This window comes from Cohnella thailandensis (assembly GCF_014212135.1).
In the GTDB taxonomy this organism is placed as follows: Bacteria; Bacillota; Bacilli; order Paenibacillales; family Paenibacillaceae; genus Cohnella; species Cohnella thailandensis.
In genome coordinates this window covers 171125-228795 of sequence record NZ_JACJVQ010000003.1, presented here as the reverse complement: position 1 = coordinate 228795, position 57671 = coordinate 171125, and the positions used below count along the sequence as shown (strand labels likewise).

Sequence of the window (57671 nt, the reverse complement as noted above, 5' to 3'; positions counted from 1 at the left end):
ATCTCTCAGGAATTCAAACATCCGTTTGATTTGCTCGGCGGTATTGCGTTCCTTCGAGAGCTCCGGCAAGCCGTTCTCCCCGAAGAAGCCGACCTCGCTCGTCTCCAAGCCTCCCTGGGCTTCCCCGCCCACGATCTCGCAGCGAATAAAGAACTTGTAGACATGGTAAGGCTCGGGCGGATGGTTGTGGAACTTCTTGTCCAGCACGGCCAGCAGACGGACCGGCGCGACCGTGAACCCGGACTCCTCCTTGACCTCTTTAACGGCTACTTCCGAAGGAGAAAGGCCGATATCGGACCATCCGCCGGGCAGCGCCCATGCGCCGTCGATCTTCTCGCGAACGAGCAAAATTTTATTTTCTCTAAACACGACGGCTCTTATATCGACCTTCGCGGTGGCGTAACCGGTGTCGCTGGCGAAGGCGAGCTTGATCTTCTCGGTTCCGGCCGTCGTATAATTCGCGAGAATATCGATGCTGAGCTCCCTCAGCATCTCGTAACGCTCGATATCGTAAACATCCTTCGCGTAAGTCAATCCCGTCTGCGCGATCCCCTGGATTTGCTTCGCCCATTCCAGCCATTTCGGCTCCATGTCCGTTAGCCCCCTAGAATTTTCTGGATTTACCATTGTTATCATAACATCGATTTTTGAGAATTTTGAACCTATTGGGCGATTTTCCCTCTGTTATAATGGGAATCAAGAAGAAGCCGTACCGAACAGGTGGGAAAATGAGCTACGAGGATTCCGTTCAACAAGCGATCGACTTTATCGAAGAGCATCTGGAGGATGAGCTTGATCTCGCCGGCATAGCTGAAGAAGCTTTTCTCTCGCTTGCCCAGTTGTACCGGGTGTTCTACGCGCTGACCGGACATCCCGTCAAAGACTACATCCGCAAGCGAAGAATAAGCGTCGCCGCCGATCACCTAAGGAACTCAAATCGCAAGGTAGAGGAGCTTGCGTGGGACAGCGGCTTCGAGTCGTACCATTCGTTCGCCAAGGTGTTCAAGAAGATCGTCGGCTTGACTCCGGCCGCTTACCGCAAGGCCGACATCATCTTCAGCTTCGAGCCGATCCGCCTGCGCGAGAGCGTCGATTACTTGGAGAACCGGGAGCATTCGGAGCGGTACCCGGACGTCAAAGTGATCCGGCTCCATCCGGAGAGGGCGCATGCTTATTTGCATCTTTCCGAGCAGGAGGAAGGCATGGAGAACGAGGCTTTCCGGGCGGCGTACGAGAAGCTGGCGGCTGGCGGAGGGGACAGAGCCGTCAAATTCCGAATTTTCGGTCATAATGTCGACCTCCCCTCGGAGGGCGGAAGCCTCCGATACGGATACAAGGTGCTCGTTGTCGGCGCGGTGGGAATGACTCTCGACGATGCCTTTCGAGAAGAGACGTTCGCCGGGGGCTTGTATGCCGTAAGGAAGATTGCCGCGAAGTCTCCGAAGGTCGTTCAAGACGGATGGGACCGGCTTCTGGCGGATTGGCTGCCCAAGAGCACGTTCGAGATCGGCTCTCCCCCTTACCTGGAGGAATTCATCGCCTACAACGGCAAGGTGGCCCGGATGAACCTGCATCTCCCCGTGCAGCGCAAGCTCCGAGACGAACCGATCGAGATCGTCGAACGGGAGACGGCCGCGGTTTATTGCTGCCGAGGGTACGGAGAGGAAGCTCAGAAGGTGGCCGAACAAGGGTTGATCGACTGGTACGAGAGCCATCCGGTCAGCAAGCGGCAGGCCGGCTTGGGGACGTATTACATGTCCTATTCTTACGGCGCTCCGGACTCCGAGACTTATTGGTGGGAGAACGGCCTCCTTCTAGCGGAGCCGGAACTCATGCCGTCTGCGGGACTGGAGCGAAAGCGAATGGAAGCGGGGCGGTATGCGTGCTGCGCGACCAAGACCTATGGGCTGTTGACCGGCGTCTTGGACAAGATGCACCGGTGGATCGCGAAGAGCGGCAGCTATCGGTTGGATGAAGAGAGGCAATGGTTCGCGGAGTATCACGCCGCTGCGGGGATGGACATCGAACAGGATGCTCTTGTGAAAATCTATATTCCTATTCTGCCGGAGGAGAGTGCCCCAGTTGAACAATCCCGCTAAGAAGAACAAGGAAGAGAACTATCAGCCCCAACACGTTCCGCAGGCGTTCAAAGTGATTAATGGCCAGCTGCATACCAAAATCGAGGTGGAGACCATGGAAGACATGAAACCGCGGGTCGTCGAGCACGGCGAATTGAAGCTGATCGGCATTCCGTGCGTCAGCTTGAAGGACATGGGCGGCAAGTATCGGCATGCGAAGGAAGGGCTGTTGTCGTCGACGAAGCATTTTCCGTTCGTGAAGAATCCTTCCGTTCATTACGGGATCTGGCCCGAGGCTCCCACGCAGAGCGAGTCCGACTTGCACGCTTATATTCTGTGCGTGGAAGTCGACGCTTTCGACGGCGTTCCGGAGTGGTACTTCAAGACGACGCTGCCGCCCCAGAAGTGCGTGGTCGTGCCCAATAAGGACGGCGACTACGATGCCGCCTGCCGCGTGGTCGATCGGTACGTCAGCGATAACGGCCTTATCGTCGGAGCCCAAGACCGGAAGTACACGATTTGCGAACGCTACGACTACGAAGGCGAAGGCTTCGCCAAATATTCGCTTCCGATTCAAGGGATTCGGGAGGAACAGCGATGAGCCAGCCGATCAGACGGAATTCCCCGGAAAGCTATCGGCCGTTCAGCGTCCCGAAAGCTCTTAAAACGATAAATGGAGGCATTGCCATGACCAAACCATTAAGCACGGAAGAAGGAAGGCCGTCTGTCAGCCCGATCAAAAACAAAGTCGGCAGCGTTTTCGTTCCGGTACGGGATATCGAGAAGGCGCGCAGCTGGTACTGCCGCGTTCTTGGGCTGAACGAGGAGGACTGCGGGATCGTGGGGGGACACCTGTGCCCGCTGCCGATGGAAGGAACCGGAGTCGTTCTGGACACGATGCCTAAGTGGGGCGGCCAAGAGCCGGGCGGAGCGCCATCGATCGAAACGCCAGCCTTTATGCTCATGACGGAGGACCTGCAGGGCTCTCTGAATTACATGAAGGAGCTCGGCGTCGAGCTCGTGACGGAGATCGAGCACGACCATTGGTTCGTCGTGAAGGATCCCGATGGCAACAAATTAATGATTTGCCGGGAATGACAACTTCCTTCGTTAGGGTTTCCCATAAGCGCATGATATAATGATTCCAATAACGGCGCTGAAGTCGAAACCTAAGGAGGCGAGGCCGGATGGAACAATGGATTGACTTGGTCCAATTGATATTCTCGTTCGGCCTCATCTACTCTATCGCTCTTCTGCCGTTCTCCTTATTTTCCACGGAAGAGATTCAATGGAACCATGCGGCCATTGCCGCGGGCTCCTCGATTGGCGTGCCTCTCAAGCCGTCTCCGCTCACGAGCATCCAGCGATGGATCGCCCGAACGGCAAGGCGCAAGGAAGCCCCCGATGACGACGCGGATTGCGACTCCCTGATTGTATCGAAGCTTACTTCATACAATAGGGAGGATAACCATAAACGTGACCACCAATTCCAAGCCTCGGAAACGAGCCAAGCTCGCTCTCGTCCTGATCGTCGGGTTGATTCTGGTCCTGTCGCTCAGCGGCTGTTCGGCGGCCGACCCGTCCCATCCGATCGAAGCTTCCACGCCCGGGTTCTTTAACCACTACTTTATTTATCCGTTCTCGGTTCTGATTCAATGGTGCGCGAACGCGTTCCATGGCGATTACGGCCTGTCGATTATCCTAATGACGTTCTTGATTCGGTTGGCGCTGCTGCCGCTTATGATGAATCAAACGAAGAAATCGGTCGCCATGAGGGAGAAAATGGCCGTTCTCCAGCCGGAGCTGAATGCGCTGAAGGAGAAGTACAAGGACGCGACCGGAGCGGAGGCCAGGCAGAAACAGCAAGCGGAGATGATGGAGCTTTACCGGAAGCATCAATTCAATCCTTTGAATATAGGCTGCTTGCCGATGCTGATCCAGATGCCGATTACCCTAGCCTTCTACTATGCGATTCGCCGTACCCCGGAGATCGCGGCCCATAATTTCTTGTGGTTCAGCTTGGGGAAGCCGGATATCGTGCTGCCGTTCATTGCCGCCATCGTATATTACGTTCAGTTTCGCGTGTCGCAATCGGCGGCCAAGTCGAGTCAGCAGAACCCGAACCCGCAAATGGCCGTCTTGGGCTTGATTTCCCCGCTTATGATGGGCGCGTTCGCGTTCGCGATGCCGGCGGCGTTGCCGTTATACTGGGCGGTCGGCGGAATTTTCGTTATCGCGCAGACGATCCTGCTCCATAAGAGGTATGCGAAGAAGCCTGCCGGCCAAGAGCCCAACGACTCGCATGTCCTGGCGGAAAAGAGCGTTTAAAGCGAAGAGTTATAAGAAAAGGGCCGTGCCGTTCTTCCCTCCGGAAGATGCGGCGCGGTCCTTTATCCGTTCTAACGGGATTTTCCTCATGAAAGAGGCGCTGCCATTAGGAGTTGCCGGAGTTGATGTCGCATTTATTCATAATGAACGAGATCTGATTCTCTAAGCGGTTGATCCGTTCCTGAGCCTCCGCGTCCTCCGAGCCTTGTCCGCGAAGCTCCGCCAGCTCTTGCTTCAGCCGATGAAGATCCTCTCCCGCGTTGGAGCAATCGTAGCTGCTCTCCAGATTATCGAGCATGAACCTTCTCCACCTTTCGTCGGATGTCCTCTCCTATTATGGAGGCCGCTTCGGAATTTATTCGCCTAAGCCCGATTGACATTCCCGATCCTTTTCCATAAGATAGCTAGTAATATCTCCAACAACGCAGAAGAAGGGTAAGTAGACATGCGAGGGTGGACTCAGAGAGCCGGTGGTCGCTGCGAACCGGTGTCCGGCGCATGCTCGAATGGACTTCCGAGTTGCTCTCCCGAACCGCCGCAAGGCGCATTAGGGAGCTGCCGGGCATCCCGCCGTTACCAAGGGGACGGTATCGAGATTCGTCGCAGGGCGATCTCCGCACCGGGAAGAGAGGATCGTCGCTCGCTTGCGTATCATGCGGGGGAACGATCGAATTAAGGTGGCAACGCGACAACCTCGTCCTTATCGGACGGGGTTTTTTTGACTTTAAAGGGGGTGATGGCCATGGAAGGCGGCTGGTGGCGGCGATCGATCGAGATGTCGTTTCGGATCATGTTGAATTCCAATTCAAGGAGGATGTTAACCCATGAAAGAACGAGTATTGACCGGAGATCGGGTGACCGGCAAGCTTCACCTTGGCCATTACGCCGGAAGCCTACGGAATCGCGTAATCCTGCAAGACCAGTACGAGTCGTTCGTGCTGCTGGCCGACGTTCAAGCTTTGACGACGCATTTTGACCGGCCGGAATTGATCCGTCGCCATCTGCGCGAGGTGGCTCTCGATTACTTGGCGGCGGGCATCGACCCGGAGAAGGCGACGATCTTCGTCCAATCGATGATTCCGGAGATCGCGGAGCTGACCGTCCTGTTCTCGATGTTCGTTACCGTGAACGTTCTGCGGCATAATCCGACAATCAAGTCGGAGTCGAAGAACAGCGGGCTGGACGAGATGTATTACGGCTTTCTCGGGTATCCGGTCAGCCAGGCGGCCGATATCGCGTTCTGCAAAGCGACGATCGTGCCGGTCGGGGACGACCAGCTGCCGCACCTGGAGCTGACCCGTAAGATCGTGCGCCGGTTCAACGAGCTGTATAAGCCGGTGCTCGTAGAGCCGAAGCCGCTCGTCGGCGAGATGCCCAGGCTCGTGGGGACGGACGGCAACGCCAAGATGAGCAAAAGCATGGGCAACTCGATTCCGCTCGATTCGTCCGCGGAAGAGCTTGTTACGCTTATCAAGCGGGCGGTAACGGACCCAAGCCGCATTCATAAGAACGATCCCGGCCACCCGGATATTTGCCCTATTTACGCTTACCATCGGGCTTTTCGGCCGGAGGGAATCCCGGAGATACGAGAAGGGTGCGAGAAGGGAACGATGGGGTGCGCGGCTTGCAAAGGTCAGCTCGCTTCTGCTTTGGAGCAGCTGCTCGCCCCGATGCGGGAGCGCCGGGCGTTCTATGAAGCGAGACCGGGCTCCGTCGACGAGATTCTTATGTCCGGTACCCGGCGCGCCCGCGAAATCGCCCGGCAGACGATGCAAGAGGTAAGGGAAGCGATGAGCCTCGATTATTTCAAGTAAAAGCAAATTCATATTTTCCTCCAATTGTAAGCTCTTCGGTCATTCTGTATACTATGATGTGCTTGTCATTGCGAGAGATTGTTAGAGAAAGTAACGGAGGATCATTCACCGATGTCCGAATTGGCTCTTGTCCATGTCGCTTATCAGGCCATTCATCAGAAGCTATTGAACGGCACCTACGTGCCGGGGATGCTGCTCTCGGAGAGCGAGCTGTCGGGGGAACTCGGGATGAGCCGGACTCCGGTGCGAGCCGCCGTGTCGCTGCTTGAGAAGGAAGGCTTCGTGCGGACGCTTAAGAAGAAGGGGATTCTCGTTCAGGGCATCGAGGTCGGGGAGCTGTTCGACATCTACGACCTGCTGTTGGCCCTGTATTCTTTCGCGCTGGATCAGATCGATGAGCACCAATATGAATTGGATCTCGAAGCGCTTCGCGGTCACCTTGGCGACATGCTGGAGGCGAGCGATAACAAGTTGAACCGCGAGTACTACGAGTGCGGCCTTAAGTTCATGAAGACCTTGCTTCTGGCGATCGACAACCGCAGCATTCTGGAGACCTTCGACCGTTACAAGGATAAAATGCTGTTCTTCGTCGTCGCTTACCGCTCTACGAAGGGCTCCAATCGCCCTTATACGGGCAGGAAGCTATACGCGGAGCTGCTCGATCTTCTAACGGAGAAGAACTATTCGGAAGCGAAGAAGTTCCTGAAGCAATATAAGCTGGGGTCGCAGGAGGAGCTTCTGCGCCATAGCCAATCGTTAACATTAACTTAATACTTGAGACATCTGACCTCGGAGCCTCGGAACCCTAGAACGGGTTTCCGAGGTTTTTTGACATTCCCTTCAAATCGCCGATCGAGGGCGACGCGAGGCGACAATCCGGGCTCGGATATCTGTTAAATAAAGGTCTATGGGCGGTTAACGAAAGAAAATCAGGATTAACAGAAGCCGAGACCTCCGTTTATTCCAGGTTTACATACAAGATGAATAATTCTTGTATACAAGTTGAACATCAAAAGCTGTCGCCCTAATGCCAAGCATGAAATCTACCCAAAATCGGAGGTAATGATCATGACCCAAGAAAATCTCAAATTCATTCACCTGACGGACACTCACATGAACGCGGCTGGCAAGCAAGACGGATTGTTCTCGAAGGTTCACATGGCGGACAACGTTAGGAAAGTATTCAAGCACGCGAAGGAATCCGGCGTGAAGCCGGCATTCGTCCTGATCACGGGCGACCTGTCCCATGAAGGGGATTCCGCGGATTATGCCTACATCCGCACGGTGCTGGACGAATGCTCCGAGCTGATCGGCGCTCCGGTCCATGTCGTGCTCGGCAATCACGACCACCGCGGTCCTTTCCGCGAGGGCTACCTGATGGAGTCCTCTTCCGAAGAGCCTTACTTCTACTCGTTCATGTACGACGGACTGCGCCTCATCGGGTTGAACACGCAAATCCCGGGAAGCCATTCCGGCGAACTGGACGAGCGGCAGCTTGGCTGGCTCGAGGCCCAGCTGAAGGAGCCGGCTCCGCAAGGGACGATCGTCGGCATCCACCATCCCGTCCTGGCGATCGAAGGCATGCCCGGCGACCACCTGCTTAAGAACAGAGGGCGATTCGGCGATCTGATCGCGGGAACGGACGTCATCGGCGTGATGGCTGGCCACGTTCATTCGAACAACGTCGGCACCTTCCGCGGAATCTGCGCCGTCGCGGCATCCGGAACGGCGTTCGCCGGCGAACTGGCGGATCAAGACAACTACGCGATGATCAATGCGATTAGCTATAACGTCGTCAGCGTGAATGCCGGCGAAGGCATCACGGTCCGCACGGTCGAGATTCCGACGGCCCGCGAGGAGCTGGTGCGCTTCCCGATCTCCCTGCTTGCCGCTCAGCACTGATCGATCGGCGCGGCGTCCCTCTGTTACCGATAGGACGCTGGCCCGGCTAACGGACATAGGCGACTCTTAAACGTCGTAAAATCGCGAACCGGAAACGTAACGGACATCCAGTCCGTTAGAAGGCCTCAAAGGCGCCTTAAAGCCGATCGTGCGGTTCTAAGGGCTTCCTGTGTCCGTTAGAAACCGGAGAGGGCCAATAAGCCGTTCTAACGGACTGTATGTCCGTAAGCGCACGGAGCCTTCTCCCGCAACGGCTACAATTCGAATTTTTATGATTAATAACAACGGAGGCACTCCCCATGACCACGCAGCACGTTACGAGAAGCACGCTTCTTCCGCTTCAAGGAGCCTTTAACTTCCGCGATATGGGCGGCTTGCGCGCGGCGGACGGCCGAACGGTAAAGCCGGGACTGCTGTTCCGCGCCGCCGAGCTGACCGGGCTGACGGAGGAAGACCATCTGTACCTGAAGCCGATCGGCATGAGGACCGTCTTCGATTACCGCAACCGCGGCGAAGCGGAGGAGAAGCCCGATCCGGCGATCGGCGAAGCGGTCAATGTCCGCGTGCCCGCGAACGAAGCCGCCGAGCATGCGCCGCACGTCACGATGGAGCAGATGCTGGCAAGCGGCCATCATAAAGCGTTCACCGAAGACATGCTGGAGAAGCTGTACGTTCAGCTTCCGGTCGGCAACGCCTCCTACAAGAAGCTGATGGCGCTGCTGAGCGAGCCCGAGACGAATCTGCCGCTCGTGCATCATTGCGCCGGCGGCCGGGACCGCACGGGAGTCGGAAGCATGCTTATCCTGATGACGCTTGGCGTGCCGTACGAGACGATCCTGGAGGATTATTTGTACTCCAACGATACGCTTCAAGGCTTCAACCGGTCGATGTTCGAGGCGGCTTCCAAGTACGTCTCGGCGGAGGAGCTGCAAGCTCTAGGAGAAGCGATGCTCCTTCGGGAGCGGTATCTGAAGGCCTCCCTGCGAAGCATCGAGCAGGCCTACGGAACGTTCGAACGTTATTTGGCGGAAGAATTCGGCATCGACGAATCCGTCCGCGCCCGCATTCAAGCATACTGTCTGGAATAATCCAAGGTTCATAAACTCAAGGGGGTCTTATTCAACATGCAAGGTTGGAAAAAGGGAGCAAGCCTTATCTTGGCGCTTACGACGGCATTCGGATTAACCGCTTGCGGCAGCTCGGGCAACAATAACGACTCGAACGCCGCGGCTGCGGGCAACGCTTCGGAGCCTGCGGAGGCATCCGCAAGCGCGGAGCTTCCGGCGCTCGATCCGGCGAACCCGACGAAGGTTACGTTCTACAGCTACAGCCTCGCTTATCCGACCATGAAGGCAGGAATGGAAGAGCTGCTCAACGAGTTTAACGAAACGGTCGGCAAGGAGAAGGGCGTTATCGTCGAAGGGATCGCGGATACGACCTTAACGCAATGGAAAACGGATATTCAGGCCGGCAAGCAGGTCGATATCGTCCAGCACGGATTCGCTACCATGGACAGCTCCCGCCAGACGTTAGGCTTCAAGGCTTTCGAGGATGTCTTCCCGAAGGATGAGCTGGAATCGCACCTGCAAGGCATCTCCCCGAACGCGCAGGCGCTGGGCAAGATCGATGGCAAGATGTACGGTCTGGCCTTTACGTTCAGCACGCCGATCCTGTTCATGAACGGCAAGCTGTTCCAAGATGCGGGCCTGGACCCTAACAACCCGCCGAAGACTTGGGACGATGTGAAGGCAGCGGCTCTGCAGATCAAGGAGAAGACGGGCAAGGACGGCTTCGGGCTTGCTCCGAACAACGGCTGGACGACGGAAGGCGTTATCCTGAGCAACGGAGGCAAAGTGATAGCCGACGACCGCAAGTCGGCCGAGTTCGCGAGCGACGAGGGCATCGAAGCCATTCAAATGTGGAAAGACCTCTATCACAGCGGCGCGCATGCAGTGGGCACCGATTCGGAAGTAACGGAGCAGTTCATGGCAGGCAATCTGGGGATGTTCCTTCAGTCGACGTCCGTGTACAGCGGCATCAAGAGCGCTTCCGAAGCCGCCGGCTGGCAAGTGTATGGGGCCCAAATGCCGCAATTCGGAGACAAGCCGTCCGTTCCGGTCAACTCCGGCAGCATGTTGGCGGTTCGTCCGGACAGCGACATCAAGGCTGCGGCGATCTGGGAGTTCGTTAAATTCGTGACCGGGGATCGCGGTTATACGATCATCACCTCCAAAGTCGGCTACCTGCCGCTGCGGACGGCGCTGGCAGACGATCCGAACGGCCTGAAGGACTTCGTCGACCAGAATCCGCTGTATCGCGTCAATCTAGCGCAGCTCGACCGCATTCAACCGGTTGCAATCTGGCCCGGAGAGTATGCGACCGAGATCGCTACGGCATTCACCGACGCGATCGTGAAGGCTGTCTCGACGGACGCCGATGTGAGGGAGACGCTGACCCAAGCGCAAGACCAAATTAACGACATGCTTCAGCAATAACCCATCCTGTGGGAAAGGAGCTATCTTCCGCCATGAGCCATATGGAACCGACTGCCGTAATCCCTCCCTTGGCGGGGACCGCTTCGGCAACACACGCCTCCGTCAGCCGACGAGCTCTGTTGATGCGGCGGTTGAAGCCGTACTTGTACCTTCTGCCCGCGATCGTGCTGCTTATTATCTGGATGTACAGGCCGCTCCTCTATACGTGCTATCTGGCTTTCCAGAAGTGGGGCATGGTTCCCGGTACGGAGCCGACCTTCGTCGGCTTCGATAACTTTACCCGATTGTTCCGGACGGACTCCTTCGTCCATTCGATCGGGAACACCGTCTTCTATACGGTTGGGCTGCTGCCCTTCTCGATTGTAATCCCGCTTATCCTCGCCGTCGTGACGGACGGGATGAAGGGCAAGTCGAAGAATTTCTACCGGGCGATCTTCTTTATCCCGATGATTCTCGCCCCCGTGTCCGTCGGAGCCATCTGGCGCTGGCTCTTCCATCCGTCGAACGGGCTCGTCAATAACCTTCTGCTGAAGCTGAACGTCGTCGATCGGCCGATCGCCTTTTTCTCCGATGCGCAATGGGCGAAGTGGATCATTCTGTTCATTACCGGTTGGAAAATGATTGGATTCGCGGTGCTCATGTTCTCTTCGGCGCTTACCGGCATCAATCGGGAATATTATGAGGCTGCGAGCATCGACGGCGCCGGAAAATTCCGAGTATTCATTCGCATTACGGCGCCGCTCGTCTCCCCGATGGTCCTGTTCATGCTGACGATGAGCATTCTGTTCGCCAGCCAATGGACATTCGCGTACATTGACATGCTGACCGCCGGCGGACCTTACGGATCCTCGACGAACGTATACTACGAGATGTACAAGAACGCATTCGCAAACATGAACGTCGGCTTTAGCTCGGCGGCAGCCCTTGTTTTCTTCGTGGTGTTCGGGCTGATCGCACTGGGACTGAATGCTCTGTCCCGGAAGCTGAGCTTCTATGACAACTAGCACAAGAGAGAGGAGATCTACCATGAATAAGCGTTCGCCGGCGTTAACGCTCGTGCAGCATGGATTGCTCGCTCTCATGTGCGTGATCGCGGTATTCCCGCTGTATTGGATGCTGATCTCGGCGTTCAAGAACGAGTCGGAGATCTTCACGGCGTCGATGTTTCCGCACAAGCCGGTCTTGACCAACTTTACCTATGCTTTTGACGAGATGCCGATATTCCGCATGATGCTCAACTCGTTCAGCATCGCCATTATGACAGGCGTCTTCCAGATGGCGACGAGCCTGCTCGCGGCTTATGCGCTCGTCCGGTGGCGGTTCCGCGGCCAGGGGCTTATCTTCTCTATTCTCAGCTTGACCTGGCTGATCCCTTATCAAGCGGTCATGGTCCCGAATTATTCGCTTGTGAACAGTATGGGGCTCAACGAGAATATCATGGGTATTGTGCTGCCGTACGCCGTCTCGACGTTCGCCATTCTATCGCTGTATCAGAGCTTTCAATCGTTTCCGAGAGTGCTGATTGAAGCGGCCAGCATCGACGGACTAAGCGACTTCGGCATTCTGGTGAAGCTGATTCTGCCGAATATCAAATCCATGGTGGCCTCTCTCGGCATCATCTTGTTCCTGAACGGCTGGAGCGAATATTTGTGGCCCATGCTGATCACCAAGGAGATGGAGAACGCCCCGATCGAGATCGGGCTCCGGCTGTTCGTCAATTCGGACACGAATATGTGGGGCTCGCTTATGGCAGCGGCGACGGCCGCGTGCATTCCGATTCTGCTGATCTACATTCTTCTGCAGAGGCAGATCGTGGATTCCTTCGTACGGTACGGGATGAAGTAAGAATAGGCGGCCGAGAAAAACGTAATGTAAAATTCATGCTCCGTTCATAATCGCTGAGTAAGCTAGCTCTGAATATATCCGCCGTATGGCGGTTCAGAGCTAGCTTCTTTTTTTTGCCCATTGATTGATAATGATTATCATTTCTAGTGGGCGAGAAACCGTCAAGAGAGGGGGCGCATCGCCGGAGCCATTGCAGAACCAGGGAGTGGAGCTTTATCGAACCTATCTATTTTTTCTCAGAGGAGCGTGCGGTTTTGAACAGGTTATTCAAGAAATCGGTCTCGTTATTTGTCGCGTTAGGACTGTTATTCTCTCTGTTGCAGATCGGACAAGCAGCGGCTGCAACCGTCGTTAAGGTTCCGGATGGCGAATATTCGGTTCCGTTCCGGGCGTTAAAGGATAATTCGGAGGACAATTCGGCCGCGGCTGCTTTCATGGAGCTGAACTCCGGCAAGCTGATCGTCGAAGGCGGTCAGATGACTCTTCTCTTCAAGGTGAATAATTACGAATGGTACCGATACTTCGGCCATTTGACGCCCGGCAAGAGCAAGAGCCTCGACCCGGCGGATTATACCGAGAGCACGCCGCTCTCGACAGAGCCCGGAGTAGATCTCTTTGGAAGTCCCATGGAGGAATACTACGCTACCTTCAGCGTTCCGGTCGAGAGCCTCACGGAAAGAATCGAAATGCTGATGCACATCATCGTCAAAGCGATCAATTACGACAATTGGTATAACGTTCAGCTCTCGCTCGATACCTCCAAGCTGCCCTTGATTCCCGCGGACAGCGGCGGAGGCGCGGGAGTTCCGGAGGCTGCCCTGGAGCAGTTGGACGAACAGATCTCCGTCGTTCAATCGGTTTATGAAGGGACAACGGAAGGGTATGCCGACGGCGATTATTACCCGGGTTCCAAAGTGTCGCTTTACTCGGCTATCTTGAGCGCGCAGGAGACGGCCAACGATGCGGAAGCGACGCCGGAGCAAATTACGCAAGCTTATAATGATCTCGTTACCGCCCTCGCGAACCATGAACGGCTGAAGGTCGCGGTCGACCGGGCCGCGTTGCAGCAGCTGATTACGGAAGCGACGGATTATGCCGATAACATCAAAATCGTAGGTTCGCATACGGGAACCGCCGCCAACGGCAATAACGCTGTCGTCTGGGAAGGAGAAACTCCCAAATCGAACGCCGATAACCTTAAATCCGCGCTTTCGGCGGCCAACAGCGTCCATGCCAGCGCATCGGCTACTCAATTTACGGTAAACAGTCATTTGAACCTATTGAGCAAGTCGCTTGCCGCCGCCAAGTCTTTCCTAACTACGAAGGAGACGGTTCCGCTGATTGTCCTGGATAGCCTTCAGGCCGGCACCAAATCTTCCTTGGCTTCTTACTTCGAAGATAACGCGGATGTGCTGCGCTCGAATTATTACGTCTATGAGCACATCGTCTGGAGGAACATAGCCAACGTCGACAAGTCTTCGGTCACTTACTCTCGGCCGACCAAAGACGGGGCGTACTCCGCCTCCTCCAATAAAGCGGTCGAGATCCCCGGAGCGAGCGGGAGCGACACTTGGGCAACGCAATTGACGGAGAATAGAGACGCTACTTTGCCGAACACGAGCGGAATCATCCCGTTGACCTTCAAGACGCTCGAACCTTCCGTTACCCAAACCGTCTATTTAAGCTTCAATGGAAGCCTGTTGACCGCGCTTGACGCGAAGGCGGACGAGGCGCAGGAGCTGTTGGACGACACCTCGGAAGGCAACGCTCCGGGACAATATCCGTCGGAAGCGCGGTCCGCTCTTCAAACGGCTATAGACAGCGCCAAAGCGACAGCGGCTAATCTGGGCTCCACCCGATTGGAGATCTCGGGAGCGGCAACCGCTCTGCAAACGGCGGTAGATACCTTTAAAGCAAGCACTCTTCAAGGCGTGAACTATTCGGTCGCGCACGCGACGTATGCAACGTTCTCGACCATGGACGGCTATTTGTTGAAGCCGGCCTCCCTCTCTACGGTTAATGGGGAGACCTACGCAACGTTAACGATTAAAGACAGTTCGATCATTCCCGAGTTCAAGGTCAAGCAGAACGGCGATTACGTCGACGCGGCTGTTGTGAGCGCGAACGAAAAGGCCGACACAAGAACGGTAAAGTTCAAAGTGGAGAATCCGGGAGCCATGGTAGACGCCCAGGTTAAAATCGCCCAAGGAGCTTACCAGGCGACTCACGACATTCGCTTGAACTTTAACGGCGTGGATAACTCGGCGTTATCGCAAGCCGTCTCCGCAGCTAACGCCTTGCTCCGGACGGCTAAGGCGGGAACCGAGCCGGGCCAATATCCGGCGCAAGCGATCGCTGCCTTCAAGTTGGCCATCGATACGGCCGGCGAGGAAGCGGTCCGAATTCCGGGCTCGCAGCAGCAGACCGATGCGGCGCTTGCCGCCCTGCAATCGGCGGCAGCCGCGTTTAAGGCAACGGTCGTGCCGGAACCGGTGAAGGAACCCGAAGATGGCGCCTACACGATCGACTACCGAATCCTGAAATTCGGCACGAACGAGACCTCCGTCATGCAGGATTACGTGACGACTCCGGCTAGGCTGGACGTCTCCGGTTCGAAGCTAACCGTATCCATTACGCTGAAGCAGGACAAGGAGATCACGGCGCTAAAATTCAATGGCGCGGCTACGACGGTCGTCAGCCGCGATCCCGCGGCCAACACGCGCGTGGTTTCCTTCCCGGTAAACAATCTGAGCGAGGTTATCGACGGTTGGGTCAAGATCGAATGGCCGGCAGTCCATTATTTTAACGAGTACGACATTCAATTGAAGCTTGACGCCGCTACGTTAAAAAAGATCGAGAGTGGGGGCGGTGGAACGGACCCGGGAACAAATCCTGGTACGGATCCAGGCACGAATCCAGGCACGGATCCGGGTTCGAACCCGGGCACGAACCCCGGACCTGGAACGACTCCGACCGCTCCGACTCCCGGCACCGGCACCGACACCGAAACCGACACGGACACCGGAACGGGTACCGAACCGGGCGCGAATCCCGGACCGACGATCTCCTTCAGCGATACGAAGGGGCACTGGGCGGAGGCAGCGATTCAAAAGGCGGTTGAGCTCGGCATTGCCCAAGGGTTCGAGGACGGCAGCTTCCGCCCGAACGCGACCGTATCCCGCGCGGAGATCGCGGCGTTCCTCAGCCGCGCGTTGAAGCTGGACGCGGCAGCTTCCGGTTCGGCCGGATTATCCGATGCGGATAAGCTGCCGGCATGGGCGAAGCCGCACATCCTGAGCGTTGCCGGCGCCGGCTTGATGACCGGCTATGCCGATTCCACCTTCGGGGCAGGCGATACGATCACCCGCGCGGAGATCGCGATCATCGTCGCGCGAGCGCTTAAGTTGACGCCTTCCGCCAATCCGACATTGACCTTCGCGGATGCGAGCCAAATTCCGGCATGGGCGAGAGGAGCCATCGCGGCGGTCGCGGAAGCAGGCCTCATGGAAGGCAAGGACAATAACCGATTCGATGCCAAAGCAGGCTTAACCCGCGCGGAAGCGTTGACTCTGATTGTCCGTCTACTGGACGCACTGCACAAGGAGCAAGCGTAACTATCCAAACAAGATAACGCAAGACGGAAGCCCCCATGGCGGGAGGCTTCCGTCTTCCTTTTACAGTCCGCCCCCGCGTCGCAGGCTGCGGTATTGGGTAGGAGACTGACGATAGAAGTCGGAGAATTGCTTGGAGAAGTAGTGCACGGTGTCGTAGCCGAGCTGCTCGGAGATTCGGGTGACCGATTGGTCGCTCTCCAGCAGCAGGGCCGCGGCTTTTTTCATTTTCAACCTGAGCTGGTATGCCTTCGGCGTCATCCCCGTCGCGCTCTTGAACAGGGAATAGAAGTGGGACTTCTCCAGGCCGCATTCCCGGCTCATCTCCTCGTGGGAGAAGCGGGCTTCCGGCTCCCACTCCATCCGCTCGAGAAGGCGCGCGATGCGGCGGTCGTACGGGAAGTCGGAGCGAAGCTCGCCGTGGGCGTGAAGCAGCCATGCCTTCATGAGGCTGGACACGAGCGCTTCGGCATTCCCGTCGGACGGATCGTGCCACCCGCAGATCCGGACGAACCAGTCCGTCAGCGGAGAATGGCCGGGAACCCGGGCATGAACGGGAAGGGCCTCCAGCTCGGGACAGCTCACCGCGGAAGGCATAAGCTCCGGGTCGGGGCGGCTCGTTTGGAACGAGAAGCGGGAGAACAGCCGATCGGGCTTCCCCCAGAGGTCGCAATAAATATTGTAAGCCTCCAGCGGAGCGGCGGAAGACAAATGGAACGAATGCGCCTCCCCCGGCCTTATGAAGACGAGCGACCCCGGACCGACCGGATACGATCTGCCCGCGACGGCGACTCTTCCCTGCCCGTGAAAGAAGAGATGGAAAGCGTAGGTGTAGCCGACCCGGGTCTCCTCGTGGACGTCGCCGCGGTACGTGTAGCGATGGGCTTCCCGGACGTAAACGGTCGTTTCCGACAGCTTTCGCGCACCCGCCGAATTTATCTCCACCTGGAACACCACCGGAATATTTTATAAATGATGGAATGCTGTTAAAAGACGTTGGCCCCACTCCATCATACAATAGTGACAGCGCTTAACGAAACAGAATCCATAACATTCGAATAGAAAGGAGCCCGGTGCGATGCGTTTCAGGCAGGTCCATCTGGATTTTCACACTTCGGAAAAAATTCAAAGAATCGGGCAAAGCTTCTCCAAGGCTCAATTCCAGGAGATGCTGAAGCTCGGCCGCGTCGATTCGATCACGGTATTCGCCAAGTGCCACCATGGCTGGGCGTACTTTCCATCGGAGGAGAACGAGATCCATCCGCACTTAGGCTTCGACCTTCTGGGCGCGCAGATCGAGGCGGCGCACGAGATCGGCGTCAAGACGCCCGTCTATCTGTCGGCGGGATTGGATGAACGGCTGGCACGGCTGCACCCGGAATGGCTCATAAGGGACGAGAACGATCGGACGAACTGGGCGGCGTCGTTCATGGAGCCGGGTTACCACCAGTTCTGCATGAATACTCCTTACCTGGATATCCTCATCCGGCAGATAGAGGAGGCGACGCGCAAGTACGACGGGGACGGAATCTTCCTGGATATCGTCGGTGTGCGCAAGTGCTACTGCCATACGTGCGTCAACCAGCTGCTCGGCGAGGGGAAGGATCCGCGGGACCCCAAGAACGTCAAGGAATTGGGAGAAAAAACGTACGCGAACTACACCCGGAGGGTGCGGGAGGCGGTTCATGCGATCAAGCCGGGATTGCCGATCTTCCACAATTCCGGTCACATCCATCGGGGACGGCGCGACCTGGCGGCGGCCAACACCCATTTGGAGCTGGAGTCGCTGCCGACCGGCGGCTGGGGCTACGATCACTTCCCGTTGTCCGCCCGTTACGTTCAGCAGCTCGGATACGATTTTCTCGGCATGACCGGCAAGTTTCACTTGTCCTGGGGAGAGTTCGGCGGCTTTAAGCATCCCAACGCGCTGCGTTATGAAGTGGCGCTCAGTCTCGCGAACGGGGCCCGCTGCTCGATCGGAGACCAGCTTCATCCCGAAGGGCGCATGGACCCGGCAACCTACCGTCTGATCGGGGCCGCCTATGAAGAGGTGGAGCGCAAAGAATCCTGGTGCGCGGACGTTCGCCATGTCGCCGACGTCGGCCTGCTCTCGGTCGAAGCGGCGATCGGACCGATAATCGGGGGACTCGCCGGGAAGGCGGACGCCGGCGCGGTCCGGATTCTGCTCGAGAATCAAATCCTGTTCGACGTTCTGGACCTCGAATCCGACTTTAGCGCGTATAAAGTTCTCCTTCTTCCGGATCGGGTGACGGTGAACGAGGAGCTTAAGGCGAAGCTTGATGCCTATACGAGCGGCGGCGGCAAGCTGCTTGCGACCGGCGCATCCGGCCTGGATCCGGCCCTGACGGAATTCGTCCTCGATCTCGGAGTCCGCTATGCCGGGCCGAACCCCTTCAAGCCCGATTATCTGCATCCTTCCTTCGAGCTGCCGTCTCTCGGCGATGTCTCGTTCGTCGTTTACGCGGAAGGGCAGAAGGTAGAGCTGGCCGAAGGAGGGGAAGAGCTCGGGCGACGGGAGGATCCGTACTTCAACCGGGACGTCTATTCCTTCTGCTCCCACCAGCATACGCCGGGCAGCTTGACGGAGGGCGGACCGGGCATCGTCCGGAGCGCGAACGGGATCTATATCGCCTGGAACCTGTTCGAGGATTATGCGGAGAAGGGTACCCTTGCCATTAAGGAGACGGTGGCTCATGCGCTGCGGCTTCTGATCGGGAACCCGACGCTTGAGATCGGACTGCCCGCCCAAGGGGTGGCGACCCTGCAGCATCAAGAGAAGGAGAAGCGGTTCGTTCAGCACTCCCTGTACGCGTCCCCCGTCCGTAGAGGGACGAATGTCGAGGTCATCGAGGATATCGTTCCCCTGCATGACATCGACGTGGCGGTTCGTCTTCCGGGCAAAGAGATCACGCGCGTCTATCTGGCCCCGGAGGGGACCGAGCTCGCTTACGAGACGGCCGGCGATACGATTCGCTACAGGCTGGAGAAGCTGCTTAACCATCAGATGGTCGTGCTCGATTACAGGGCTTGAATTCATCGATCAACATCCGTTCCGGCCAATTGAAACAAGGTGCTTTCCTTCGGGGAAGCGCCTTGTTTCCGCTCTTTTTCGCAGGAGAGGATTCGATTGACAACATTTTCGGCATGCATATATAGTATAGGCACCAGTCACCACTACGACCAAGACGAGACGGGGGAGAACCGCCATGAATCTGTTTCGGACGTTCCGAGGGCGCAAGTACCTGCAGCGGACCTTGATAAGCTTCATCCTCGTCGTCATCCTTCTGGCGATCGCCTCTTATCTTCTTAACGTCAATGCCCGGGGCAAGGTGCTGCGGCTCCAGAACGAAGCCGACCTGAAGCTGCTGACGCAGATCAATTACAACATCGAGAACATGAACGGGATCGTGAAGAATCTCGCGGTGTCGCTTTTTAACGACGACGAGCTGATCGCGGTCAAGGCCGGAGCGGATTACAAGCAGAGCGTTCTCAAGATCGACCGACTGGACCGAACGGTCGCCGAATCTCCCTATCTTCACGCGATCGCTTTCTATAACCCGAAGCAGAAGCGCTACTTCTCCTCCCTGAATCATGGGATGGACAACGATTTGTTCTACGCGGAGCTGAGCCGCTACAAGAACGAGCACCCGAACGTTCCGAAGCTTCAGCTGATTCCGCTCGACCTTGACGGAGGCTCCGACATCGACGTTTTCGCGTTCTTCATCTATGACGGACCCTCGCTCGGCTCGGTCAACGACAACGTGCTTATTCTCACGGTGAAGCCGGACTGGATGTTGGACAATGTGAAAACGCTTAATCGCTTGGCCGAGCGAGAGAACGACGGTCTCTTTATCGCCGACGGCGACGGCAGGGTGCTTATCGAGAGCGACAACGATCGACCGGATCTCCAGGGGATGAAGAGCGCGGTGCTCCAGCGGATAGCGAATTCGGCGAGCACGCTGGACGATTTCAATTACACCTACGAGGGAACCAAATATAAAATCACGTACCTCAGCCAAGGGCTGAACAACTGGAAAATCGTCAGCGTGAGGGATTACGACGCCGTTCTGGGCAGCGTCCGGCAGATGAAATGGACCGAGATCATCGTGACGATCTCCGTCGTGCTTCTCGCCGTTCTTCTATCCATATACTTCTCTCTTAGGCTCTATAAGCCCGTCGGTCAGCTGTACAGCCTCGTCCGGCCCGACGGACGCGAGCCGGAGCAGGTGAGCGACGAGATGTCGATCATCGCCGCTACGTACAAGGGGATGCGGGATAAGCTGTCGCTGCTCGAACAGGAGCAAGCCTCGCAGATCAACATCGCCAGGGCTTATCACTTGAGGAGCCTGATCTCCGGAAGCGAGAGTATGGCGGAGCCGGAATTGCTTCAGAACAAGGCTCAATACGGGCTCGATCTCGCGATTCCGGGGGCGATCCGGGTAGCGGTCGTCAAGCTGGACGGGCTGGAGGCGCTCGTTGCCGAGCAGGGAACGCAGGCCGAATCGTTGTACGGCTTCGCGATCGCCAACATCGGCCAAGAGCTTCTGCGCCGGTCGTTCTCCTGCGAAGCGGCGGATATGAGAAGCGGCCATCTCGTCTTTCTCGTCAGCGGCGGTTCGGCGGAACTGGACGAGCTGAAGGAGCGATTCGGCGAGCTTCAGCGAACGGTCAAGCAGTTCTACCGTTTCTCGTTTACGGCGACGCTCAGCCGAACCTTCGACAGGTACCAAGAGATCACGCAGCATTACAAGCTTGCGCTCCGGCACTCGGATTACCGGATGATCCTGGGCAAGGGCTCGATTATCGAGCCGGACATGATCAAGGACAACGAGCGCAATCCCGAGTACCGCGTGCCTCCGGAGCTGGAGCGCCAGTTGACCGAAGGCATGAGAAGCGGGGACCGGGAGCGGACGGAGGAAGCGATCTCCCGCTGGAAGGAGATCATCGGCGGCTTCAGCTTCGAGAACATGTTCGCCGCGGTGCTCCATATGGCGATCACGCTCAGCAACACGCTCAGCGAGATGAACCACTACCACCTGAACCCGCTCTCCGTCGACCTCCAGGCGATCAACCGCCGCATTCTCGGCGCCGAGACGCTGGACGAGATCGGGCAGGTGCTGAACGAGGTTATCGGCGAGACGTTCAGTCAGCGCCAGAGCGGCAAGGAGGACAAAAGCCAGCTGATCGCCGACACGATCAAGGAGATCGTCGGCAAGCACTACGCCGATCCCGACTTGAACGTCCAGAAGATCGCCGACATGCTGAAGATGAACCCGGTGTACCTCGGGCAGACGTTCAAGGCGCAGGAAGGCGAAACGGTCGTCGACCTGATCAACTCGACCCGTCTCGCCCACGCCCGCCTCTACCTGGAGCAGAAGGACCTGACGGTGGCCGAGATCATGGAGAAGGTCGGCTTCGGGAACGAAAGCTACTTCTACCGGCTGTTCAAGCGGCATTACAGCGTGACTCCGAAGGAGTACCGGTTGAAGTTCTCGATCGACAAGCATACGTGAATGCGCGGAGCGCGCATGTACGGCCGGCCCGGCTTTTCGGGCCGGCTTTTTGGCGCCGCCTACCGGATGCCGCCTCTAGGGGAGTTAAAAGTATCCAATTGGGGCCCAACCACCGCATGACCGGTCTCAGTTGAGTAATGGTGCGAATAGAAAGTCGTCAAGACAACATTGCAATAAGTGCGAAAATTGTGAAATAAATTCTATAAAATTCAAAAAAACACCTCCAAGTTTATTTCCATATCTAACGACATGGTAACCATCACTTGAAGGCGTTTGGACATAGTTTAGCGGCGCTCGACGGCTACGCCCCCAAAAACTCCCCACAGGTTTGCAGGGTCATTTAAGTACTTATGTGGAAACCCCAGCTCAATCGCGCTTACCGTGTCGAGCCTTTGCAGTTGTTCCTCCGTAAGCTGCAAATCGAGCATATCCAAATTGCTTTCAAGCTGTCCGGCTTTGCTTGCCCCCAGCAAGATGGATGTAACGGACGATTGGGCTCTCAGCCATGCCAATGCAACATGCGCTGCTGGAGCATTCACTTCATCTGCTACTTTTTTTACTTCATCCACAATATTGAATACCCGCTCATTCAGCATACCATGGTTAGCCATCATGGTTACCCGTGAGCTCCAGCCTTCGGATTTCTTGCTGCTCTGGTGCAAATCCTCTCTTGAATATTTTCCGGTCAGAAGACCGTTGGCCAGAGGCGACCAGGCAACAACCCCAAGCCCCATCTCCTGAGCCATCGGAGTAAGCTCTCTTTCCGACGTTCGTTCGATCAGACTGTGTTCGTTTTGCAGGGCAACCAGAGAAGACCACCCTCTCAGGTCGGCGATTGTCTGCATCCGCGAAATCTGCCAGGCCGGCGTATCCGATATTCCTACATAAAGCACCTTGCCCGCTCGTACAAGATCATCCATAGCCCGTAACACTTCCTCGACCGGCGTCGTGTTATCCCAAGAGTGTAAATACAGCAGGTCGATATAATCTGTTTTCATTCGCGACAGACTCGTTTCAACCGAGCGGATCATGCTTTTTCTATGATTTCCGCCTGCATTCGGGTCTCCTTGATGCGTATTCATCGTATACTTTGTAGCAAGAACGATACGCTCGCGCCGTTCCCCCAGAATTTCGCCCAACATTTTTTCCGAGCTTCCGTTCGTGTATCCACTGGCCGTATCGACAAAATTTCCGCCCCGGTCAAGATAAATGTCCAGTATGTTCTGAGCTTCATCCGTGCCTGCACCCCATCCCCAATCCGTACCGAAAGTCATAGTGCCAAGCGCAAGCTCCGAGACTCGCAATCCACTTTTGCCTAAGAAATAATATTTCATATATGCCTCCTAATAATTGTTATCCACTTTTTCAAATCTGGAACTTCCATTTCTTATAAGATATTGATCATCGTTGGATACGTCGCTTTTTACATGGATCACCCCCTTTAAGGAATATCTCTCCACCATGGAACCGAAGGTATTTCTGAAGAACCAATCTCAACGCTTTCACCTATGCGAGGTACCGCGATGACGACGTTTCTTTCAGCCGCAGCCTTGAGAACACGCTTGATCGGCTCGTCCCAGTCATGGAATGCGAGTGTAAATGCGCCCCAATGGACCGGGAGCAATATGTTACCTTGAAGTTCAATGTGGGCTTGAACCGTCTCCTCGGGCAGCATATGCAGCGGCCACAAGCCACTGTTGTCGTATTGTCCAGCCTCAATTAATGTCAGATCGAAAGGACCGTAGTTTTCGCCAATCTCTTTAAAGTGAGGTCCGTAGCCGCTATCTCCGCTATAAAATATCTTTGTATGTTCTCCTTCAATAATCCAGGAACACCACAGCGTAGTATTTTGCTTAAAAATCCCTCTTCCCGATGAATGCTTTGCCGGCGTGCAGCGAAGCTTCAGTCCTTTAAACCCAGATTCCTCCCACCAGTCAAGCTCCACAATCTTGTTAGGAACAACACCCCATCTTTCCAAACGGCCGCCAACCCCAAGAGGGACATAAAATGTTCTCACTTTATCTTTTAGTTTCTTGATAGACCTGAAATCCAGGTGATCGTAGTGATCATGTGAGATGAGCACCGCATCAATTTGCGGAAGATCCTCGATTTCAATGGGCAGTTGTTCGCTATAACGTCTGCCGCCAAACCTGAAAGGAGAGGAATAAGACTCAAATATCGGATCTAACAGTAATTGCCGCCCCTCCAGCTGAATAAACGATGTAGAGTGCCCGAGCCATATAACTGCCGTTTTATTAACATCTTCCTTTGATAAAGGTGCCGCGATTCGCTGAACCGGAAGTATTTCTTTCGGCCGTGCTCTGGGATTGCCTTTGATATATTGCCGAAAGATTGGGAGTAAAGCCTTCACGCTGTACTCGACAGGCGTTTCAACAGGATATTTAAACCTCCCGTTTACGAAGTTTTTGGATATTTGATATTTTGTTCTTCTCTTTTTGGACATAGGTACCAACTCTCAAATTAATATTAATTGAACATTCATTCATTTTATCTATGAAAAAAAGAAGGACTCCTTATGCTTTGACAGCGTCCCAGCTTGATTGGATCAAGTCCTTCACATTTTTATTATTAAATTCAAACTCTCTTCTGTAATATTGTTTGGCAAGCTCGGTAACAGGAGCATAAATCAAAACTAACATCAGCATGGTATCGTAATCTTTAAGCACCTTCTGTTCTTTGCCTTCCTCGATCAATTTATAAAAAGGCTGGAACATCATACTGGAATCTTCAAGATACAAATTCTCGACAAGCGGTGAATTGCAAAATTGTTCATAAAAGAGGAATTCATCTTTATGGTTAAGAATGAATTCAATATAGTTGCTCATAATCAGTTCAAATCTTTCCCTGACCGGCATTGGATGATGGACACCCTGGAACATACTTGAACTAATCTTCTGCTCGACATTCATAAACAGCTTCCTCAGCATGTCCTCCTTATTTTCGAAGTAAACATAGATCGTTCCTGGTGATACCTTAGCCCGTTTGGCAATTTTGGACATGGAAATTTCAGAGAAGCCGATCTCGTTCAAAAGCTGAATGGTTGCTTGAATAATAGCTTCATTTTTATTTTTGTCCTTATATCTCATGGCCGAATAATAAACGATCATTCAATTAAAGTCAAATGCATTAGGGAAAGATATTCTGTAGCCTGCCAAGTTTAAAATGCGGTTGCTGCAGTTAGACCTCAAACTGTTCAGCTAACGGACAGATTAACGAAAATTCGTTGGTCTAGTTACGTATAAACGAATAAATAATATTTTTGAGGGGGATTAACCATATGATTAATTTTCCATCATTGTTTTACTTTATCTTTAGCGTACTTGTAGTCCTATTATTTGTAATGTTTTTAATTAAAAGCTTTAAGAGAAAAAAATAGAAATTAGCTTCTTTTAAAGTCGGAGAATGTTGCGGTACCTAGAATAGGAAAGCAAAGCCCCCTCCATCGTTTTGGTGGAAGGGGCAAAAATACGCGGTCATGGCGCTGGGGCATTATAAGATGCGGCAGAACCTTTTTTTGTTCTTTCCGCCAGCTTCGTAATCGACTCCACGTCTTGATCGGTTAATTGATCCAGGAAATGTTTGCGTATGGCCATGGAGACGATGGGACGGGCATCATTTAAGGCTGATTTGCCAGTGGGAGTAATGATGACCTGAACACCGCGATCGTTGTCTAATGGCTTCCTCATCACCAGCCTGCGTTTCTCCATCCGCGTCAGATGATGCGACAATCGGCTCTTATCCCAGTCCATGGATTCGGCCAGCTCCTGTTGGCGAAGGCTACCGTCCCCCAGAAGGTCTAACCGATCCAGTACTCCATAATCGCCCTCTGATAGTCCGGTGTGATCGGACATCTCTTTGATTACGCGACCGAAGATGCTGTGAAAGGAGCCTTTCCACTTATACCATAATTGAATTTCTTCTTCGTTCAGTTCGCTCTTATTCATGGAATCATTATAGCATGGTTGACACGTCAACTACAATTTGATACAGTTGTTTGAGGTTTAGGTTGATACGTCAACCATACTAATGCCAAGAAGATCAAGAAAGGAACATTTATTATGCAAATGAACGTAAGTACGTCTACTCCAGTTATCTCGTTTAAGCCGGTAGTCCTATCGGCCCCGGGTCGTGGCGAGGATTTGCAAGTGCGGGTATCAGCGCCGGCGACGGGCAGCCAATTGCCTATTGTTATTTTCTCGCACGGCTTTGGTTGGTCGATGGACAGCTACGGTCCGTTAGTCGACTACTGGGCTGCTCACGGCTTCGTGGTCATTCAACCCACCCATCTCGACTCGAGGACGCTGAATCTTCCCGCTGACGATCCCCGTACACCGCTGATTTGGCGTTTCCGCGTCGAAGACCTGAAGCTCATCCTTGACCAACTTGATCTTATTGAAGCTTCCGTTCCAGGCCTCGGCGGACGTCTCGACCGAAGCCGTATTGCCGCAGCCGGACACTCCTGGGGAGGCCAAACGGTGAGCATGCTGCTCGGCGCGCGAGTCCTCGATGCCAATGGCGAACCGGGAGAGGACATGTCCGACTCGCGAATCAAGGCGGGCGTATTGCTTTCCACGACTGGCCTTGGCGGAGCTGACTTGACTCCGTTCGCGGCAGAGAACTTCCCATTCATGAACCCGAGCTTCTCCGAGATGAGGACGCCGACTCTTGTGGTCGCGGGGGATCATGACCAATCCCCCCTGTCCACTCGGGGGCCTGACTGGTTCACGGACCCCTACTTCCTGAGCCCGGGCAGCAAGAGCCTGCTCACCCTCTTCGGGGCAGAACATATACTTGGCGGAATCTCCGGGTACAACGTCGCGGAGACGACGGACGAGAACCCCGAACGAGTTGCTTTGCTCCGGCAGCTCACGTGGTCGTACCTTCGCGACGCGCTCGGCCTCGACAATTCCAGCTGGATAGAAGCCCGCAAAGAATTGGAGGAGAGCACCAACCAGTTAGGCCGAATTGAATCCAAGTCGGAATAATGGATCACAGCGATCTCAAAGAAGGGACCATCCTAAAAATAGGATGGTCCTAAAAAAGGAGAGTGTTACTCATGCAGGCTAATCCAAAGGGAGAGCGTTCCATGAGCAAGCCGTTCACCGAAGCTGCCGGTATTCCTGTCAACGATTCCGCCCCTGTCGTAACCTTCAGCCCCGTAGTGCTTTCGGTCCCCGGTCGGATTGCGGACTTGCAGATCAAGGTCTCCGCACCCTCGACGGGGAGCGACCTGCCCGTGATTCTTCTGTCGCACGGCCATGGGCCTTCGAACTTCGTGTCATCCCTACACGGCTACGGGCCCCTCGCAAACTTCTGGGCAGCTCACGGCTTCGTCGTTATCCAGCCCACCCACTTGGACTCGAAGGCGCTGGGCCTGCGTGAATCGGATAACCCGGAGGCACCGTTGTTTTGGCGGTCCCGAGCCGAGGACATGCGCTGCATTCTCGATCGCCTCGACCAGATCGAGGCTGCTGTTCCGGGGCTCGGCGGGCGCCTAGACCGGAGCCGGATCGCCGCAGTAGGGCATTCAATGGGCGGGCATACGGTAGGCATGCTGTGTGGTCAGGGGGTTACGGATCCGGTCGACGGGACGGAAGTGAATCTAGCCGACCCTCGGATCAAGGCGGGCGTACTGTTGGCTGCGCCAGGCAAAGGCGAGGACCTCGCCGCGTTCGCAACCGAGCACTACCCGGTCTTGAAGACAACTAGCTTCGCCACAATGACAACGCCAGCCCTCGTCGTCGTGGGTGATAACGACTGGAGCCCCGCGTTCTCCGATCGCAAGGATTGGCGCTCTGATGCGTACTTCCTGAGCCCCGGCCCCAAATGCCTGCTGACGCTGTTCGGGGCGGAGCATGGGCTAGGCGGGGTAGCCGCGTACGACGCGAAGGAAACGACCGACGAAAACCCCGAGCGCGTGGCCGCGCTGCGAGCGCTCGTCTGGTCCTATCTCCGTACCGCGCTCTACCCTGAAGACCCCGCCTGGCCCGCAGCGTGTGCCGCGTTGATGGATACGCCTAATCCGCTGGGTATTATCGAATGCAAATGAAGCTCTAAGAAGCCGCACGACAATAGCGCGGCTTTTTTATTTGCGTTAGTTCAATAAAGCAGCGACAGTCTAGGACTATATTTTCACGTCTTTTTCCTTGTACATCCCCCATCTCCCATCCTCCGCTCCCTACCCCCATTCATTCCCACTTTCAGCTCCCTTACAGCATTCTGGACTCTGTACAGAGCCCCGAACCGCGCCAATACAGGATTCCTGCACACGTACAGCCGGCTTTTACAGGAATCCTGCGTTTGTACAGTACCGATATTGCCGCCCCCTGAGCTATCGTTAAACCTGCAAGCCGGGCAAGCCGAACCGAGACGGAGCGGCGAACGCGGCGGCAAGTATGGCGGTAAGGAAGGAGCATTCGCGATGTCGAACAAAGCCTCGGTCGCCCTGAACGATAACGGCGGCACCAGCGCACGTATGGATTCCAATGCGGATTCTCCGCTGGATCGGACCAAGCCCAAACGCAAGTCGTTCTTTAGAAGAGAGCTTAAACATTTAAAGTCCAACCGGGAGCTGCTGCTGCTGTCGGTCCCCGGGATTCTGTACAAGCTGATCTTCGCCTATTTTCCGATGGTGGGCCTCATTATCGCTTTCAAGAACTACCGGTACGACCTCGGGATGTTCGGGAGCAAGTGGGTCGGCCTCGATAACTTCCGATTCCTGTTCACGACGGATACGGCATGGAGAATCACCCGCAACACCGTTCTGTACAATCTCGGCTACATGGTGATCACGACGGTCGCCGCTTTATTCCTGGCGGTTCTGCTGAACGAGCTGAAAGCCAAGTACACTCGCTTCTATCAGACCGCCTTGTTCCTGCCCCACTTTCTCTCGTGGGTGCTCGTCGGTTATATCGCGTACGCGTTCCTGAACCATTCAGACGGCTTCATCAACCGCACGCTGATCGCGCTCGGGTTCGACCCGGTCAGCTGGTACCAGGATTCGGCCCCATGGCCCTTCATTCTGATCATCGTGCACCTGTGGAAGGCGATCGGGTTCACGACGCTGATCTACTTCGCCGGGATCATGGGCATCAGCGGGGATTATTACGAGGCGGCCCGGATCGACGGGGCGACGAAGCGCCAGATGGCGCTCAAGATCACGGTTCCGCTGCTGACGCCTCTCATCATCATCATGAGCATCCTGTCGATCGGCAGCATGTTCCGGGGCGACTTCGGGCTGCACTACTTCATTCCGAACAACTCCGGCTTCCTATACTCCTCGACGGACATCATCGACACCTACGTGTATCGGGCGCTTCGCGAGGTCGGGAACGTCAGCATGTCCGCGGCGGTCGGCTTCTATCAATCCGTCGTCGGGTTCGTCCTGGTGCTCGCGGCTAACGGCATCGTGAAGAAAATAAACCCGGAACACTCGATGTGGTAAGGAGGCTGCGAGCATGGAAGCTAAATTTTCGATATCCAAAGGGTTCTTGCACCTGTTCTTCACGATCCTCTCGATCGCGGTGGTCCTGCCCTTCCTTCTCGTCATCGCCGTGTCCCTCACGGACGAGAAATCCCTGACGGAGCACGGATACCAATTCATCCCGAGCGACTTCAGCCTGAGCGCCTATCGCTATATGCTCGATTCGCCGGACATCATTTTCCGGGCCTACGGAGTGACCATGCTGGTCACCGTCGTCGGTACCCTGGTCAGCCTGCTGATTACCGCGATGACCGCCTATGTCGTCTCCCGGCCGGATTATCGCTACAACCGGATCACCACGTTCTACGTTTTCTTCACCATGCTGTTCAGCGGAGGGCTCGTTCCTTCCTACATCTTGGTGACGCAGTACCTGCATCTGAAGGACAGCCTGCTGGCGCTTATCCTGCCGATCCTGCTGTCGCCGTTCAATATCATGGTCATGAAGGGGTTCCTGTCGAAGATTCCGCTCGAGGTTATCGAATCGGCCAAGATGGACGGGGCGAAGGAATACCGGATTTTCTTCCGGATCATCCTGCCTCTGGCGACGCCTGCGCTGGCGACGCTCGGCCTGCTCATCGCGTTCGCCTACTGGAACGAATGGTTCAACGCGATGCTGTACATCGACGATCCGAACAAGGTACCGCTGCAGCTGCTGCTTGTCCGAACGCTGAACAGCATCGAGTTCATCACGACGAACTCGGAGTTCGCTCAGCAGCTGGGCATCGATTTGTCCGATTTTCCGAACAATTCCGCGCGGATGGCGATCGCCGTTCTCGCCGGGGGACCGATGCTCGTCATCTTCCCGTTCTTCCAGCGGTTCTTCGTCAAAGGCCTTACGGTTGGCTCCCTCAAGGGTTAACATATTAAACAAGAGAAAATTTAGGAGGTCGCACGAATGTTGAAGAGAAAGTTTGGCTTGTCCGCGCTGACCCTGGTCACCGCAGCTTCGCTCGCCGCCGGATGCTCGTCAGGCGGGAACAACAACGGCGAGAACGCCGGCGCATCGAACGAAGCGCCATCCCAGACGGCGTCGGCATCGGCATCGGCTTCGGGCTCGGAGGAGCTGAAGCCGGTCGAGCTGACCTGGTACTATCCGCTGAACCAGATGCAGCCGGATCAACAGAAAGTAGAAGACGCTTTCAATAAGATCGTCAAAGAGAAAATCAACGCCACGGTCAAGCTGAAACCGGTCGCCTTCGGAGACTACGTGCAGAAAATGAATACCGTCATGGCGGCCGGCGAAAACTTCGACATCATGTGGACCGGCTACCTGGTCAAGCCGGAGGAGCTCGTCCGCAAGGGCGCCCTGCAGCCGCTCGACGACCTGCTCGAGCAATACGCTCCTTCGCTCAAGTCCGACATGCCGCAGTACATGTGGGACGGCCTCACGGTAGACGGCAAGATCTACGGCATCGCGAACCAGCAGATCAACGGTTCCCGCTACGGCTTCATCATCCAGAAGAGATTCGCCGACAAGTATCAGCTCGACACGGCTTCCATCAAGAAGCTGGAAGACATCGAGCCGTTCCTCGACAAGATCAAGCAGGGCGAGCCGGATATCATTCCGTTTAACGGCTTCTATGTTCCGATCACCCACGACGATACGTTCTGGGGCGTTCCCGGCCTGGACGACCACTTCTATATCAAGAGCGACGATCCGACTTACCAATTGCTTCGTTATCCGGAAGAGGAGCTCGATACTTACCGGCTGATGAGCAAGTGGTACAAGGCAGGTTACATCTATAAGGATGCCGCGACGGCCAAGATGAACGATTACCAGGCGAAGGGACAAATCGCGGTCGATTTCAACAACGTCCTGAAGCCGGGCGTCGAAGCGGAAGTGAAGGCGAAGAACGGAGGAAACGACGTCATCGTCGTTCCGATAAGCGATTGGTTCACGAACGGCTACTCGGCGACGACGAACCAATCGATCAGCCGCACGTCCAAGAACCCGGAACGCGCGATGATGCTGCTCAACCTGATCAACAGCGATCCGGAGCTCTACAACTTGATCAGCAACGGCATCGAAGGCGAGCATTACACGAAGACCGCCGACGGCTATATCACGCCGGCAGCGGACTCGAAGTACCGTCCGAACGTGGACTGGGTGTTCGGCAACGTGTTCAACTCTTACCTGAAGGAAGGCCAGCCGAAGGACGTCTGGGAGCAGACGAAGAAGATCAACGAGACGGCCGAGCTCAACCCGGTCGGCGGCTTCAAGTTCAACTCCGAGCCCGTCGTCACCGAGATCGCCAACCTGAACGCGGTATGGGGCGAGTACAAGAAGGGGCTCACGACCGGAACGCTCGATTTCGACGAGACGTGGCCGGGCTTCTACAAGAAGCTGAAGGAAGCCGGAGAAGACAAATACGTCGCCGAGGTTCAAAAGCAGTTCGACGAGTACCTGAAGCAAGCGGGACTTAAGTAAATCGGCCATTGGACGAATTCGCAAGGCTGCAATCGCGCGCGAAGGTCCGCCGCTCCAGGCGAGCCGGCGGGCCTTCGCGCTCTATTCTCAAGATGAGAGGAAGGGAAATGATGATCAGAAAAAGCTTGATCTCACTGCTTCTTGCAAGCCTGTTGCTTTCGATTCCGCAAGTGTTCTCCACCGCTTACGCAGACAACGATCCTCAAGGCAAATTAACTGGCAAAGCTCTTTATGTGTCTCCGAATGGAAGCGATTCCAACCAGGGGACGAAGAACAAGCCGTTCAAGACGCTGGAGAAGGCGCGCGACGTCATCCGCGAGCTGAAGACACGCGGCAAGGGCGGCCTTCCGAAGGGCGGCATCACCGTCTACTTAAGGGAAGGCGTGTACGAGCGGACGTCCAGCTTCGAGCTGCGCGAGCAGGATTCGGGCGAGCCGGGCAAACCGATCGCGTACAAGGCTTATCCCGGAGAGACCGTGCGTTTGACGGGCGGCCATAATCTCGAGAAGAGCGGCTTCGTTCCGGTGACGGACGCCTCCGTTCTGGACCGCATCATCGATCCGGCCGCGCGCGAGAAGGTTCTCGTCTACGACCTCGCCGCTAACGGCCTTACCGATTACGGCGTGATCAGCCGCCACGGCTATTACCTGGCGAACGATCTCAGTCAAGTGCCTCCCATGGAGCTCTATGTGGAAGGTCAAGGCATGACGCTGGCTCGCTGGCCGAACGAGGGAACCGTGCAGATGGACCAGATTCTCGATCCCGGTCCGACGAGGCGCGACCCGGACGTGCATGAGCGTGGCGGCACCTTCACTTACACGTACGACCGCCCTCAATACTGGACTCAAGCGGACGATATTTGGCTGGACGGCATTTTCGGCTATAGCTGGGAATGGTCGTATAACAAGGTCGCTTCCATCGACACCGCGAACAAAAGCATTACCCTTCAGTACGGCGAGATGAGCGGCATTATGAAGAACTGGTACCCGGACTTCCACTTCGCCTCGAATTTGCTCGAAGAGATCGACATGCCGGGCGAGTATTATATCGATCGGGATGTCGGCAAGATGTATTACCTGCCGAACGCGGAGTTCCTGACGAACGCCGATCCGGAGATCACCGTCACGATGCTGAAGACGCCGATGATCAACGCGCTTAACGCTTCTTACATCAGCTTCGAGGAGCTGATCCTGGAGAACGGCAGAGATTCGGCGGCGGTCATCGCGGGGGGAAGCCACACCGAGATCGTGAACAGCGAGATCCGCAACTTCACGAACAGCGGCGTGCTGATCAACACCCAGAGCCGGTTCTATTACAGCGAGATCGTTCCCGGCGTCGGCAACTACAACGGCGTGCGGAACACCCACATTCATCACATCGGCGGAACGGCCGTCACGCTGACCGGGGGCAACCGGACGACGCTCGAGCCCGGCAACAACTTCGTCGAGAACTCGCACATTCACGACTTCGCCTACTACCACAAGGCGTACAATCCCGGCGTCCATCTGTCCGGGGTCGGGAACCGAATGTCGCACAACGAGCTGCATGACGCGCCTCATCCGGGCGTCCTGATTTTCGGCAACGACCATGTGGTGGAATACAACGAGATCTACGACGTCTGCAAGATGTTCTCGGATCTCGGGGCGATCTACATGAACGAAGGGGAGAAGCCGCAGAGCCGAGGCACCGTCATCTATCGCAACTACTTCCACAACATCGGGGAAGGCAAGCCCGGCGTGGAAGGGATTTACCCGGACAACTTCACGATGGGACTTAAGATCGAGGAGAACATTTTCTACAAAATGGGCAACTCGGCTATCCGCAACAACGGCGGGGCTCACATTCTCTCGAAGAACAATATTTTCGTCGATGCCAAGGTGCCGTACGACTACGCGGATCTCTATCTGGGCGACAGCCCCGAAGGCCAGATCGCGAAGAACTACATGCCGAAATGGCAGGCGCTGTTCGCGGCGAACAACGATTGGGTCGGCACGCCTTATCTGGCGAAATACCCGGAGCTGGCGAACTTCTTCACGGAGAATCGCTATTACCCGGACACGAATACGTTCCAAGGCAACGTGATTTACAACCCGACGGTAACCCGCAGTTCTACGACCAACGCCAACGGCGCGTACGACAAGTTCAATCTGGTGCAGTACGCGAACAACTGGGTGACCGCGACCGATCCGGGCTTCGTCGATCTGGTGAACGGCGACCTCTCGCTGGCGCCGAATGCGCCGGTATTCACGGCCATTCCGGGCTTCCCGAACATTCCGTTCGGCGAGATGGGAACCGAAGGCAAGGTCGGCCCGACGAACGGACCCGATGCCTTCCCGGTTCAGGATGTTGTCGCGTATAACGGCGAGATCACGGTGGACCGTTGGCAAACGGTAAAGCTGCAGACGGCAATCCTTCCGTGGAACGCGACCAACCAAGCGCTGAGCTTCGTCTCGGCGGATCCTTCAATCGCGACCGTGGATACGAAGGGCATCGTCACCGGCGTGGCGGTCGGAGATACGGCCGTGACGGTAACCTCGCAGGAGAACCCGTCGGCAACGGCTACGGTCGTCGTTCATGTCGCTAAGGGCGACGGGGTCATGGATCGGACGGACTTCGAGTCCGGATCGAACGGCTGGCCGCAGGACGCGAACCGCAGCATCGTCACCGAGGACGGCAACCACTGGTATAAGCTGCTGAACGGAGCCTCCTCGGTTAAGGAGAAGAACTTCTCCGACTACGAGCTGACGTTCAAGATCAAGACTCCGGCGACGATGGGGGATAACGCGACGCTGTATATTTTCGATCGGCAGAGCACGAACCAGCCCGGCCGGATCGGCTATCGGAACCGCCCGGACGGCACGTCCTCTTGGCTGCTGTACAACGCCGCTTGGGCGGTCGTCAAGGAGGTCAAGATGCCGGGGCGCGATCTTCAGCCGAATACGGAATACAACCTGAAGGCCATCGTGAGAGGCGGCGAGATCAGCGTCTACCTGAACGACCAGCCTCGATTGAAGGCGACCAATTCGACTTTTAACGCTTCGGGCAAGGTCGGCTTCTACATCAGCGATATGCCTAGCATGCTGCTCGACGACATCCAGTTCAAGGAGCCGACGAATCAGCTGGCGGGCATTCTCCCGGCCGAGACGAACGTGCTGCTGACGGCGGGCGAGCAGAAAACGCTGGCGGTCACGCTAGACCCCGCGGACACTCCGGACACGGCCCTGCTCTGGGAATCGAGCAATCCGGCGGCAGCGACGGTCGATGCGGGCGGAACCGTAAGCGCGGTAAGCGCGGGCGAGGCGGTCATCACGGTCGCGTCGGCGGTATATCCGAATATCTCCGCGCAGATTCGCGTGACCGTGTCGAACGTGATGCACTACACGAACTTCGAGTCCGGAGGCAACGGCTGGCCGGTCGATCCGAACCGAAGCGTCGTCGCCGACGTGTACGGCAACCGCTGGTACAAGATCGTGAACGGCGCGACCGGAATCCTGGATAAGACGTTCACGGATTATCAGCTCGAATTCAAACTGAAGACGCCGGAGACGCTGCCGGAGAACGGCGGAACCTTGTATATCTTCGATAAGCAGGACTCCGTCGGCTCGACCCGCATCGGCTACAAGGCCAAGGCGGACGGAACGTCCTCGTGGATTCTTTATAATCCGAGCTGGACGATTCTGAAGACGGTCGACTCGCCGCAGCTCGATTTGCAGGCGAATACCGTCTACGACGTCAAAGTCGTGGTTCAGGGCACGACGTACAAGGTGTACGTCGATGACGTCCTGAAGCTGGATGCGGCGGACCCGAATCATCGGCCGTCGGGCAAGGTCGGCTTCTATGCCAGCGGGTTCAGCTACCTGATGTTCGACGACGTGAAGTTCTCGCTCGTGCCGTCGGAGGCTGGCTTGCAAGCGGAGCCGGCCGTTCCGGAGGAACCGGCGGTTCAGGAAGAGGCAGCCGTACCGGAAGAGGCGTCCGTTGAGGAAGAAGCGGCTGCGTCGGAAGAGATCGGAGCGGAGGAAGAATCGGCCGTGCCGAATGAAGTCAACGTATCGGAAGAAGCGAACGTTTAGGCTATCTTGAGCTGCCTAATAACGGGCGATCCTCCCCCTCGCGGGGAGGGTCGCTTTGAGCATGGAATCATCGAACCGACGGAGGTAGTCATGAAGCGTTATATGTATAGAGCGCAATGCCGGCCGGGAGTGGAGCCGGAAGCCTGCTTGCGGGCGATGAAGCGGGCGGTTGAAGGAAGGCGGGAACGTTGTCCCGCGGAGAATACCAGCGTGTTCACCTATGGAGACGAGTGGTTTCTCTATTACGAATGCTCGGGAGAGGAGAAGGTCGATCCGGATCTCCTGTTCGCCGAGGCGGGGGAGCTGCTGGCCGTTTGGCCGGGCGCGGGAGCTGGGCAAGCGCGGCATTGGGCGCCGATGACGGACATTTTCCACTACCAGCGGCCGGTGTCGGCCGAGCATTGGGCCCGCAAGCATCCGGACCGCAAGCCGTACGGCCGAATCGCCGTCTTGAAGCCGGAGGAGATCGCCAGCTACGTGTACTACCATTACCAATACCAAGAGGAACGCCCGGGAGACGGCGACAAGTACGGCATCATCGGCCTTCATGAGAATGTGCTGTTCTTCTATTCGGAGCTGCCGGCCACGCTCGAGAAGGCGCCTTACGAAGGGAAGCTGAAGACGAACCTGCGTCCGGATAACTGGCAGGCGGTGATGGACCCTCACTTCGTCATGTGGACGGACGCGCCCCCGGGGGAAGAGGTTTGGCGGAAGCTGCCGCTTGTTCTTGAAGCTAGTGAGCAAGGGAGGTTAGGCGGATGACGGCGCGGCACGCTATTTGTTTGAACGGAGAGTGGGATTTCATGCCGCTCTACGGCGAGCCTCTGCGGCGCGATCTCCCGGACCGGCTCGTGTACGAGGAGCGGAAGGTTCGGGTTCCTTCGAGCTGGCGAAGCTCCTTCGTGAACGGACAAGGGAAGCTCTGGGGAGAGATTCCGAAGCATGGCTATGCGCCGATGGACCTGAACGGCTACCCGAAGGAATGGCAGGCGGCGGATGCTGGCGTGCTGCATCGCAGCTTCCGCGTTCCGGAAGAAATGGCCGGGCAGCGCATCGTGCTGAGATTGGACGGCATTATGGAGAAGGCGGCCATCTATCTCGATCGGGAGAGGTTCGCCGTCTGGGAGGACGGCTACCTGCCGCTCCGGCTCGACGTCACGGACCGCGTAACGCCCGGCGGCGAGCATGAGCTCCATGTCGTTTGCGGCAGCTTCGACACCGTTACGATCGCCTCGGGTCAGCAGAAGTCGACCGGGCTGACCGGCTCGTGGTTCAGCTACGTGTGCCGGGGAATCTGGCAGGATGCGTGGCTGGAGAGCTATCCGAACGTCGCGTTGGCGGATGTCGTCGTTCGAACCTCTTACCGTCAGGGGACTCTCGAGGTGGATGCGGCTGTAGAATCGACGGATAAGGCTGGCGGCTACGATCCCGAGCGCCATCTGCTGACGGCGACGCTGCGAGTGAGGGAGCGGGGGAGCGGGCCGGCCGGCGAGCCCGTTCTGCGATCGGAGGCGGAGGTTCTGCCGAGCGGGTCGGCGCCCAGTCTATGCGAGAACGAGACGGCGGGAGGCATCCGGACGTACCGGGCCGCGTTCCGGCTGGATTGGCAGGAGGCGAAGCTCTGGAGCCCGGACTCTCCGTTCCTCTACGAGGCGGAGCTGGAGCTGAGGCTGAACGGCAGGAAGGTCGACGTTCTCACGGAGACGTTCGGCTTCCGGGAAATCTGGACCGAAGGGCCGCAATTCGTGTTGAACGGCGTGCCGATCAACCTGAGAGGGGACTCCTGGCACTTCCAGGGCGCCATCCAGATGACGGAAGCTTACGTACGCAATTGGTATCGGATGTGCAAGGAGGTCGGCATTAACAGCATCCGGCTTCATGCGGAGCCGTATCCTTCGCTTTACTTGGACATCGCGGACGAGGAAGGCATGCTCATCGTCGACGAGACGGCGATCTACGGCTCGGCGAAGAAAATGCAGGCGGACCATCCCGACTATCTCGCGAATTGCGAAGCCCATATCCGGCGGCTCCTTCGCCGGGACAAGAACCGCCCGTCCGTCATCCTGTGGAGCCTGCAGAACGAGATGCGCTGGGTCGACGGCCGCGACGGGTTTAAACGGTTCATGCCCGGATGGATGGCGATGATGAAGGAGATCGATCCGACTCGTCCGATTATCGCGGAAGGCGACAACCGGCTGCTCCCGAAGGAGCTGACCGAGGTGGAGAGCCGCCACTACAACATCGACGGCACGATCGAGCAGTGGGACCGAGCCGTTCCGCTCGTCTTCGGCGAGCACGGCGGCTGGTGGTATATCTGCCCGCAGAACGCCAGCCCTTACTCGGGGCTCTCGGCCTATCGGGGAACCGACGAGAGCACGCTCGGCTTGGCCGAGAAGGAGCGGCTGTTCGTGGAATACGCCAGACGCCGGGGCGTGTCCGGCATCAGCACGTTCAACTTCGCGCATTATTTCATGCGGGCGATGCCGGATGAGGACGTTGTGCTCTCGAAGGGAGAACCGGCGACGGCCGGCGTTTCTTTCGATCGCATTCCGGCTTACTCGCTGACTCTAAATAATGGGCTGCTGCCGGAGGAGTATCCGGCCTGCAGGCCGAACCCGGCTTTCGCCGTCATGGCGGCGGCGTTCAAGGCGGCGACGATCATCCCGTCCGAGTACAATCGCTCCTTCTACGACGACGAGCCGATTCGCCGACGCTTCGACGTCTACAACGACACGCTTCGGGCGAGGGATGTCGCCGTCGAAGCCCGGATCGTGCAGGAGGGGCGCGTCGTCTTCAAGGAGACGTTCCGCTTCCGCCAGGAGCCGGCGGAGCGCCGAACCCTGGAGCTGATTTGGACGCCGGACAAGGCGGGGAGCCGCCGCGCCGAAGCCGCGCTCGCGGCCGTCCTGAAGCATGACGGGGAGACGGTTCACGAGCTGAATGTCGATTATTCGATCTATTCGGCGAGCCTCAAGTCCGAGCCCGTGCGGCTGGCAGGCCCGGTCGCTTACGCAGGCGGAGACTCGGATTATGAGATCGTTCGAGCGTTGGTCCCGGCCTGCGAGCGAATCGGAGAGTCGGATATCGCCAATTTGGGAGGGGGATCCGTGCTGATCGTAGGAAGCGGCAGATCCGACCCGGACGGGAGCCTCGAGTGCAGACTGCAGCGCTTCGTGGCGTCGGGCGGCCGTCTGCTTCTGCTGGAGCAGAGGCAGCTCTCGCTCGGCAAGCTGGCGCTCTCTCGCCGCGGCTTTATGAGAGCCCACGCGGGAAGCTATGCTCATCCGGTTCTGGAGGGGCTCGGCGACGACGATCTGATGTTCTGGCACGAAGATTCCGGCGAAGAAGGTCCCGATCCGATCATCGGCGCCGCGTTCTTCAAGCCGGTAACCGGCGATTATACGATGCTGCTCGAGTGCGGCACCGGAGACTTCGGAGACGGCGGCGATCTATGGACTCCGCTGTTGGAATACCGGAGCGGGCCGGGGATGTTCCTCGCGAACCAGCTCGACGTCATGAGCAACGCGGATCGAGTACCGCAGGCGATGCTGCTGCTGCGCAACATGCTCGCCTACGTCGGCAGCGCGGCCACGAACACGTCATCATCAACTTCGGCTTCGGCACCGACGGCAAAAACGGCTGTCTATGCCGAGCCAGGCGGCGAATCGGAACGATTCCTCGCTCGATTGACTCTGGCATACGACGCAATAAGCCGCCTGACCGACGAAGCGCTTGCCGGACGCGAACTGCTTATCGCCGAAGCATCCTTGCTCGAGGAGCCGGGAGTGGCCGAGACGGCAAGGCGATTCGCGGAAGCCGGGGGCTATGTGGTCGTGCTTCCGGCCGACAGCCGTCGCGAAGCCTCATTAGGCCGGCTGCTGGATCGGCCGGTCAAAGCGGTACCGCACGAATCCTATCATCTGGAAGCCGTCTATGCGTTCGAGGAGATGCTTGGCATAAGTCCCGTCGATCTCTTCGGCTACGATAAGGTATTCCTGTCCCCTCGGGATACGACCAACCGAATTCTGGTCCGCCATCGCTTGGAGGTCGAGAACGCCGAGGCGTTATGCGTGAGCGTGGAAGGGACGGCATGGGAGGATTACTTCATCGGGGGCTTTACGGCGGAATACAGCCGCTTGGCGTTGGTGGAGCTGAATCGAAGGCAAGCGAGGGAGCCGGGCGCCTTCCTCCTCCGAGCGGCGATCGGGCAAGGAGCGGCGATCTGCTCGCAACTGCTGCCGAACCCCGACGACGAGAAGAGCGTACGTCTCTACACCAGGCTGCTCGGCAATCTGGGCGCCTCCTTCGCGGATGGCGTGCTGGAAGGCGTCAAAGGGGATGCCGAATCCGCCGTCGAGGCGATCATGGCGCTTCCTTGTCCGCCGCATGTCCCTCTGGAAGAGATGCGGGCTTATTACATCGATCCGGAATTTTCGCTAAATAATTTAGGCGAAGGCTTGTACGGATGGATGCTGAAGCGGGAGCGGCACCCGGATGACGGCCTGTTCCGCATTCCGGCCCCGAACGGGAGGCCATGGCTGTTCAGCTGCTTCGTGCATGCCCCCGAGCCCGGCCGAACCGGCAAGCTTCGCGTCGCGGGCAACTACCCTTACGAACTGTATCTGAACGGCAGTCTTATTCCGGACCCGGCTGGCGGGATCGTCCTGCTGGGCGGAATCAACCGTCTCGTCGTTGTCGTTCATGCCGGCGAAGAGCCGCTAACCCTCGGGCTTATTTTCCATAACGATGACGGAACCTACATGAACGACCTCGAGTATCGATTGACGATCGCCGAGGTCGAACCGAAATAATCGGGCGTATCGCCGGACGGAACTAGAGTAAGCTAGCGAATGCTTCTCCGGTACTGCTCCGGCGATACGCCTTTAGCCCGCTTGAACATCTGGCAGAAATAAGACGTCGACAGTCCTCCGAGCTCCGAAGCGATCTCTTGAACGGACTTGGAGGTATTCGCGAGCAGCGCGCAGGCCTCCCGAACGCGGCGCCGGATCACGTAATCCGACAGCGTCATGCCGGCGGACTTCTTGAACACGTGGGAGACGTGGTACGGGGACAGGTGCAGGCTCTCCGCCAGCTCCTCTAGCTTGAACGGCTTCCTGTAATGCTCGTCCAGCCACTCGGTTATCCTCTCCGCATGGGACTGGGCGCGCGAAGGAATGTCCGAAGCGGCTTCCGCCTCCGCCTTGAACAGGTTCTTCTGCAACCATTGGATCAGATTCAACAGAAGGAGCCCGATTTCTTCATCCTGGCCGGGGGAGCCCGTTCCCCGAGCCAGATGGAACCGCTCGAGCAGTGCCGGAATGGGCGAATCTTGCAAGTCCGTGAAGAACGGCTTGCGCAGATGGCCCTTCCACAGCGTTCGATAGAATCTCTCCAGCACGGGGAACGGCGCCAGATAACGCTCGAGCAGATGCGGATCGAACGTCAGGTTGGTCCGCGTGTAGGAGCGTCCCGGCTCGAGGGGAACGGCTACCCGATGCAGCTGATAAGGCTGGAACCAGACGAGCGAATGATTCTCGATCGGATAGGTCAGGTTGTCGACCATGATCTCGCCATGACCTTCGTATATGTACAGCATCTCGATTCCGCGATGGGCGTGGTGGTAGTACGATTCCGAATGCTGCTGCTTATACGCGAAAAGGATGGAGTCGGGTTCGACGCCGTGATCGGTCGCTTTGTTCATTGCGGCTGAACGCTCCTCGAGGGAATGTAGGCATGCTATTCCCATTATAAAGAGCGGCGTCTGTCCTGAACATCCCGACTCGTACCTGATAGCGGAAACTTTTCAATAGAGCTTGGGAGATAAAGAGGATTTTGGTCGTTAGCAGTCGAATCCTGTAATTTATACAAATTATGGGGGTCTTTGCGTGAAAAAGCTGATTTATGGATTGGTCTCATTGGCGTTGGCATCCTCGCTGGCAGGGTGCAGCGAAGATAAGGGTTCCGCTAACGAGATCGCTCAACTAAAGGAACAAGTAACAAAGCTGACGGCCGAAAACCAAGCTCTCAAGACGCAAGTCGAAGAGGCTAAGAAAGCCGAAGAAACAAAACCATCTCAAGAACCTTCCCCATCTCCTACTCCCGAGCCGTCGCCCAGTCAGGAAGCGGACGTCATCGAGTTGCAAAAGGCGCTGACGATTGCCGATTTTGCCGAGATAACGATAGCCAAAGCGGCTTTTACTTCCAAAGTGGAGCCGCCTAATCCGGATAGTCTGTATTCGTATTATGAAGTCAAGGAACCGGGGAATATTTATTTGGACACGGTAATAAAGGTTAAAAGTTTACTGACCTCCGAAAGGGTATCGGATGAGTTCGTCTCCGTCAAAATAATGTACGACGACAAATACGAATATAGCAGCTTCTCAACCATCGAGGAAAGCGGAGGCACCGATTTAACCTACAGCAATATCACGAATATTGAACCGCTGAAGACCGGGACATTGCATTATATAGCCGAACTTCCGAAAGAGGCTTCCGAAGGCACGAAGCCGGTGAAAGTCATCGTGTCGATTCAAGGCAAGGATTATACTTACAAGATGCGGTGAATCTAGCGGAGTAAGCAAAAGAAACTATAAGAAAGCCGAAGCGGCGCAGGGAAGATCCCTGTGCCGCTCGGCTTTTTACCCGCGTTCGTACCAATATCCCGGCGTGCCTTGGTGAAGGCGCAGCAGCGCCTCGAGATAGAAGTAATCTCCCCAGATGACGAAGTCGTCCGGAGAAGCTCCGCCCCGCACCGAGTAGGAGCCATGGCGCAGGAAGCCTTCCTCCGTCGCGTCTCCGGCGGTGAAGTAGTTGTTCGTCAGCGATTCCAGCTGATCCGTCACGGAACGAAGCAGGAATTCTCGATCCGGGTCTCCCGGCGGCAGATGCTCCGCCAGCTCCAGAATGCCGCAAGCGGCAATGGCCGAAGCCGAGCTGTCCCGCGGCGTTCCGGCCTCCTGCGGCACGTCGAAGTCCCAATACGCGACGCGGTCTTCCGGCAGATGGTCGATGAAGTAGCGCGCCAGCCTACGGGAGGTCTCGAGGTAGACAGGATCCCGGAAATACCGGTAGGCGAGCGCGAAGCCGTAGATGCCCCAAGCCTGACCGCGAGTCCAAGTGGAGCCGTCCCGGAAGCCTTGATGCGTGCCTCCCCGTAGCGAATCTCCCGTTTTCTGGTCGAAGTAGAAGGTATGGTAGGAGGAGTCGTCTCCCCTGACGAGGAATCTCCGGCTTTTCTCGGCATGAATGCGTGCCCTCTCGGCATAGATAGGATTGCCGGTTTGCTCGGTCGCCCAGTAGAGCAGCGGAAGGTTCATGAGGCAATCGATGATGATCCGGCCTCCGTTATCGGGATCCCCTTCGGGTCCCCAAGCCTGGATCAATTGCGAATCGGGTCTCCAGCGCTTCATAAGAACGTCGGCCGCTTGCAGGGCCAGCGCTCTCGCGTTCTCGTCCTTCTCCAGAATCCATTGCGCCTTCGCGGAGAGGGAGTACAGGAAGCCGATGTCGTGGTGGTCCAGCTCTTGGTTTTTCTCCAGTCTCCGCTTGAAAGTATCGACGCTCTTGACGGCTGCCTCGCGAATGCCCGAATCCTTGTTATATTCGTAGGTAAGCCACAGAATGCCGGTCCAGAAGCCTTCCGTCCAGGACGTATGATTTTCCAGGCGGTAGTTGCTGCCTCCCTCGCTCACGAGCGGGAAGCTGTCGCCGAAGCGGGCGATGTTGGCCTTGGTCGTGCGAATGGATTGTTCGATTGCGGTTTGCCAGTTCATAGCGGTAGAGGGCCCCCTAATCCATCGGATAAGTTCTTGCCCTCATTATAGGCGAACGGGCGGCCCTCTTTGTTGTGCAAGTATATCGCTATGTTGCGATTTCGGCCGTTCGTCGCCAACTGGGAGTGTTATTGGCTGGAGCTATAAATGCAATAGAGATCATATATTTCAATTATAAGTCGGCGGGGAATAGGATGGATATAAGAGGTGCAGCTTTGAATGCGAGGGAGGAATGCTCCATGTCCGTTTATTCATTTCAAGCCGCCGCCATTGACGGCAAGCAAGTCGAACTGTCGAGCTACCGAGGCAAAATTCTTCTAATCGTCAACACAGCCAGCGAGTGCGCTTATGCCCGGCAGTTCGCCGATCTGCAGATGCTGTACGAGAGATGGAAGGAGAAGGGCTTCGAGATTCTAGGTTTTCCCTGCAATCAATTCAACGGAAGAGAGCCCGGAAGCCATGCGGAGATCAAGCAGGCGTGCGAGAGCAGGGGAGTGACGTTCCCGCTGTTCGAGAAAGTCGAGGTCCGGGGGCCGTCCGCCCATCCGCTTTATCGATACCTGACGGCACAAGCCCCATTCCGAGGGTTCGACCTTCGGACGGAGAACGGCGAGTGGATGGATCGATTCCTTAGGGAAAAGCATCCGGAGATTGCCGAAGGAGACGGAATCAAGTGGAACTTCACCAAGTTCCTGATCGGCCGCGACGGCGAGGTGAGAGAGAGATTCGAGACTCCCGTCGAGCCGGCGGATATCGAACCGGCTATTCAATCGCTCGTGTGATCGAAGAAAAGCCGAAAGCTCCGCGGGATGGGAGCTTTCGGCTTTTCTCAATATAAACAAAAGAATATATCATTTCTTGGGCAGCAAATGCTGCGTCATCGAAACAGACGGAAGAACTTTCGCAAATCCTCCGCAAGGATGTCAGGCACTTCCATGGCCGCGAAGTGCCCGCCGCGTTCGTATTCGGACCAGTGAACGATATTGGTATTGTCCCGTTCGGCGAAGTGCCGAATGGATTGAAAGTCGTTCGCGAACACGGCGATCCCGGTCGGCGCGCGGCTTGGCTCGCTCCGATGAGCTGCGCGGGCATCTTCGTAATACTGACGCGCGGACGAGCCGGCAGTCCCGGTCAGCCAATACATCATCACTTGAGTCAAGATTTGATCCCGAGTAAGCAAATTGGGTTCTCCCATGCCCATGAGAAGTTCATTCCAGGCAAGCTGGCCTACAGGCGAGTCGGTCAAAGCATAGGCCAGCGTTTGGGGTCTCGTGGACTGGATGGCGGAGAACCCCGCCTTCTCGCTGAAGTTCGACAGAATTTGAAGGCGGCGCATGTCTTCTTCGCTCAGGTTCGCCATCTCGGCGGGATCGCCCGACGGAAAGGAGAATAATTGCAGGACGTGCACGCCGACGACATGATCGGGATCTGCCATTCCGAGCGCGCGCGTAATCAAGGAACCGCCGTCGCCGCCATGCGCCGCATACCGATCGTATCCTAACCGATTCATGAGCGTTGCCCATGCGCGGGCAATGCGATTGGAGCTCCATCCTGTTTCGCGCGTCGGCCCGGAGAAGGTATACCCCGGCACGGAAGGAATGACTACGTGGAACGCATCGGCCGCATCTCCGCCGTGCGAGCGCGGATCCGTCAAAAGATCGATCATGTCGATGAACTCCGCGAACGAACCCGGCCATCCGTGCGTCAAAATAATCGGCATCGCGTTCGGTTCTTCCGAGCGCGCGTGAATGAAATGGATATTCGCGCCGTCGATTTCGGTGACGAACTGCGGATATCGATTGAACTTTGCCTCGTGTTTGCGCCAGTCGTAATCGTTCCGCCAATAATGCGCCATTTCCTTTACGACATTTAGCGGCGTCCCGTATGTCCAATCGACTCCGGGAAGCTCGTCCGGCCAGCGGGTGCGGTCAAGCCGTTCGAGAAGATCGTCCAACGCTTCTTGCGGGACTTCGATACGAAAAGGACGAATGTCCGCGTTATCGCCATCCTGATGATTTCTTTCCTGTACATGCGCGTTATTGTTTGCCATTATTTTCGTTCCTCCTGATCGTTTATCCTCTGGATTTGGATTCGATCTCAGGATATAAAAAAAAGTATGACAGCGGACTGTCATACTTGCGAGTATATTCGCGAGATTTTTTGGATTGTATCCTTCAAGGTCTGTCTTAGCTCAAGAGGCTCGATGATTTCCGCCTCGCTTCCGAAGCTTAGAATAATAGAGAGAAGCCGCTTTTCTCCCACGGCATTGTCAAGCTTTAGCCGGATGGTCAACGAACCGTCCGGATTAAAGCTTCTTTCCGCGTCATAGAAGTAATCCAACGCTTTGGCCATCGACTCGCTCGAGAAGCGAAGCACGACATCGATATGATCGTTCCAACGGAATTTCTCGAACGTCATCCGCTGCGGCGAAGCGTCGTGGCGGCGCTCGAACCGATCCGGAAGGAGGCGAAGCTCCGCCATTCTCGAAAGCCTGAACTCCCGATAATCGTTGCGCGACCGGCAATAGCCGAATAGAAACCAGGTATCGTATTGATAATGGAGACTGACCGGCTCCACGGCTCGCCGAGTTCTTTCGTTCTTGCCGCTGACGTATTCGAACTCGACGGCATGCCGATCCGAAATGGCGCTTCTAAGCATGCGCAGCGACTCGTTATAAGAACGGAGGCTTCCCATATCCATGGACAAGTTCGGAGGACGGTCGTCCTTCTGGATCGTTTGCAGCTTCCGGACGGTTTCCATGGCCCGCTCGTCGTCGAAAACCGTCGACATGCTGTGAAGAACCGTGATGAGGGACCCTACGTCGTAAGTGCCCAACAAGCTTCTATCCATTTTATACGACTCGATGATCCCGTAACCGCCGTTTACTCCTTGATATGACACGACCGGTATGCCGGCCGCGCAAATCGCGTCGATATCCCGGTAGATCGTCCGCTGGGATACGCCGTACTTCTCCGCCAGAGCGGAAGCCGACACCACTTCGTTATTTAGAAGCATATAGATCATCGAGATCAAGCGCTCCAGCTTCATCCTTCTCACTCCGCTCGCGTCATCCGATTGTTTCCTTTCACTATACCATAACGTCGTAAAACCTCATTAACGTCTTCGAACACCGACATAATGCCGTCATATTTGCTCCTCTATGATGACATTGCCAAGCGGTTGAACGATCATGATGAGGAGGCAATATTAATATGAATACGAAAATCATGGTATGCTCGGGGAAGATGTGCGTTAAAAAGAATGGCGAGGAGGCTATCGAGGCCGTTGCGGCCTCCATCCTCAAGGAGGTCGAGCTGCTGAGCATGCGGCGCGAGGTAGAAGTCGGTCTCGGAAAGTGCATGAGGTCATGCAGCAAGGGATGCGTGGTCACGACTCATCCGGATGGGAACAAATACTTCAAAGTGACGCCGGAGTCCGGTCGGGAGATCGTGAGCGCCATATCGGAATCGCAGGCATGCGTAACGGCCTGATATTGAAGCGGTAAAGCCTCGCCCCGGAAGATCGGGCGAGGCTTCTTGGCTTGCTTTCCTTCGAGCCTACGCGCTTATCGGCTTCTGGAACTCCGCGCTCTCTTTCTCCGTGCGGGAATTCAGCTTGCCGGTCCAGATGCAGTAGCCCATTCCGACGTAAGTGAGCCCCCAGAACATCGCGAACAGCTTGTTGTCCGCGATGGGCAGGAACATGCTGAGGATCATGAGGACATTCAGAAGCACGATCCAGCGGGGAAAAACTTTGGCGCGGTAAGTCAAGATCGTGAACAGGACCGTTCCGCCGGTGAGGCCGATCATGTTGATCATCCCGGAGATGACGACGACCGTTCCCTCCGGCTTAGGACCGCTTGGATCCATCACGAAGGTCGTGAACAGCAGCGCCGTCGTGACCACGTTGCCGATAATGATGCCAAGGGTGCTGATGAAGCCCGTTACCCCTGTTTCCTTCGATTGCACCTGATAGATCGCGATCGTTCCCACGGACATCAGGATGCACGCGATATAACCGAAGACCAGCTCCGGCATGCTGTCCGTCCCCCAGATGAAGGAGGTCGGCGTCATGCCGATTCTCGCGATCCCCGCCAGCAAACAGATCATTCCTAACCAACGTACTACCGTCGATTCGTTCATTTCGTTGTTTCCCTCCGATATTCGATTGGCATTGCCGCCTGAATCTTATCTTAGAGGCGGAGCCGCCTTGGGAGACAGGGTAAGAGATGCTCGAATTCTCGGGAATCCGCGGTTTCCCGAAACCGGGAAAATAGGAAGAGCCGGCAGGAAATAACGGCATTCCCATATTCAGCGGCCGGCCGCGCTAATATAATGAAAGCATGGATAAAATCAGAGTCTATCAGCTGCTGATCGGCGTCTTCTTCGCGATGACGGCCGTGCTGTATATCAATTGCATCCCCAGCTATTACGAGACCTTGGTAACGCAATGCATCCCGGACGGCTGCGGCCTGTCCGTTCCCGCGCTTACCCTGGATCCGGAGGGGCTCTCGAACAAGGAAACGGCGGTTCTTCTCGTCCTGGTCGATTGCCTGTTCACCGCGGTCTTCTATGCCTCGGCGGCCATCCTCCTATGGAAGGGACCTCGGGAACCGATGGGGCTGACGGCCGCGCTGGCCATGGTCGCCTTCGGAACGTCCTTCCCCTCGCTGGTCATGGTCGGCTCGCCGGATGCTTCGTTCGCGCTCGGTTGGTTCCACGGCGTCTCGGCGATCGGGTGGATCTCCCTTTCGCTGTTCTGCCTTCTTTTCCCGGACGGCCGATTCGTTCCTTCTTGGACCCGATATCCTCTCCTCCTCATCGTGATCGTCGATCTGGTTAACTTCTTCTATGGGGGCAACATGTGGGCGGATCTGGAGCTGTCCGTCTATCTCCAGTTTGCGTGGTTTATGTCGACGACGGTACTGCTCATATACGCCCAGATTTACCGGTTCCGGCGAATGTCCACCCCCGTGCAGCGCCAGCAGACCAAGTGGGTCGTCTACGGCGTGACCGTAAGCTTCGCGGGCTTCATCGTGATCAGCATCCTGTTCGATCCCGGCATCTACAATGGGCAGGCGACCAGCTTCATCTATCTGAACGCCGTCCTGCATCTGTTCCTGTCGGCCATTCCGGTCACGCTGACGCTGGCGGTGCTGAGGCGGCGGCTGTGGAATATCAATCCTCTCGTCAACCGGACTCTTCTGTACGGGGCTTTGTCCGTCTGCGTGGGACTCCTGTACGCCGGGGTTGTTTTCTATCTGGGCCGGCTGTTCGAATCCTGGAACCGCTTTGTCATCTCGTTGATCGCGACGGGGCTTGTCGCCGCGGCGTTCGGCCCGATCAAAGAATGGCTGCAGCTGCGGGTCAATCGGCTCCTCAAGGGGCGTCACGACGATCCTTACTCGGTCCTGCTGGAGCTGGGTAGCCAATTGATGCAGCCTCTCCCGCCTGCCGAGATGCTCTCGGCCGTCGCCCGCAAAGTGAAGGAAGCGCTCCGCTTGCCTTACGCGGGCATCGCGATCGAAGTCGAAGGCCAAGAAACGATCATCGCCGAATCCGGGGATCGGCGGGAAGGGCTCGAGCTGAACGCGTTCCCCATCATCTATCGCGGCAGGACGCTAGGCACGCTTTATGCCGCCAACCGTTCGTCCGGCGAGACGTTCTCGGCGGAGGATCACATTTTCCTGGAGGTGCTGCTCCGCCATGCCGGGCCGCTCGTCAACAACGCGGATATGCTGCAAGGGATGAGAAAGCTGGCGGAGGATCTGCAGGAATCCCGGGAGAAGCTGGTGCTTGCCCGGGAGGAGGAGCGGCGGCGCATCCGCAACAACCTGCACGACGAGCTGGCGCCGAAGCTGGCCGCGCTCGCCCTTAACGTCGCGACGGCACGCAAGCTCGTGAATAAGGATCCGCAGACGGCCGGCACGATGCTCGATGAGCTTCGATTGGATATTAGATCCACGGTCGAGGACATCCGTTCTCTCGTCAGCGATCTGCGTCCGCCCGCTCTCGATCAGCTGGGTCTGGTTGGCGCCATTCGGGCCCGCATGGAGGAGATGGCCAAGCCGGCGAACCGGATCGCGGGGGAGACCGGCGGCCGAACGCTGCAATTCGAGATCGAAGCTCCGGTTATTCCGTCGCTTCGCGCGGCCGTAGAGGTCGCGGCCTACCGGATCATAACGGAATCCATGGTGAACGTCGTCAAGCATGCCGAAGCGACCCGATGCAAGGTGCGGTTGTCCATCGAAGAAGAAAACCGCTTGGCCGTCGAGATTACGGATAATGGCATCGGACCGGGCATCGGGGAGGCAGGCCGGAGCGCTACCGGCGGCATCGGCCTGCTGTCCATGCGGGAGCGGGCTGCCGAGATCGGAGGAGAATGCGGTATCGAGCGTCATGCCTCCGGAGGGACGAGGATTTGGGCGGTGCTGCCGCTTCAAGGATAGGGATGAAGGAGGAGAGGAACGCGATGAGAATCGTCATAGCCGAAGATCACCCCATGTTCCGCAACGGGGTTCGGAGCTTGCTCGCGACGACGGACGATCTGGAAGTGGTCGGAGAAGCGGCGAGCGGGGAGGAGGCGGTCAGGCTGGCGGAGGAGCTTAGCCCCGACCTGCTGCTCATGGACATACGCATGCCCGGCATGAACGGAATCGAAGCGACGCAAGTCATCCGGGAGAGGTTCCCGTCCATCGAGGTGCTGATTCTGACGATGTACCGGGACGATCAATCGGTCTTCACCGCCATGCGGGTCGGGGCCAAAGGGTACGTGCTGAAGGACGCGGACGAGGAGGAGCTGCTTCAGTCGATCCGGATGGTCGGAAGCGGCCGCGCGGTATTCGGCACGGGAATCGCGGAACGGATGATGCACTATTTCTCCTCCCAGGGGACGGCGGTCAGGGAAAGCCGCCTATCGGAGGGGCTGCCGGCTGCCGGTCCCGGTCATGCCGAATGGCAAAGCGATCCGGCGTTCTCGGAGCTGACCCGGCGCGAAGCGGAGATCCTGGCCCGGATCGCCAGCGGCGATACGAACGCGCAGATTGCCTCTCAGCTTCATGTCAGCGTTAAGACGGTGGCCAACAACGTGTCGAACATTCTCAACAAGCTTCAGGTCATGGACCGTCACGAGGCGCGGAGACTGGTCCAGCAATCCCGCCAGGAAAGGGTGGGCGAATAGCGGACGAATGGGCCTGGTTGACTATATACGCCGGAAGCCCCGCGGGGTAGAATGAATACTTATTTTGGCAAAAAGGGGATGAGGAAGGCATGGCTCGTGTCGGATTGATCGGGGATTATAATGGGCAGGTGAAGGCGCATATCGCCATTCCGCGCGCCCTTCGGCTGGCTGCGGACGAGCTTGGCTGCGAGGTAGAGGCGGCATGGATCGCGACGCCGGAGCTGGAGCGGGATCCGGGGCGAAGGCTGGCGGAATTCGACGCGCTCTGGTGCGTTCCGGCGAGCCCTTACGCCAGCATGGAGGGAGCCCTGAACGGAATCCGATTCGCCAGAGAGCATGGCGTTCCGTTCCTCGGGTCGTGCGGGGGCTTCCAGCATATGATCATCGAGTTCGCCCGGAACGCGCTTCGCTTGGAGGAAGCCGACCATGCGGAGACGAATCCGGCGGGCTCGATGCTGCTCGTGGCTCCGCTCTCCTGCGTCGTGAGCGAGAGATCCTTCCGCTTCCGGCTTGTTCCGGATACGTTGGCGGCGAAGAGCTACGGCAGCCTCGAGATCGAGGAGCAGTACGGCACCTGCAACTACGGCTTGGTCAAGGACTTCGCTCCGCGGCTCGACCAAGCCGGGCTTCGGATCGCCGGTCGGGACGAGGACGGCGAGATCCGCGTCATGGAGCTGAGCTCCCATCCGTTCTTCGTCGGGACGCTGTTCCAGCCGGAACGCTCGGCGTTCGCGGAGCGGGTTCATCCGCTGATCAAAGCCTACGTCCAAGCGGCGAGTTCGCGCATTCGCGAACTCCTCTCCCCTTGACGCTAACGCGCTAATGGAACTGACGGCCCTTATTTGTTGCCAAAACGATTATTTTTCGTTCTAACGGAACCAGGAGCCCTTATTTTAATGCAATAGTCGTATTTGCAGCCTATTTCTCTCAGATAACGTCGCTCATTTCCGTTAAACTTCAAAAATGAGCTTCCGGAGTCGAATAAGGGCTCTCATTTCCGTTAAAGCGGGTTCGTGCGTGGAGCGGCAGAATAAGATGCATCTTGGCACTTAGCCTAGGAAACACGAATTTCTCGATTTGGGTCTAACGGTTACTTCCATTCGAATCACTTGTCAACGACTGCTGCCTTCTCCAATCGGCACAATCTATGGATTAGGACATTCCAAACTGCCTCCACCGGCCAAGCCGGTGGTTCGTTTTGCTTTGAAGGAATCGTTGCGGCTAATTATCGCTTAATTGACAGGCTGGTTGCTTTTTATTTATGAGATACATTGACATAAATGTTGATAATGATTATCATTCTAACCGTACTGGTTTATCTATGCTTATTTTAAGCCCATAAGGGCGGATCGTCCCCACGCGGCGTACCTAGCTCCGTGCGGACCATCATTCGGGAGGAGTATCGTTCATGCGTTCGTTCAAATTCACGTTTGTTTTGGCTATCCTAGCCGTCGTTCTCGTTATTGCCGGGTGCGGCAACAATAACAATTCGTCCGACTCGGCGGCCTCGCCGTCCGCATCTTCATCGCCGTCCGCGTCCGCGGAATCCACGGCTCCGGCTTCGGAATCGGCGAGCCCGGCAGCGGATCAGGAACGGGTTATCAAGCACAGCCTGGGCGAGACGACGATCAAGGGAACGCCGCAGCGCGTCGTCGTTCTGGAGTGGGTATACGGAGAAGATTTGCTGGCGCTCGGTCTTAAACCGGTCGGATTCGCGGATATTGAAGGCTACAAGCAATGGGCCGGCGATGTCGAAGAGAAGTTCCCGCTCGGCGCGGAAGTGGTCGACGTGGGTACCCGCCAAGAGCCGAACCTGGAGGCGATCTCCGCGCTCAAGCCGGACCTGATCATCGGCGTCAAGTTCCGCGTAGAGCAAACGTACGACCAATTGAGCAAGATCGCTCCTACCGTCGTTTACGACCCTTATCCTGCGGAGGGCCAAGGAGATCAATACGAAGAGATGGAGACGACGTTCAAGTCTATCGCGGACATTGTAGGCAAGTCGGCGGAGGCGCAGACGGTGCTCGACAATCTGCATAAGACCTTCGAGGAAGCGAAGGCCAAGGTCGTCGCCGCCGGCAAGGAGAACGCTCCGTTCGTCCTCTCGATGGACTGGTCGAACCAGAACGCGGCTCAATTCCGCTTGTTCACGGACAACTCGATGGCCTCCAAAATTATCGAGAAAATCGGCCTCACGAACGCGTTCGAGCCGCAGCAGTTCGAAATCTACGGCTATTCCACGACGGACGTCGAGGCGCTGCCGGCCGTCCAGGATGCGAACTTCCTTCATATTACTCAGCCGGACGACGACGTCATCGCGAACATCCTGAAGGATAACGCGGTATGGAAAAGCTTGACCTTCGTCAAGGAGAATCGCGTGTATGCCCTTGGCGGCGATCTGTGGCCGTTCGGCGGTCCGATTCTGGCCGAGTCGATCGCGAACACGGTCTCCGGGATTATCGCCAAGTGACAAGAGCGATGAGCGGATTCGATTCGGGTTCCGCTTCGACGATCGCTTCTCCAGCCCAATCCGCCCTCGGCAGGTTGGGCTGGAAGCCTGTCGCGATGCTGTCGGGCGGCTTGCTGCTGCTGCTCGTCCTTGGATTTCTCAGCCTGACGCAAGGGTTGGCGCACGTCTCCTTGTCCGCGGTGGTCGATGCGCTGTTCTCTCCTAAGGATGTGCAGGAGCATCATGTCATCCGCAGCGTTCGGCTCCCCCGGACGTTCATGGCCTTGCTGTCCGGAGCGGCGCTGGCGGCGTCCGGCGCCCTGCTGCAGAGCGTGACGCGCAATCCGCTCGCCTCCGAGACGACGATGGGGGTCAATGCCGGCGCTTATCTGCTGGTCGTCGTCGGAACGATCTTTTTCCCCGCGGCGCTTCACCAATCCCCGCTGCCTTTCGCCGTTCTGGGCGGCGCATTGGCGGCTTACGCCTCTTATGCCCTTGGCGGAGGCCGCAAGTCGACCCCCGTGCGGGTCGCGATGGGCGGGATGATCATTACTCTGGTCCTCTCCTCGATCACGAGCGCTCTGCAGCTGCTGTTCGAGGACAGCACGCGGGGCCTATTCCTCTGGGGGGCCGGCTCTCTGGTTCAGAACGACTGGAGCGGAGTCCGATTCGTCTGGCCTTGGGTGGTCGTCGGCTTGCTGCTGCTCACCTTATCGGGCCGGCGGCTGGACTTGCTGGAATTCCATGAGGAAACGGCGAGGTCCTTGGGGCAAAAGGTGGCCGTCACCCGGGCGGCCGCGATGGGCTTGTCCGTCCTGCTCGCCTGCGTCAGCGTCAGCGTCGTCGGCCCGATCGGCTTCATCGGCCTGATCGCCCCTCATCTCGTGCGCCTGTCCGGCGTTCGCCGCCATTCTTGGCTGCTTCCGATCGGCGCCGTCTGGGGCGGAGCGCTGCTGGTAGGGGCGGATACGCTGTCCCGGGCGCTGAGCACCCGGGTAGGGGAGCTTCCGGCCGGCGCGGTTACGGCCCTGATCGGCGCTCCGTGGCTGATTTGGCTGGCGCTCCGCAGCGCCCGCCATGCGGTCCAAAGCGGGGGTTCGGCCTCGGGCGGAATCGCCTTGGGAATGAACAATCGCAACATTCCTTATTTCGTCTGGGTAGTCGTCTTCAGCTTGCTCCTGGCGGCCGTCTGCATCGGGGCGCTGATGAGCGGAACGACCAAGATGACGGCGACGGAAGTCGTCACGGCGTTGATAGGCGTCGGCAACGAGTTCCAGCGCAGCATGCTGCTCGACTTCCGGCTGCCCCGCCTGCTCACGGCGGCGCTGGCGGGAATGGCGCTGGCCGCCAGCGGCCATCTGCTGCAGAGCTCGGTTCGCAATCCGATGGCCGATCCTTCCGTCATCGGGGTGACGGGCGGCTCCGCCGTCGGCGCGATGCTGGTGCTCGTCGCCCTGCCGCAGCTCGGCGCGGGCTGGCTTCCGCTCGGCGCCGTCGCCGGAGGCATCGCGGCCGCCGGGATCGTCTACGCGTGCGCTTGGCGCCGGGGATTGAATCCGACGATCGTCGCCTTGGTGGGCATCGCCGTGTCCGCGGCGGCTTCCGCGATCGTCAATCTTCTCGTCATCCGCGGGCAAATGACGCTGGCGCCCGCGCTCGCTTGGCTGGCGGGAAGCACCTATGCCCGGGACTGGCCGGAGGTTATTCAGCTCGCCGCTCTCGTGGGCGCGTTCGTTCCGGCCGCTTGGCTGCTGGGACGCAAGGTGGATCTGCTCTCGTTCGGAGACGAGAGCTCGACCGGGCTCGGACTCCCCGTTCGGGGAACGCGTCTCGCCGTCGGCTTCCTTGCCGTTCTGCTCGCGGCCGTCGCGGCGGCCAACGTGGGAACGATCGGCTTCATCGGCCTGATGGCGCCGCATGCGGCGCGCCTCGTGGCCGGAGCCTCTTATCGGCGCTCGCTGCTGCTTTCCGTTCTCATGGGCGGGGTGCTGCTCGTCGCGGCCGATTGGGTCGGGCGCGTCATTCTGGAGCCGAGGGATATCCCGTCCGGCATCGTGGCGGCGCTGTTGGGCGCGCCATATCTGCTGTGGCTGATGCATAGAAGCAAACGAACGTAATCGAACTTAATCGTCGCTCGCCATCATGCAGCACGAGCTGCTTCCGAAGAGAGTCCCGTGGCGAGCTGCCGGCAAGCTAAAAAGCGCACTTCATCGGTTTCGCCCAGGAGGCGACGCCGACCGAAGTGCGCTTTTGCTTGCTACGGATGAATCTTGCCCACCGCCGGCTTCTTGGCCGGCTTGCGGCGCTTGGCCGGTCTGGAGCATACCCGGTCGACGTAAGCGTCAAACGCCTCGGCTAGCGCATGGTGCTGGAATTGCGTCTTGGCGCGGCGGTAGCCGTTGCGTATAAGGCGTTCCCTTAGCGCCGCGTCGCCCGATAATCGAGCGACCGCCTCCGCGATCTCGCTCGTCGATTCCGGATCGACCAGCACGCCCGTCAGCCCGTCCAATACCGCTTCGGACGCTCCCCCGGACCTTCCGGCGATCACCGGCACGCAGGCGGAAGCCGCCTCCAGGTAGACGATGCCGAACCCCTCCGCGTCGCCTTCCTTTAGTTCTCTGGCCACCATGACGAACTGGTTCGCCAGGTTAAAATACTCGTTCAATCTCTCGCTTCCGCCTACGCTCCCGACGAACCGAACCTCTTCCCCGACGCCGATATCCTTAGCCAGCTTCGCCAACCGTTCCCGCTCGGGACCGTCGCCGACGATCAGATAGACGGCATTCGGGATGCGCTTCAGGATGGCGGGCATCGCTTCGATGACCCGGTCGTGGCCTTTGCGGCGGACGAGCCTTCCGACGGTAAGAAGAACGTATTTATTCTCCAATCGATGCCGCGCGACCAACTCAGGATTGGGCTCGGCCTTATCGTACAACGACTCCACTCCCGGGTTGACGATGCTGATCCTTCTCGGATCCACCCCGTACTCCAGAACCAGGTTTCTCGTATATTCGCTGTTCGTCAGCACCCCGTCCGCTTTTCTCAGGATGAGCTTCACCAGCTGGTTCAGCCCCGGGAATCTTCGGAACATGAGCATATCCATCCCATGGGTGGAGATGATGTAGCGCCTTCCCCCGAACCAATGAAACAGCAGGCCGATAACACCGATCAGCACGTAGCCGTACAGAGTGACGTCCGGCTCCTCGCGGCGCAGCGTCCGGCGAACATGGCGGAACAGGCTTCCCCAACGCCCGATGTCGATGCCTTCGCCCCGAAGGAATTCCCCCCGTTCGATAGGAAAAGACTGCTCGCGGTCGAATTCGGCGCTCCCCGGATATTCGGACGCAAGAACGGTCAGCTTGTGCTTGGTGTGCTTGGAGAGGTTATAGTAATAATTTTGCATTCCCCCGATGCCCGGCGGAAATACTCCCGTGACGAGCACGACTTTTCTGCGTTTCATTTCTCTTCACCCTTTTGTGCAGAGCCATTCCTTGATTGTATAACCGAACTGTCATGCCCCATGTTAACGACGATGCGGGATTGTGTAAAAGTTGGCGGAACAAGAGCCGGACGCGTTCATGCATTCGGCTCTTGTCCGCGTTCGGGCTTATTCCTCTTTCTGAACGGAAAACGAACGGCGTGCAGAATCACCCAGAACAGCACTTCCGCCATCACGTTCCACAATCGAGCGATAACCGAGATATGCAAGGCCGCGTTCGAGTCGATCTTCAGCGACAGGAAGTAGACCAGAAAGCCTTCTCTCACGCCGAGACCGCCGGGGAGAGGACTGAGCAAGCCGATCAGCCAAGAGGCCGCGAAGGTGCCCGCCGCGTAGAACAGGCCGATCTGTCCCCTGTCGAAGCTGCCTACCATCATCCAGAAGGCGATCCCCATGATGAAGTGGCTGAACAGGAAGAGAAGCAGGCAGCCGAAGAAGCGGCGGCGCGGCATAATGGCGATCGCAGGGCCGAGACCCTCTCCGTCCGCGGGCCGATTGAACCTCTGGATCAACTTCTTCGCCGGTCCCCTTCGCGAGGCGAAGGCGAATCCCTTCCCGACGACGGAGGCAAGCCGGGGATAGTACGCGTAAGCGAGTCCGAGAACCGCGGCCGTCCCGAGGATAAGCGGGATCAGGGGCACGCTGCCCAGCATCGCTAAGAGCAGGAGGGCGTACAGGAATGCGGCGGCCACGAGCAGCACGGTTTCGTAGATAACGGAAGCCGTGAGCGCCTCGAACGAGATCCCCTCGCGCCCCGCGAGAACGATCCGGCCCGCGTAGTTCCAGATCCCGCCCGGAATGTACTTCGCGAATTGGGAGTCGATAAAGATGGTCAGCCCCGTCCCCATCCGAAGCCTGGGCGCGGCGGACTGGCCGGAAGCCTCGTCTCTCGCCATCGTCGCCCGGACGATGAGCACCCAGATGCCGGCCTGCATCATGAGAAATAGGGAGAAGATCAGCAGCGAGGCGTAAAAACGGGCGTTCGCATGATACAAGAACGAACCGAGCTCCGCCGGTTTGATCGGGATATTGCGAATCAGGAAATAGAGGATGACCGCGACAAGCGCCCATTTCAGAGCCGTCTTGAGCGCCGCCGGAGCGATTCTCCGCCATACCGCCATCGCTTAGCCTCCTCTGCGAGTCCGTGAGAGTCAAAGGAA

At 57.2% G+C, this 57671-nt stretch carries 44 protein-coding genes (1 of these 44 cut by a window edge); 30 read left to right on the top strand and 14 right to left on the bottom strand.

Annotated features, from left to right (window positions below; genetic code table 11):
• Window positions 1-591, bottom strand: partial view of an NUDIX hydrolase gene (locus tag H7B67_RS03355; RefSeq protein ID WP_185118380.1) — the 5' portion only. Its footprint begins 27 nt before the window's first position; 591 of the gene's 618 nt are visible here — the first part of the coding sequence; it begins with the start codon at window positions 589-591; its stop codon lies off the left edge, out of view.
• 137 nt (window positions 592-728) lie between these two features.
• Here H7B67_RS03355 and H7B67_RS03350 point away from each other — a divergent pair, with 137 nt between their 5' ends.
• The 4 genes from H7B67_RS03350 to yidC all read left to right on the top strand — a co-directional run bounded on the left by H7B67_RS03350 (window position 729) and on the right by yidC (window position 4406).
• Window positions 729-2099, top strand: coding sequence for a helix-turn-helix domain-containing protein (locus tag H7B67_RS03350; RefSeq protein WP_185118379.1), 1371 nt, complete (start codon window positions 729-731; stop codon window positions 2097-2099).
• Window positions 2083-2679 carry a GyrI-like domain-containing protein gene (locus H7B67_RS03345; RefSeq protein ID WP_245363698.1) on the top strand — a complete coding sequence of 199 codons (597 nt, stop codon included), beginning with the start codon at window positions 2083-2085 and terminating at the stop codon, window positions 2677-2679. The genes H7B67_RS03350 and H7B67_RS03345 overlap by 17 nt, the downstream gene beginning before the upstream one ends.
• A gap of 86 nt (window positions 2680-2765) precedes the next feature.
• Entirely contained in the window at window positions 2766-3176 is a 411-nt protein-coding gene (locus H7B67_RS03340) for a VOC family protein (RefSeq protein WP_185118378.1), read from the top strand.
• Window positions 3177-3554: 378 nt separating this feature from the next.
• The gene (yidC, locus tag H7B67_RS03335; RefSeq protein ID WP_185118377.1) at window positions 3555-4406 is read left to right on the top strand and encodes a membrane protein insertase YidC; all 852 of its coding nucleotides are present in this window, start codon (window positions 3555-3557) and stop codon (window positions 4404-4406) included.
• Between the two features lie 106 nt (window positions 4407-4512).
• Here the strand turns inward: yidC and H7B67_RS03330 are convergent, their stop codons facing one another.
• Window positions 4513-4704 (bottom strand): DUF2524 domain-containing protein, encoded by a 192-nt coding sequence (locus H7B67_RS03330; protein WP_185118376.1) that lies wholly within the window; start codon window positions 4702-4704, stop codon window positions 4513-4515.
• Between the two features lie 526 nt (window positions 4705-5230).
• Here H7B67_RS03330 and trpS point away from each other — a divergent pair.
• From trpS to H7B67_RS03290, 8 genes are all read left to right on the top strand, one after another.
• Window positions 5231-6220 carry a tryptophan--tRNA ligase gene (gene trpS / locus H7B67_RS03325; protein WP_185118375.1) on the top strand — a complete coding sequence of 330 codons (990 nt, stop codon included), beginning with the start codon at window positions 5231-5233 and terminating at the stop codon, window positions 6218-6220.
• A 111-nt stretch (window positions 6221-6331) separates the two neighbouring features.
• A complete protein-coding gene (locus H7B67_RS03320; protein ID WP_185118374.1) occupies window positions 6332-6991 on the top strand; it encodes a GntR family transcriptional regulator in 660 nt (219 codons plus the stop codon).
• Window positions 6992-7288: 297 nt separating this feature from the next.
• A complete protein-coding gene (locus H7B67_RS03315; RefSeq protein WP_185118373.1) occupies window positions 7289-8122 on the top strand; it encodes a metallophosphoesterase family protein in 834 nt (277 codons plus the stop codon).
• Window positions 8123-8421: 299 nt separating this feature from the next.
• Window positions 8422-9210, top strand: coding sequence for a tyrosine-protein phosphatase (locus H7B67_RS03310; RefSeq protein WP_185118372.1), 789 nt, complete (start codon window positions 8422-8424; stop codon window positions 9208-9210).
• 36 nt (window positions 9211-9246) lie between these two features.
• Entirely contained in the window at window positions 9247-10617 is a 1371-nt protein-coding gene (locus H7B67_RS03305; protein ID WP_185118371.1) for an ABC transporter substrate-binding protein, read from the top strand.
• A 32-nt stretch (window positions 10618-10649) separates the two neighbouring features.
• Window positions 10650-11621: a carbohydrate ABC transporter permease gene (locus tag H7B67_RS03300; protein WP_185118370.1), complete on the top strand. Its 972-nt coding sequence runs from the start codon at window positions 10650-10652 to the stop codon at window positions 11619-11621.
• 22 nt (window positions 11622-11643) lie between these two features.
• Window positions 11644-12462, top strand: coding sequence for a carbohydrate ABC transporter permease (locus H7B67_RS03295; RefSeq protein ID WP_185118369.1), 819 nt, complete (start codon window positions 11644-11646; stop codon window positions 12460-12462).
• 254 nt (window positions 12463-12716) lie between these two features.
• Complete coding sequence (locus tag H7B67_RS03290; RefSeq protein ID WP_185118368.1) at window positions 12717-16076, top strand: NEAT domain-containing protein; 3360 nt, start codon at window positions 12717-12719, stop codon at window positions 16074-16076.
• 60 nt (window positions 16077-16136) lie between these two features.
• Here the strand turns inward: H7B67_RS03290 and H7B67_RS03285 are convergent, their stop codons facing one another.
• Entirely contained in the window at window positions 16137-17018 is an 882-nt protein-coding gene (locus H7B67_RS03285; RefSeq protein WP_185118367.1) for a helix-turn-helix domain-containing protein, read from the bottom strand.
• 133 nt (window positions 17019-17151) lie between these two features.
• Between H7B67_RS03285 and H7B67_RS03280 the strand changes: the two genes are divergently transcribed.
• Both H7B67_RS03280 and H7B67_RS03275 read left to right on the top strand, forming a co-directional pair.
• Window positions 17152-19125: a beta-galactosidase trimerization domain-containing protein gene (locus H7B67_RS03280; protein ID WP_185118366.1), complete on the top strand. Its 1974-nt coding sequence runs from the start codon at window positions 17152-17154 to the stop codon at window positions 19123-19125.
• Between the two features lie 175 nt (window positions 19126-19300).
• Window positions 19301-21607, top strand: coding sequence for an AraC family transcriptional regulator (locus H7B67_RS03275; protein WP_185118365.1), 2307 nt, complete (start codon window positions 19301-19303; stop codon window positions 21605-21607).
• Between the two features lie 284 nt (window positions 21608-21891).
• Here H7B67_RS03275 and H7B67_RS03270 read toward each other — a convergent pair whose 3' ends face one another.
• The 4 genes from H7B67_RS03270 to H7B67_RS03255 all read right to left on the bottom strand — a co-directional run bounded on the left by H7B67_RS03270 (window position 21892) and on the right by H7B67_RS03255 (window position 25572).
• Window positions 21892-22941 carry an aldo/keto reductase gene (locus tag H7B67_RS03270; protein WP_185118364.1) on the bottom strand — a complete coding sequence of 350 codons (1050 nt, stop codon included), beginning with the start codon at window positions 22939-22941 and terminating at the stop codon, window positions 21892-21894.
• Between the two features lie 107 nt (window positions 22942-23048).
• Window positions 23049-24071, bottom strand: a complete 1023-nt coding sequence (locus H7B67_RS03265; protein ID WP_185118363.1) for an MBL fold metallo-hydrolase — start codon at window positions 24069-24071, stop codon at window positions 23049-23051.
• A gap of 70 nt (window positions 24072-24141) precedes the next feature.
• On the bottom strand, window positions 24142-24735 hold the full coding sequence (locus H7B67_RS03260; RefSeq protein ID WP_185118362.1) for a TetR/AcrR family transcriptional regulator: 594 nt from the start codon (window positions 24733-24735) through the stop codon (window positions 24142-24144).
• A gap of 366 nt (window positions 24736-25101) precedes the next feature.
• Window positions 25102-25572 carry a MarR family winged helix-turn-helix transcriptional regulator gene (locus H7B67_RS03255; protein ID WP_185118361.1) on the bottom strand — a complete coding sequence of 157 codons (471 nt, stop codon included), beginning with the start codon at window positions 25570-25572 and terminating at the stop codon, window positions 25102-25104.
• Window positions 25573-25686: 114 nt separating this feature from the next.
• Here H7B67_RS03255 and H7B67_RS03250 point away from each other — a divergent pair, with 114 nt between their 5' ends.
• The 8 genes from H7B67_RS03250 to H7B67_RS03215 all read left to right on the top strand — a co-directional run bounded on the left by H7B67_RS03250 (window position 25687) and on the right by H7B67_RS03215 (window position 40423).
• Window positions 25687-26613 carry an alpha/beta hydrolase family protein gene (locus H7B67_RS03250; RefSeq protein ID WP_185118360.1) on the top strand — a complete coding sequence of 309 codons (927 nt, stop codon included), beginning with the start codon at window positions 25687-25689 and terminating at the stop codon, window positions 26611-26613.
• A 101-nt stretch (window positions 26614-26714) separates the two neighbouring features.
• Complete coding sequence (locus H7B67_RS03245; RefSeq protein WP_185118359.1) at window positions 26715-27677, top strand: alpha/beta hydrolase family protein; 963 nt, start codon at window positions 26715-26717, stop codon at window positions 27675-27677.
• A 426-nt stretch (window positions 27678-28103) separates the two neighbouring features.
• Entirely contained in the window at window positions 28104-29072 is a 969-nt protein-coding gene (locus H7B67_RS03240) for an ABC transporter permease (protein ID WP_185118520.1), read from the top strand.
• Window positions 29073-29085: 13 nt separating this feature from the next.
• Complete coding sequence (locus H7B67_RS03235) at window positions 29086-29970, top strand: carbohydrate ABC transporter permease (protein ID WP_185118358.1); 885 nt, start codon at window positions 29086-29088, stop codon at window positions 29968-29970.
• Window positions 29971-30006: 36 nt separating this feature from the next.
• Window positions 30007-31539: an ABC transporter substrate-binding protein gene (locus tag H7B67_RS03230; RefSeq protein WP_185118357.1), complete on the top strand. Its 1533-nt coding sequence runs from the start codon at window positions 30007-30009 to the stop codon at window positions 31537-31539.
• A gap of 107 nt (window positions 31540-31646) precedes the next feature.
• Complete coding sequence (locus H7B67_RS03225; RefSeq protein ID WP_245363700.1) at window positions 31647-35612, top strand: Ig-like domain-containing protein; 3966 nt, start codon at window positions 31647-31649, stop codon at window positions 35610-35612.
• Window positions 35613-35702: 90 nt separating this feature from the next.
• Window positions 35703-36374 (top strand): cysteine-rich repeat secretory family protein, encoded by a 672-nt coding sequence (locus H7B67_RS03220; RefSeq protein WP_185118356.1) that lies wholly within the window; start codon window positions 35703-35705, stop codon window positions 36372-36374.
• Window positions 36371-40423, top strand: coding sequence for a glycoside hydrolase family 2 protein (locus tag H7B67_RS03215; RefSeq protein ID WP_185118355.1), 4053 nt, complete (start codon window positions 36371-36373; stop codon window positions 40421-40423). The genes H7B67_RS03220 and H7B67_RS03215 overlap by 4 nt, the downstream gene beginning before the upstream one ends.
• Before the next feature lie 32 nt (window positions 40424-40455).
• Here the strand turns inward: H7B67_RS03215 and H7B67_RS03210 are convergent, their stop codons facing one another.
• On the bottom strand, window positions 40456-41313 hold the full coding sequence (locus H7B67_RS03210) for a helix-turn-helix transcriptional regulator (protein ID WP_185118354.1): 858 nt from the start codon (window positions 41311-41313) through the stop codon (window positions 40456-40458).
• A gap of 184 nt (window positions 41314-41497) precedes the next feature.
• Between H7B67_RS03210 and H7B67_RS03205 the strand changes: the two genes are divergently transcribed.
• On the top strand, window positions 41498-42175 hold the full coding sequence (locus H7B67_RS03205; RefSeq protein ID WP_342592537.1) for a hypothetical protein: 678 nt from the start codon (window positions 41498-41500) through the stop codon (window positions 42173-42175).
• 75 nt (window positions 42176-42250) lie between these two features.
• Here the strand turns inward: H7B67_RS03205 and H7B67_RS03200 are convergent, their stop codons facing one another.
• On the bottom strand, window positions 42251-43384 hold the full coding sequence (locus tag H7B67_RS03200; protein WP_185118353.1) for a glycoside hydrolase family 88 protein: 1134 nt from the start codon (window positions 43382-43384) through the stop codon (window positions 42251-42253).
• Window positions 43385-43623: 239 nt separating this feature from the next.
• Between H7B67_RS03200 and H7B67_RS03195 the strand changes: the two genes are divergently transcribed.
• On the top strand, window positions 43624-44166 hold the full coding sequence (locus H7B67_RS03195; protein WP_185118352.1) for a glutathione peroxidase: 543 nt from the start codon (window positions 43624-43626) through the stop codon (window positions 44164-44166).
• 95 nt (window positions 44167-44261) lie between these two features.
• Here the strand turns inward: H7B67_RS03195 and H7B67_RS03190 are convergent, their stop codons facing one another.
• Together H7B67_RS03190 and H7B67_RS03185 are read right to left on the bottom strand one after the other, a co-directional pair.
• Window positions 44262-45434 carry an epoxide hydrolase family protein gene (locus H7B67_RS03190; protein ID WP_185118351.1) on the bottom strand — a complete coding sequence of 391 codons (1173 nt, stop codon included), beginning with the start codon at window positions 45432-45434 and terminating at the stop codon, window positions 44262-44264.
• Window positions 45435-45514: 80 nt separating this feature from the next.
• Window positions 45515-46432: a helix-turn-helix transcriptional regulator gene (locus H7B67_RS03185; RefSeq protein WP_185118350.1), complete on the bottom strand. Its 918-nt coding sequence runs from the start codon at window positions 46430-46432 to the stop codon at window positions 45515-45517.
• Between the two features lie 164 nt (window positions 46433-46596).
• Between H7B67_RS03185 and H7B67_RS03180 the strand changes: the two genes are divergently transcribed.
• A complete protein-coding gene (locus H7B67_RS03180) occupies window positions 46597-46875 on the top strand; it encodes a (2Fe-2S) ferredoxin domain-containing protein (protein WP_185118349.1) in 279 nt (92 codons plus the stop codon).
• A gap of 66 nt (window positions 46876-46941) precedes the next feature.
• Here H7B67_RS03180 and H7B67_RS03175 read toward each other — a convergent pair whose 3' ends face one another.
• Window positions 46942-47526 (bottom strand): hypothetical protein, encoded by a 585-nt coding sequence (locus H7B67_RS03175; protein ID WP_185118348.1) that lies wholly within the window; start codon window positions 47524-47526, stop codon window positions 46942-46944.
• Between the two features lie 200 nt (window positions 47527-47726).
• Between H7B67_RS03175 and H7B67_RS03170 the strand changes: the two genes are divergently transcribed.
• The 5 genes from H7B67_RS03170 (at window position 47727) to fhuB (ending at window position 55129) form a co-directional block, all read left to right on the top strand.
• Complete coding sequence (locus H7B67_RS03170; RefSeq protein WP_185118347.1) at window positions 47727-49832, top strand: GAF domain-containing sensor histidine kinase; 2106 nt, start codon at window positions 47727-47729, stop codon at window positions 49830-49832.
• Between the two features lie 23 nt (window positions 49833-49855).
• On the top strand, window positions 49856-50563 hold the full coding sequence (locus H7B67_RS03165) for a response regulator (protein ID WP_245363702.1): 708 nt from the start codon (window positions 49856-49858) through the stop codon (window positions 50561-50563).
• An 89-nt stretch (window positions 50564-50652) separates the two neighbouring features.
• Window positions 50653-51372: a CTP synthase C-terminal region-related (seleno)protein gene (locus tag H7B67_RS03160; protein WP_185118346.1), complete on the top strand. Its 720-nt coding sequence runs from the start codon at window positions 50653-50655 to the stop codon at window positions 51370-51372.
• Window positions 51373-51971: 599 nt separating this feature from the next.
• Window positions 51972-53033: an ABC transporter substrate-binding protein gene (locus H7B67_RS03155; RefSeq protein ID WP_185118345.1), complete on the top strand. Its 1062-nt coding sequence runs from the start codon at window positions 51972-51974 to the stop codon at window positions 53031-53033.
• Window positions 53030-55129: a Fe(3+)-hydroxamate ABC transporter permease FhuB gene (fhuB, locus tag H7B67_RS03150; protein WP_342592539.1), complete on the top strand. Its 2100-nt coding sequence runs from the start codon at window positions 53030-53032 to the stop codon at window positions 55127-55129. Before H7B67_RS03155 ends, fhuB begins: the two co-directional genes overlap by 4 nt.
• 140 nt (window positions 55130-55269) lie before the next feature.
• Here fhuB and H7B67_RS03145 read toward each other — a convergent pair whose 3' ends face one another.
• Window positions 55270-56472, bottom strand: a complete 1203-nt coding sequence (locus H7B67_RS03145; protein ID WP_185118344.1) for a glycosyltransferase family 4 protein — start codon at window positions 56470-56472, stop codon at window positions 55270-55272.
• 116 nt (window positions 56473-56588) lie between these two features.
• Entirely contained in the window at window positions 56589-57632 is a 1044-nt protein-coding gene (locus H7B67_RS03140; RefSeq protein WP_185118343.1) for a lysylphosphatidylglycerol synthase domain-containing protein, read from the bottom strand.
• Window positions 57633-57671: the final 39 nt, after the last annotated feature.

Coding starts and splice junctions, on each gene's coding strand:
- H7B67_RS03195 (WP_185118352.1), top strand. CDS start 43,624: ATGTCCGTTTATTCATTTCAAGCCGCCGCCATTGACGGCAAGCAAGTC.
- H7B67_RS03330 (WP_185118376.1), bottom strand. CDS start 4,704: ATGCTCGATAATCTGGAGAGCAGCTACGATTGCTCCAACGCGGGAGAG.
- H7B67_RS03275 (WP_185118365.1), top strand. CDS start 19,301: ATGAATCTGTTTCGGACGTTCCGAGGGCGCAAGTACCTGCAGCGGACC.
- H7B67_RS03155 (WP_185118345.1), top strand. CDS start 51,972: ATGCGTTCGTTCAAATTCACGTTTGTTTTGGCTATCCTAGCCGTCGTT.
- H7B67_RS03185 (WP_185118350.1), bottom strand. CDS start 46,432: ATGAAGCTGGAGCGCTTGATCTCGATGATCTATATGCTTCTAAATAAC.
- H7B67_RS03270 (WP_185118364.1), bottom strand. CDS start 22,941: ATGAAATATTATTTCTTAGGCAAAAGTGGATTGCGAGTCTCGGAGCTT.
- H7B67_RS03255 (WP_185118361.1), bottom strand. CDS start 25,572: ATGAATAAGAGCGAACTGAACGAAGAAGAAATTCAATTATGGTATAAG.
- H7B67_RS03215 (WP_185118355.1), top strand. CDS start 36,371: ATGACGGCGCGGCACGCTATTTGTTTGAACGGAGAGTGGGATTTCATG.
- H7B67_RS03200 (WP_185118353.1), bottom strand. CDS start 43,384: ATGAACTGGCAAACCGCAATCGAACAATCCATTCGCACGACCAAGGCC.
- H7B67_RS03350 (WP_185118379.1), top strand. CDS start 729: ATGAGCTACGAGGATTCCGTTCAACAAGCGATCGACTTTATCGAAGAG.
- H7B67_RS03310 (WP_185118372.1), top strand. CDS start 8,422: ATGACCACGCAGCACGTTACGAGAAGCACGCTTCTTCCGCTTCAAGGA.
- H7B67_RS03260 (WP_185118362.1), bottom strand. CDS start 24,735: ATGATCGTTTATTATTCGGCCATGAGATATAAGGACAAAAATAAAAAT.
- H7B67_RS03280 (WP_185118366.1), top strand. CDS start 17,152: ATGCGTTTCAGGCAGGTCCATCTGGATTTTCACACTTCGGAAAAAATT.
- H7B67_RS03210 (WP_185118354.1), bottom strand. CDS start 41,313: ATGAACAAAGCGACCGATCACGGCGTCGAACCCGACTCCATCCTTTTC.
- H7B67_RS03225 (WP_245363700.1), top strand. CDS start 31,647: ATGATGATCAGAAAAAGCTTGATCTCACTGCTTCTTGCAAGCCTGTTG.
- H7B67_RS03235 (WP_185118358.1), top strand. CDS start 29,086: ATGGAAGCTAAATTTTCGATATCCAAAGGGTTCTTGCACCTGTTCTTC.
- H7B67_RS03220 (WP_185118356.1), top strand. CDS start 35,703: ATGAAGCGTTATATGTATAGAGCGCAATGCCGGCCGGGAGTGGAGCCG.
- H7B67_RS03305 (WP_185118371.1), top strand. CDS start 9,247: ATGCAAGGTTGGAAAAAGGGAGCAAGCCTTATCTTGGCGCTTACGACG.
- H7B67_RS03320 (WP_185118374.1), top strand. CDS start 6,332: ATGTCCGAATTGGCTCTTGTCCATGTCGCTTATCAGGCCATTCATCAG.
- H7B67_RS03265 (WP_185118363.1), bottom strand. CDS start 24,071: ATGTCCAAAAAGAGAAGAACAAAATATCAAATATCCAAAAACTTCGTA.
- H7B67_RS03175 (WP_185118348.1), bottom strand. CDS start 47,526: ATGAACGAATCGACGGTAGTACGTTGGTTAGGAATGATCTGTTTGCTG.
- H7B67_RS03145 (WP_185118344.1), bottom strand. CDS start 56,472: ATGAAACGCAGAAAAGTCGTGCTCGTCACGGGAGTATTTCCGCCGGGC.
- H7B67_RS03315 (WP_185118373.1), top strand. CDS start 7,289: ATGACCCAAGAAAATCTCAAATTCATTCACCTGACGGACACTCACATG.
- H7B67_RS03190 (WP_185118351.1), bottom strand. CDS start 45,434: ATGGCAAACAATAACGCGCATGTACAGGAAAGAAATCATCAGGATGGC.
- H7B67_RS03140 (WP_185118343.1), bottom strand. CDS start 57,632: ATGGCGGTATGGCGGAGAATCGCTCCGGCGGCGCTCAAGACGGCTCTG.
- H7B67_RS03300 (WP_185118370.1), top strand. CDS start 10,650: ATGAGCCATATGGAACCGACTGCCGTAATCCCTCCCTTGGCGGGGACC.
- H7B67_RS03160 (WP_185118346.1), top strand. CDS start 50,653: ATGGCTCGTGTCGGATTGATCGGGGATTATAATGGGCAGGTGAAGGCG.
- H7B67_RS03250 (WP_185118360.1), top strand. CDS start 25,687: ATGCAAATGAACGTAAGTACGTCTACTCCAGTTATCTCGTTTAAGCCG.
- trpS (WP_185118375.1), top strand. CDS start 5,231: ATGAAAGAACGAGTATTGACCGGAGATCGGGTGACCGGCAAGCTTCAC.
- H7B67_RS03340 (WP_185118378.1), top strand. CDS start 2,766: ATGACCAAACCATTAAGCACGGAAGAAGGAAGGCCGTCTGTCAGCCCG.
- H7B67_RS03245 (WP_185118359.1), top strand. CDS start 26,715: ATGAGCAAGCCGTTCACCGAAGCTGCCGGTATTCCTGTCAACGATTCC.
- H7B67_RS03240 (WP_185118520.1), top strand. CDS start 28,104: ATGGATTCCAATGCGGATTCTCCGCTGGATCGGACCAAGCCCAAACGC.
- H7B67_RS03230 (WP_185118357.1), top strand. CDS start 30,007: ATGTTGAAGAGAAAGTTTGGCTTGTCCGCGCTGACCCTGGTCACCGCA.
- H7B67_RS03295 (WP_185118369.1), top strand. CDS start 11,644: ATGAATAAGCGTTCGCCGGCGTTAACGCTCGTGCAGCATGGATTGCTC.
- H7B67_RS03165 (WP_245363702.1), top strand. CDS start 49,856: ATGAGAATCGTCATAGCCGAAGATCACCCCATGTTCCGCAACGGGGTT.
- H7B67_RS03180 (WP_185118349.1), top strand. CDS start 46,597: ATGAATACGAAAATCATGGTATGCTCGGGGAAGATGTGCGTTAAAAAG.
- H7B67_RS03170 (WP_185118347.1), top strand. CDS start 47,727: ATGGATAAAATCAGAGTCTATCAGCTGCTGATCGGCGTCTTCTTCGCG.